Source organism: Marinobacterium aestuarii (genome assembly GCF_001651805.1).
GTDB lineage: Bacteria > Pseudomonadota > Gammaproteobacteria > Pseudomonadales > Balneatricaceae > Marinobacterium_A > Marinobacterium_A aestuarii.
The window spans coordinates 1-57,671 of record NZ_CP015839.1 but is presented as its reverse complement, the minus strand read 5'-3'; the positions used below and the strand labels follow the sequence as shown (position 1 = coordinate 57,671).

Here is a 57,671-nt window from a genome sequence, read left to right as displayed (position 1 = left end):
CTATAACAAAACATATCCAGTGCGAAACCATGAGCAAGCAACCTTTATCATTTCAGCCCGGGCACAATCACGACAGGTGCATCCACGAGGCGCTACACAAAGCCCGCACGCTCTGCGGCGAGCGCAAGCAGCGCCTGACACCGATTCGCGAACTGGTACTGCAGCTCATCTGGCAGAGCCACAAGCCGCTGGGCGCCTACGAGCTGCTGCCGGCCCTGGCCGACGCTGGCTTCAACTCGGCGCCGCCCACGGTCTACCGCGCACTGGACTTTCTGCAGACCCAGGGACTGGTGCACCGCATTGCCTCCCTCAATGCTTTCATCGGCTGCCCGCACCCGGGTCCTGCGCATCAGGGCTGCTTTCTGATTTGCCGCAACTGCAGCTGCACGGTGGAGCTGGAGTCGGCACCGGTCCAGAACGCCATCCACAACAGCGCCGCGCATCTGGGCTTCGTCATCGAGCAGGAAACCGTTGAAGTGGTGGGCCTTTGTCCGAATTGCCAGCACAGCGACGCAAACAGCCGGCAACGGGAGGCAGAATGACTAGCCACGCACACCAGCACCTGGCCAGGCTTGACGGTATCAATGTGCGCTTTGGGCGCAACCATGTGCTGCAGAATATCTCCATGGAGCTGCACCGCGACTGCATCACCACCCTGATAGGCCCCAATGGCGCCGGCAAGACCACCCTGGTGCGGGTCGTCCTCGGGCTGATCAAGCCCAGCAGCGGCGAAGTATGGCGCAAGCCCGACCTGCGCATCGGCTATATGCCACAGAAGCTGCATATCGATCAGACCTTTCCGCTGACCGTGGAGCGCTTCCTGCAAACCGCCCGCAGCCGCGACAATGCCTCGCTGGAAAAGGCCCTGGCCGATGTCGGCGCACTGCGCCTGCTGAAGCAGTCGATCCATAGTCTGTCGGGCGGCGAAACCCAGCGCGTGCTGCTGGCACGGGCCCTGCTGCAGGAGCCGACGCTGCTGGTGCTGGATGAGCCGGTGCAGGGTGTGGACATCAACGGCCAGATCGAGCTGTACAAGCTGATCGCCCGCATACGCGATCAGCGTGGCTGCGGCGTCCTGATGATCTCCCACGACCTGCACCTGGTGATGTCCTCCACCGACCATGTGGTCTGCATGAACCGCCACGTCTGCTGCTCCGGCCACCCCGAGCAGGTCAGCAATGACCCGACCTTTCGCGAGATGTTCGGTGTGCCCGGTGCCGAAAACCTGGCGCTCTACAGCCACCACCATAACCATGTCCACAATGTGCACGGCGATGTCGTCAAGCCGGCAGGCACCGCGGTAAAGAGTAACGAGCCCCATGGATGATTTTCTGCTGTATGCCCTGATCGGCGGCCTGGGCGTGGCCGTTATTGCCGGCCCCCTGGGCTCCTTTGTGGTCTGGCGTCGCATGGCCTATTTCGGCGATACCCTGGCCCACTCGGCCCTGCTGGGCGTAGCGCTGGGCTTTATGCTGGAAATAAACGTCAACCTGGCGGTCGTGACCAGCTGTGTGCTGCTGGCCCTGCTGCTGGTGACATTGCAGCGCCAGCGCTTTGTGGCCACCGATACGCTGCTCGGCATCATGGCCCACAGCACCCTGTCCCTCGGGCTCGTAGCCATCGCCCTGCTGGACAATGTGCGCGTCGACCTGCTGGCCTACCTGTTCGGTGATCTGCTGGCCATCACTGTGCAGGACATCTACTGGATTTACGGCGGTGGCGCTCTGGTGCTGCTGCTGCTGTGGCGTCTGTGGGATGGCCTGCTGGCCATCACCATCAATGAGGAACTGGCTCAGGTTGAAGGGATACCGGTGGCGCGACTGCGCCTGACCCTGATGCTGCTGATCGCCGTAGTCATTGCTGCGGCCATGAAGATCGTCGGCATTCTGCTGATCACATCCCTGCTGATCATCCCGGCGGCGGCCGCCAGGCGTCTGTCCCGCACGCCTGAACAAATGGCCTGCCTGGCGGCCGTGCTGGGTTGCCTGGCGGTCACCGCGGGCCTCGCCGCCTCCTGGCGCTGGGATACGCCGGCCGGCCCCTCGGTGGTGGTCGCCGCCCTGGCTGAATTCCTGTTGCTGTACAGCCTGCCACTGCGCCAGGCCGGAAGCCGCGCCTGATGAGCCAGTACCGCCTGCGCTGGCCCAGCCGCGAGAACCACCAGCGCATCTGGCAGCTGGCCTGGCCGATGATCCTGAGCAATATCACCGTGCCTCTGCTGGGGCTGGTGGATACCGCGGTGATCGGTCATCTGCCCGAGAGTCACTACCTGGGGGCCGTGGCGGTGGGGGGGATGATTTTCACCACCCTCTACTGGGCCTTCGGCTTTCTGCGCATGGGCACCACCGGCCTTACGGCTCAGGCACAGGGGCGCGAAGACGGCGCCCAGATACGCCTGCTGCTGGCCCGCGCCCTGGTGCTGGGGGCGGCACTCGGCCTGCTGCTGTTGCTGGTTCACCGGCCGCTGGTCGCCATTGCGCTATCACTGATGGATGCCGGCGATCTGGTCACCGCCGAAGCCGAGCGCTATGCCTGGATCCGCATCTTTGGTGCCCCCGCGGTGCTGTGCAATTACGCCCTGCTGGGCTGGTTTCTGGGCAACCAGAACACCCGCATCCCACTGCTGTTACTGCTGGTGACCAACGTCGCCAACATGCTGCTGGACCTGCTGGCGGTCTACGGGCTTGGCATGCATGCTGACGGCGTGGCGCTGGCCACCGTATGCTCGGAGTACCTGTCGCTGGGGCTGGGGCTTTACCTGACAAAGCGCGTACTGCGTAACACCTCCGGCACTCTGGACCGGCGGAGCCTGTGGCACCTGCCGGACTACATCGAGTTGCTGATGGTCAATCGCTACCTCTTTGTGCGCACCCTGCTGCTGCTGCTGTGCTTTGCCTTTTTTACCAGCCAGGGCGCACGCATGGGCACCCTGACGCTGTCGGCCAACGCCGTGCTGCTGAACTTTCTGCTGCTGATTTCCCACGGTCTGGACGGCTTCGCCCACGCCACCGAGGCCCTCGCCGGACGGGCCATCGGCCAGCGCCGGCTGGATCACTTCTACGATACGGTGTTCACGGCGCTGATCTGGTCGCTGTTCACCGCCCTGGCGTTCAGCCTGCTGTTCTGGCTGGCGGGCGCACAGATTATCGGCATCCTGACAGATATTGAACCGGTGCGCGCCCTGGCCATCGACTTCCTGCCCTGGATCATCCTGCTGCCACTGGTGGGCGTCTGGAGCTATCTGCTGGATGGCATCTTCATCGGCACCACCCAGGTGCGCGCCATGCAGAACACCATGATCGTCTCGGTATTCTGTGCCTACCTGCCACTCTGGTGGCTGCTGCAGGACTTGGGAAATCAGGGACTCTGGCTCGCTTTCATGGGCCTCTTTGTGGCCCGGGCGCTGACCGGCGGCTATGTTTACCGCACACTGTGCAAAAAGGAGCTCTGGTTATCCTGATGCGTAAATTGCTGCTGCTCGCCTGCCTTCTGCCGGCCCTGACGGCCCGGGCCGAACTTCCGCTGCACCTGCTCAAGGTGCCCAGCGGGCACGACATTGCCCTGGTGGCCGAGGTTCCGGGGGCCCGCCAACTGGCGCTGGGTGACTTGGGTACCCTCTTTGTCGGCAGTCGCAACGGCGATGGCATTACGGCGCTGCGAGACCGGGATGGCGACGGCCGTTACGAAGAGTCCATGCGCATAGGCTCGGGACTCAACATGCCCAACGGTGTGGCGGTGCATCAGGGTGATCTCTATGTGGCGGAGGTGAATCGCATCTGGCGCTATCCGGCCATTGAGCAGCGGCTGCCGGAGATTCCGGCCCGCCAGCTCATCACCGACCAGCTGCCGCGCAACAAGCATCACGGTGCCAAATACCTGTCCGTCGGGCCCGATGGCTGGCTCTATTTCAATATTGGAGCCCCCTGCAATGTCTGCCTGCCGGACAATCCGCTGTTTGCCACCATCAGCCGGATCAACCCCCGCTCGGGCCGTATCGAAACCGTCGCCCAGGGCGTGCGCAACAGCGTGGGCATGGACTGGCACCCGCTGAGCGGCCAGCTCTGGTTCACCGACAACGGCCGCGACCTGCTGGGGGACAACCTGCCGGACGACGAACTGAACCGCCTCACCGAGCCCGGACAGCACTTCGGATTTCCGTTCTTTCACAGCAATCACAAGGCCAAACCCGTGCCGGACCCTGTCTATGCGGCCACCGCCGACAACACCGACTTTGTATCCCCGGTACTGGGGCTCGGTGCCCATGTGGCGGCGCTGGGCATGACTTTTTACCGCGGCGGGCAACTGCCCAAGGCCAGCGGCAATACACTCTTTATTGCCGAACACGGTTCCTGGAATCGCAGCGAGAAGTCGGGCTATAGGGTCATGAAGCTGCAAACCGAGGAGGGCAGGGTGATCAGCCACAAACCCTTCGTCACCGGTTGGCTGCAGGGGCAGAGCGCCTGGGGGCGTCCGGTGGATGTCTTGGTCGACGGGGACGGCAGCCTGCTGATTTCCGACGACCAGGCCGGCGCCATTTACCGGGTCAGCGCCGAGCGCTGAGCCGGCCGGCGGACAGGCTGAAAAAACCGCAGAAAAGTATCAGAGACTAAAGCGCTCGCCCGCTGCGACACAGTCGGCATGGCACGGGCAACTCAGCAGGTGGTCGTTCACCAGGCCCACGGCCTGCATATAGGCATAACAGATGGTCGGGCCAACAAAGCGCATGCCCAGACGCTTAAGCTCTTTGGAAAGCTGCTGGGATTCCGTCGTCTGGGCCGGCACCTGCGCCATAAGCTCACGCTGGCCCTGCAACGGTTTGCCATCGGTGAACTGCCACAGGTAGCGGGCGAAACTGCCATGTTTGGCCTGCAGTTCCAGAAAGATGCGTGCATTGCCAACGGCACTTTCAAGCTTGCCGCGATGACGGATCACACCGGGGTCCGCCAGCATGGCCTCGATAGCATCGGCGCCCAAAACGGCCACCGCTGCCGGATCAAAGCCCTGAAAATGCCGCCGGTAACCTTCACGCTTTTCCAGCACGGTGCGCCAGCTCAGGCCCGCCTGGGCCCCCTCCAGCACCAGAAACTCGAACAGCACCTGGTCGTCCGTCTGGGGCCGACCCCATTCGGTATCGTGGTAATCAATTTCCAGCGCGCTGTTCAGCGCCCAGGCACAGCGAGTCACTGCACCCTCAGCGCTCATTTGCCGCTGTCTTTGACGGGGTTGGGCACAAAGCGAATGGGCCGTTCACCGGCATCAAGCACCGGTTTGGCCTGATTGACACGGGTTTCGAGCTCTTGCACTTCAGGCGTGCCATCCAGACGCTGGGTATCCTCGAAGTCGCACCGCACACATTCGCGAAATTCGCGCTCGTCGTCCCGATACATGCGCAGACAATCCATCTGGCCACAGCGCGGACAAACCGCGCCGGCAATAAAACGCTTGATCACTGTCATAGGTTCCTGCCCTGTACAGGCCGTCACGGACGACCTGTACAGCTTGTTGCACGTTAATGGAGACTCAGACTATGCCTGCGTGACGCAACAGCGCATCGACGCTGGGCTCGCGGCCACGGAAAGCGACAAACAGCTCCATCGGCTCACGGGAGCCGCCCATCTCAAGCACATTGCTGCGGAAATCCGCACCGGCCTGGGGGCTAAAGATACCCTCTTCCTCGAAGCGGGAAAAGGCATCCGCCGACAGGACTTCGGCCCACTTGTAACTATAGTAACCAGCGGCGTAGCCACCGGCAAAGATATGGCTGAAGCTGTTCTGGAAGCGGTTGAAGTCCGGCACAGGTACCACCGAAACCCGCTCGCGCACACCATCCAGCAACTGCTGCACATTGGTTACGCCGGGCTGAAAGTCACGGTGCAACTGGAAATCAAACAGGGAAAACTCCAGCTGGCGCACCATGAACATGGCTGACTGGAAGTTCTTCGCCGCCAGCATCTTGTCGAGCAGCGCCTTGGGCAGCACTTCGCCGGTCTGGTAATGGCCTGAGATCAGCTGCAGGGCTTCAGGCTCCCAGCACCAGTTTTCCATAAACTGGCTCGGCAACTCCACCGCATCCCAGGCAACGCCATTGATACCGCTGACATCGGCGCATTCTATCTGCGTCAGCATATGGTGCAGACCGTGACCGAACTCATGGAACAGGGTGGTCACTTCGTTATGGGTCAGCAGCGCCGGATTCGAGCCCACCGCCGGCGTGAAGTTGCATACCAGATAGGCGACCGGCAACTGCAGCTGGCCATCGGGCAGACGACGGCGAATACGGCAGGTATCCATCCAGGCACCGCCGCGCTTGTTGTCACGGGCGTAGGGGTCCAGGTAGAAGCTGGCCAGACGCTCACCCTTGCGCAAGACGTTGAACAGGCGTGCATCCTTGTGCCAGCGATCAAACTCCGTCACCTCTTCAATCTGGATATCGAACAGACGCCCGGCCACCTGAAACAGGCCATCCAGCACCTTGGGCATCGGGAAATAGGGTCTCAGGGTTTCCTGCGATACCTCGTAGCGCGCTTGCTTGAGCTTTTCACTGCAGTACGCCAGGTCCCAGGCCTCAAGGGTTTCCAGACCATAGTGTTCGCGGGCAAAGTCGCACAGTTCACGGTATTCCTGCTGCCCCGCCGTGCGGGCGCGGGTGGCGAGGTCGTCCAGAAAGCCGATCACCTGATCGGTCGATTCCGCCATCTTGGTCGCCAGCGAATACTCCGCATAGTTGCCAAAACCGAGCAGCTGGGCCAGCTCGTGACGCAGCGCGAGAATATCGTTGATCAGCTGAGTATTGTCCCACTTAGCATCGGTTCCGAGCTCAGAGGCGCGGGTAGCATAGGCGCTGTACAGCTGGCGGCGCAGGTCGCGGTTATCGGCGTGGGTGACCACGGCGAAATAGGACGGGAAGTCGAGCGTAAAGAGCCAACCCTGCTGCTCGCGGGCCTCGGCGCTCTGGCGCGCACCGGCCAGCGCCATTTCAGGCAAGCCGGCAAGCTCAGATTCATCGGTAAGCAGCAGGCTCCAGGCGTTGGTGGCATCCAGTACATTTTCCGAGAAACGGGTGGTCAGCAGTGACAGCTGCTGCTGCAGTTCGGCGTAACGCTGCTGGCCTTCAGCCGGCAGGGCTATGCCCGACAGGCGAAAATCCCGCAGGGTATTGGCCACCACCTTGCGCTGTGGGCCGTCCAGAGACTGGTCGTTCTCTGCCAGATGGCTGAAGGCCTCGAACAGCTGCTGGTTCTGTCCCAATTCCGTCCAGTACTGGGACAGCTTGGGCAGGCAGGCGTTGTAGGCCTGGCGCAGTGCATCGCCGTTTACCACCGAATTCATATGTGACACCGGTGACCAGGCCCGGGACAGGTCGTCATTAAGCTGCTCCAGTGGCGCCACCAGGCTGTTCCAGTCCGGCGGCGTCGTCGCCTGGCACAGTGCTTCGATGCCCGCCCGGTTGCGGCCAAGCAACTCGTCGATCGCCGGCTCCACATTTTCGGGCTTGATGGCACTGAAAGTCGGCAGTTCAGGTTGCTGCAGCAGCGGGTTGCTCATTCGATCGAATCTCCAGGGCGTGACGGGGCCAAAACGGAACCATCCCTATACAATGGGGGATCGGGACAGGATTTCAACAGGCTTTCGACAGGTAGGCAGCATGAAGATTCGCAGTTTCAAGGGCATGACACCGGTACTGGGCGAGCGTGTATTCGTTGATCCCAGCGCCGTGGTACTGGGCGATACCGCCATTGGTGATGACAGTTCCATCTGGCCATTGGTGGTTATACGTGGCGACATGCATCGCATTCGCATAGGCGCGCGCAGCAGCATTCAGGACGGCTCGGTGCTGCACATCACCCATGCCGGGCCTTTCAATCCCGACGGTTTCCCGCTGCTGATTGGCGACGATGTCACCGTCGGCCACCAGGCCATGCTGCATGGCTGCACCATCGGCAGCCGCATCCTGATCGGCATGGGTGCCATGGTCATGGACGGCGCCGTGATTGAGGACGAAGTCGTACTGGGTGCCGGCAGCCTGGTGCCGCCGGGCAAGACACTGCACAGCGGTTACCTCTATGTGGGCCGGCCGGCAAAACAGGTGCGCCCGCTCACCGAGAAGGAACTGGCCTATTTCAGCTACACGGCTGGCAACTATGTCCGCCTCAAGGATCAGCATCTGCAGGAACCCTACAGCCAGGATCCCTGATGCCGGCTCAGCGTGGCGGGGGGTCCATCGCCGGCTGCGCGAACGGGCTCGGCGACGTCTTTGCGGCAGCCAGCCCGTCGCCCTTGCGTTTGGACTCGCAGTTGCGATAGTCGACCACCCGGTTACGCCCGCCCTCCTTGGCGGCATAGAGGGCGAAATCGGCGGCCACGAACAGATCCAGAGGGTTGCCGAAGCTTGAGCCCTGCAGGGTGGCATGGCCGGCACTGACAGTCAGCCCGAAGCTGGCGGCGGTCGCCCGCTCGACCTCGCGGCGAATGCGCTCGGCGAGCACCGCCACCTGGGCCTCGGAGGTATTCGGCAGGATCACCACGAACTCCTCGCCGCCGTAACGGCAGGGACAGTTGGGCTTGCGCAGACAGCTGCCCAGGGTGCGCGCCACAGCCTTCAGTGCCAGGTCACCCTCGGCGTGACCATGACTGTCGTTGAAGGCCTTGAAATTGTCGATGTCCAGGACCACCAGCGACAGCGGCTGCTTGCGCCGGCGCGCGCGGTAGAACTCCGACGCTACCTGGTCATTGAAGTAGCGCCTGTTATGCAACTGCGTCAGGGCGTCGATATAGCTGCGCTGGCGCAGTTCGCTGATACGACTGCCCACCGCCAGGCTCAGCAGTACCATTTCCACCAGAGAGCCGATCTGGAAAGCATTCTGGGTAATGCCATTGTGTGGCAGCAGACCAAAGGTCTTGAGCATGTAGGCCAGCACGCCGCCCAGCAGCGCCGTGAAAGCCACCATGTAATAACGCGCCGGCCTCGATCCCCGCCATAGCGTGACAGACCCCATCAGCAGCATGTGCAGGCAGATCAGCGCCGTCATCAGTGCCATCGGCACAATCAGGGTGCGATAGCTCAGGAAAGGTGTCACCAGAAAGGCGCCCACCATGCAGAGCTCCAGCAAGGCCGCGATGCGATCCGCGGTCGGCGCCAGCGAGGCGGATGACAGTATGGTCCGGGTAAAGCGGATACACCCGAGCAGCGATAGCGCCAGCAGTAGCAGCAGGCTCTGGTTCGCCAGCCAGGTGTTGTTGGGCCAGAGGTACTGGAAGCTCAGCCCGTTGTGCACCGACATGTAGAGGCCGTAGCTGAGCACGTACAGCAGATAGTGGGCAAAAGTGCGCTCGCGCACTGTCACGAACATGATCAGGTTATAAATCAGCAGCACGATAAAGCCGCCGTAGTAGACCCCCAGCGCCAGATATTCGTGGGAGATCTGATCGATCAGATCGTTGGGGCCATGGGCGAAGAGCCCGATATTCATCGCGCCCTGGGTCTCGAAGCGCAGGTAATAGGTGCGTTCGCTGTGCGGCGGCAGTTCGACAGGGAACAGAAAGGTACGGTTATTGATGGGCCGGGTACCGAAAGGAAGACGGTCGCCGGTGGCGAGTTGCTGCCAGTGTCCGTCAGCGTCCTGCGACCAGAAGTCGAGACGGTCGATCAGCGGATAGTCCTGCCGGATAATCACCGGCACCGTCTTGTCGTCGGGGTTGTCCAGACGCAATCGTACCCACCAGGCAGAGTCGGTGAAACCGAAATTGGGCGACTGCAGCCCCAGGTTTGCGAAATTCTGGACGAGATCCGGGCCGCGGATATCGTCAAAGGTCAGCTTGGCACCGGGATCTTCGAGCAGCTCAAGATAGGGCCTGAGCGTGGCCCGCGTCAGATCCTGCACGAGCAGGGCGGGCGTCGCGGCGCCAGCCTGAGCATGTGCCAGCCCCGTTATCAGGCCTGCGCCGAGTGCGCACAACACTAGCAGCAGACTGTACAGATGCGCAGGAGCCAGTGTTCTGGGTATCTGGGCGAGTATCATGGGATCTGATTACGCAGCCGTAGCGACGGCGCTCCTTGCCAAGGCGCGGCGGCAGCTCCCGCCCCACGCAACGGTTAATCAAAAGCGTACGGCCCGCTCCCTGCGACCGAAAGTATTATCCGAAAGTCTAATCTAGCGACTTGCCGGCACCGACGCTACCGATTTGTCGGCAATATCAGTACCTTGCAGCCGGGCAAACAGCGCCTCGAAGGTATCGTCCCCGTCGGCCAGCAGGCCGGACATCAGTTCCAGTCCGAGCTGACGGTAGCTGTCGAACTGCATTTCGTCGAAGAACTGGTCGGCCGTGGCCTGGTTCGGAAAACTCGGGTTGGCCCGCCAGTAGGCGTAGATGTCGGCACTCAGGTTCGCGCACAGCGCGGTCTTGATATACAGGACCTCGCCCTGCGAGCCGTCGGCATAGCGGATACGGCCGGGAAGGCAGGCAGGGCCCGGCGCTGGATCGCCGTGGTGCAACGCCTCGATGCCCAGTTCGACTTCGACACCGAAGTCCGCCCGCACCCGCTGGATCGCCCGGCCCAGATCGAACAGGGTGCCGTCCGGATCCGCGCCGGCATCGCAGACGACGATATAGCGACAGCGACGACGCACCAGTTCGTAGAGCCCCAGGTTTTCGAAGTGGCCGCCGTCGGACAGGTGGATCTCCGCCTCGGTTTCCGCCAGGCCGCGGCCGGTCAATTCCCGGAACATGTAACGGTACCAGCCCGGCAGCCAGCCCCGGCGCCCTTCGGCAGCCGGATTGCGGGCCCAGTAGCCGAGGCGCAGGTTCAGCAGCGTCATCAGGAAGCTCAGCGCCCGGGAGCTGGTGACGTAGGTGTTGGGGTCCACCGCCGCGCCCGAAATCGAAAAGGCCGTCGACAGGCTCAGGTTGCCACCCAGATAATCATCGCAGTGGCGAAAGCCGGTCGCGGCCGAGCCACAATAGAGCGGGCTCAGCACCAGCGACTCTCCGCGCCGGCTGCGCTGTTTTTCGCGCCGCGAACTGCTGGTATTGAGCGTGCAGTTGATCAGGTGCAATGCAGCACCACTGTCGGGCCGGACATCGGCAAGACGAAAGTGCAGCGGATCCTCCCCGGAGCCCGCTGCCGCGACCTCCGGCAGGTAGGCGTGGGCGAGCCGGCCGCGATAATAGCTGTGCAGTGACAGCGAGTTGATATTGCAGACCAGCGCCAGCGTCAGCGACAGGCCGAGCCAGCCGTAAAATGCCGCGGAGCCGACCAGTCCCGTGTGCGCACTGAGGTGATAGAGCAGCGTCAGCAGGCCATAACAGAGCAGCGAGACGCCGACAACCGCGAGGGAGCCCACCCGGCTCGCCCGCGCAGCCCTTACCACCAGCGCCCCGATCAGCAAGGGCCCAAGGTAGGTCAGGTGGCGGCTCAGCCCGGCAAGTCCCTGGTGGTCGAAGTAGTGCAGCACTGATTCTTCCAGCCCGGTGAACACCGGCAGCAGGCCGATGCCGGTAGTGATAACGGCCGCGGCCAGCAGTGCCCCCATAAGGGTACGAAGACGATCCATTGGCAAGCGCCGCTCGAGCACCGGCGCCGAGCTGAGCGCAAACAGCAAGGTCGTCGCCAGATAGAGCCCCAGGCACAGCGGCCCTGCCCAGAACAGCAGCATGAAACCGTCGTGGCCCGCGATGACCTTGGCGCCCGGCAGGTGCAGCCAGGTCGGCCACTGGCGCTCGGTCCAGTTGGTACTGGCCAGGGCAACCAGCCCGAGCAGCAGCGGCAGCAGCACGATCAGGTTCAGCAACGAGCCGGCGAGGATCGCCGCGCCCAGGGTCCAGCCGGAAAAACCGCGGCCGTTGATCAGATAATTGCCCTGGGCACGTAGCCAGTCCAGCACCGTACCTCCGCCCTCGGCCAGCGGTGCAGCACCGACGTCGCGATGCTGTCGTAGCGGAAAGTGGCTGCGCAGCCAGCTCAGGCTGGAGGCGATATAGCCGCCGCCGGACACCGACGACAGATAGTCGACCTGGGGCAGCAGCCCACGGCGGGACAGCGCCTGCAGGATGCCGAGGTTGAAGGTCGCCGAACGGATGCCGCCGCCCGACAGCGCCAGGCCGACCACAGGCGCATCGTCCGGCACTGTGCCGGTGGCCCGGCGCCGCTGCCTGATCCATTGCCGCTCTTCACGCTGCACCGCGTCGAAGTCCCGGGTATAACGGGGCGCCTCGGGCGACGCCAGGTCGCCGCTGCCAAGATCGTTCATAGCACGCCACTCATCAGGCCGCAGTCGGTCGCCCGGTAGCCTGCCGGCGTGGTCGGGCTGTCGCGATGGATCTTCAGGTACTCCAGCAGAGCCATCCTCTGATGCTGGCTGAGCAGGGGCCCGATGACACCGGACGGCAGCGGATATTCGTCCGGAGCCGCCTGGTGGCGCGCCCAGAGCGCGGGATCGGCGCTAAAGGCATGGCCGCCATTGCCGTTGCCCTCGCGCGAGGTGTCGAACCAGAAACCACGTTCCTCGCCGCTGGCGTCATCGGCGCGAACCACCAGGTACCCCAGATGTTCCGGGTCGTACTGACGTGACCCCAGCAGGAAGCGTGTGTCGCGGGCTTCCGGCGGCGACAGCAACTGGTCGATCGACGGCACCGAACCGTTGTGCAGGAAGGGCGGCGTGGCCCAGACACCGGCCAGCGGCCGTGGCTTGTAGCCCGCGATCTGCTGCGGCAGATCGAGGGTGCCGAAGCCTTCGAGGCACTGCTGCTGTTCGTAACCGATGCCATGGTCCTGATAATAACGGTTCTTGATCAGCACACCGGTGACGCCCAGCGCCTCGCCTTCGCTGAGGCGGCGAACGTCCAGCGCCGCAAGCGTGGCGTCAGCCTGGGGCTGACCATGGTCAAGATGCCACAACAGCGCCACCGTCTGGCAGTCGAGGTCGCACTCCAGCGGGTCCGGCGCGCCGGCCGCGGCGTCGGGCACCCGCGGCAGCGCGCCCGGCAGTGCAGCCAGCGCCCGACCGATGGCGTCGAAGGTCGACTGTGGAATTGTCGCCTCAGCGGTTTCGGACGGATAGCCGGCGAGGATGAGCGGCAGCCCGTCCACCGGCAGCGCCTGCTGTTCACGCAACCGGATCACTTCACGCAAGCGATAGCGGACACCACGCACCAGCTGGCGGTACAGCAGCGGCCGCAACGTGTTTTCCAGATCGGCGTCGGTCAGGCCGGTGGGGCTGAGGTCATAGTGGCGTTCGAGGAAGCCCTGGGCAGCGGCCGGATCTGTGCCTACATGCTCAAGCGGGACCACCTCGATGCGCCATTCCAGCGCTGACGAGGGTTTGAGCGGCGCATTTGCCTGCTGGCGGGCGCGGCTCACCTCGTGGGGACCGTGGCAGCCCTGACAGTTCTCGACGAACAGCTCGCGCCCGGTGGTCGCCAGACCCTGGTCCACAGGCCCGAAAACCGATTCCGGCCAGACCGGCGGGCGTAGTTGCTGCAGCCGCCCCTCGATCCGCACCAGATCCGGCACCCGGACGGAGCTGCGAAAGCGTTCGCTGGCCGGCAAGGGCGCACCGGTATCGCTCAACAGCGGTAACCGGGCGCCGACCCCCAGAGCCTCACCGATGTTGCGCGCCAGCGGTTGCGCCACTGAACCGTTGTACTGTACCCAGTCGAACTTCCAGATATTCCAGAGATAGGGGTAGCTGACCGGCGCCGAGCCGACCTGCAGGTTCTGCTCGATCAGGTGGTCGCCGAAGACGGTGTTACCGATCCGTCCCAGCGCATCGGTACGGCCATAGCCTTCTTCGACCGGATACAGGTGCTTGAACGGATTGTTCTGCGGATCACTGAGGAAATGCTGCAGCGACGTCCAGAGATTGCTGCGCAGCTGCGCCTTGCCGGCCGGATAGCGGCTGCCCAGAACATCCTGGGCGAACTGGTCGAACTTGAGCGGATTGACCGTGGTATAGGCCAGAGACGCCAGCAGCATCGGTGCAAACTGCCCCCGGGCGCTGTCGGTCAGGGCATGCATTGCCTGACCACCATCGACGCGCAGCGCGTAGCTTTTGTCGCCGCGGTTGTAGTGCAGCTGGCCACTGTGACAGGCCGCGCAGGTGATATCGAGCACCTCTTCGCCGATCTGCGTATCGAAATGCCGGGTGAAGCCGACCGGCAGCCGGTCGGGGTTTTGCGGCGTCGGCGCCGGGTCCACCAGAAAGCGATAGCGGCGCAGGTACTCGGGATCAGCCAAGCGCTGCTCGGAAAAGGGCAGTCGCAGGTGCACAAACCAATCGTAGCGCACCGCCCCAAGGCTCGCGCCCTGGGGCATGAACGTGCCCTGGGGCGTGTAGTAGTAGGTCTGGCGATCGTCGCTGTTCCAGCCCTGGTCGAGGTAGACCAGCTCATCAACCGACTCCAGCGGTGCCATCCCCTGTACCGGCCAGAGCACATACCAGGCAAAGCCACCCAGCGCCACCAGTACCAGCATCAGGGCAAGCAGCAGCAGCCGTTTCAGTAGCCTGCCAATCAGCAGCCAGAGACGGGCCATGAGACTCAGCGACCCAGGGGTATTTCTTCTTGTCATTATCCTTACCAGCTACGTCAGTTGTTCCAGGGGCCGTGATCAGAGGCTTTTCAGGTACTCGATCAGGGCCATACGCTCTTCTTCATTCAGGCCGGTGCCGTAGACATGGCCGCCATTGTTGTTACCCGCAAGGCGGGTATCGAAGCGGTCGCCGCCGGCATCATCCACATAACCCACCGCCACCGGATCCAGTTCGCGGCTGCCCAGCCCGAAGCTCGCAGGTCGCTGTTCAGGCGGCAGCAACAGGGCGTGCAGGTTCGGAACCGAACCGTTGTGCAGATAGGGCGCCGAGGCCCAGATGCCACTCAGCGGGCGGGCCTTGTAGAATTCGGGGTTGCTGCTGACCTGCGCGCTGTAGACCGCGTGATAACCCTCGAGCGACGCCCTGACGGCATCCAGCGGGTGGCGCAGCGTAGCGCCGATGGCAGCGTGAACTACCAGGTCGACGGTGCGGGCCTCGGCGCCGAAGGACGTGCCAGCCAGCACCATCTGGTCGCGCCCTTCAAGCACCCCGGTGGCAGCGGTGGCGTCGATGAAGTTGCGCGCCATGGTGGCATCGGTGCCGATCTCGGCCAGCGGCACCAGGATCGCACGCAGCTCGCGATCCGGCTGCGCACGATCACTGAGCGCATGACAGCGCAGGCAGTTGTCGCTGTACAGCGTCTCGCCGTGCTGACGCCGCGTCTCATCCAGCGCGCCGAACAGTGCCTCCGGCCAGCGGGGCGCCTGCAGCTGGTAGAAGTGATCCTGCAGGGTGCCGAGGTTGACCAGCTCAACCGAACTCGGGTAGCCGGCGCTTCCCGAATAGTCCTTCAGATCAGCAGTGCCATAGACGGCCAGTGCAGTGGTGACGTTTTGCACCAGGGGCCCCGGGGCCTGGTTCGGCGCCGAACCGTTCCACTGCACCAGATCCAGGTGCGAGGCACCCCAGAGGAAGGGGAAACTCACCGGGGCATTTGCCGGCCGCGCGTTGGCGGGCAGGCCAAGCAGCTCGACAGCGACCGTATTGAAGATCTGCCCGAAGGCATCGAGCCGGCCCGGGCCATAGGGCGTTTCGGACGCATTGGTTCGCTGGCGCTGCTGCAGGTAGCCCAGGCGCTGCTCGAGCTGCCCCCGCAGCACAGCGGTGTCGGCCGGCTGTACGCCAGCGAGGAAGCGGGAAAATTTCTGCGCGTCGCCGAGGGTGGCCGTAATCGCATCGACCAGTGCCTGCTCCAGGCCGCTGTAATTGATCAGCGCCGCGCCACCCTCGATCAGCACCTGCTGCCCCTGGTAACTCAGCTCACCGGTATGGCAGGCGGCGCAGGTGAGACCCGCCCAGACGTCGCCGTTGTCATCGCTGGTGCGGCTGAAGCCGATCGGCAGCGCATCGGGGTTGGCGGCACTGGCCCCGGTCGGGATGAAGCCCAGGCTGTCGAGGTAACCGTCGCTGCGCAGCAACTCAGTGCTGTCGGCGCGCTCCAGGTGCAGCAACCAGGCGTAGGGAAGGATGCGGGAGCCGAAGCTCAGGTGATGCACTTCGTCGCGCGCCGCCGCGTCCCAGCCCTGCTCAAGCTGCACTGGCGCTGGGGCGGCCACGGCAAGACTGCAGGTCAGGGCTGCGCAGATGCTGAGGGCGACGGTCGAAATCGCTTGTCTTGTCTTGTTCATGGTCCGTCCCTGGTGGCGTCTCGTCAGGCGTTGGTGTTGGCGATATTCCGCCGGCTCCGGCTCACCGCATGAGGTATGCCGCGCAGGGTAAAGTAGCGCCGGTCAGCGCGACCTTCGCGGCCTGTTTCTGCTTCAGGTTACACAACCTGGACCGGGGAGCTGCCGCGCCATACAGGCCGACCCCAGAGTCTCGCAGAGCTTGCAGATGCCTTCAATCTTTTCGTGATCGCCGGCGTCACCTGAACCGCCCCGTGCTGACCTATCGAACCGATCTCGGACTAGGGCGGGCCCCTTAGTAAGCCGCTGCAGCGCCAGAATCAGCAGGATGGGCGGGAGGGCATTGGCGTCCTGTGGGGACGGCCGTCATTAGGCAGGCTCGGGTAATTTTTATTTTTCTTCGGCAATACAATTGGTTAGTTGCAATAGAGGGTCCGAAAAGGTGTGGATTCCCGGTATTGATTCGCGCCAACTGGACACCACCATTGATAACGGTTCGCATTCCGTTTAGCATTTGCCTCAACATTCGCTGAGCCCGGGAACACGCACAATGCCATTCAATCGCACCCTGATGTCCCTTTCGCTGGCCTGCATGCTGGGCTCAACTCAGGCCCAGGCCGCCGGAACCGATACTTCCGTGGATTCACAGGCCATAGTGACGCACTATGCGGACCTGGCCCTGGCAACCTACAGCGACGCCCTGACAAGCGCCCGTGCCCTGCACAGCGCCATTGAACAGTTGATCAGCACGCCGAGCGAGCAGACGCTGCAGACAGCCCGCAGTGCCTGGATCGCGGCCCGTGTGCCCTATCAGCAATCCGAAGCCTTCCGCTTTGGCAACAGCATCGTCGATGACTGGGAAGGCCGCGTGAATGCCTGGCCGCTGGACGAGGGTCTGATCGACTACGTCGCCACGGACAGCTACGGCGAAGAATCGGACGAAAACCCCTTCTACAGCGCCAACATCATCGCCAATCCGATCCTGCAAATAGGCGGCCGTACCCTGGATGCCAGCACCATTACACCTGAGCTGCTGTCCACATCTCTGCATGAAATCGACGGCGTCGAATCCAACGTCGCCACCGGCTATCACGCCATCGAGTTTCTGCTCTGGGGCCAGGACCTGAACGGCATGACGCTGGGTGCCGGCGAGAGGCCCGCCACCGATTACGACAGCAGCAACTGCACCGGCGGCAACTGCGACCGGCGCGGCGACTATCTGCGTGCGGCCAGCGCATTGCTGGTGCAGGACCTGGAAGAAATGGTGGGCAACTGGCAGGCCAGTGGCGCCGCCCGCAGCGAACTGACGGCCAAGTCGGTGACCGACGGCCTGGCCACTATCACCACCGGCATGGGCAGCCTGGCCTACGGCGAACTGGCCGGCGAGCGCACCAAGCTGGGCCTGATGCTGCATGACCCGGAAGAAGAGCACGACTGCTTCTCGGACAACACCCACTGGTCGCACTTCTATGATGCCAAAGGCATCCAGAATGTTTACCTGGGCAAATACAGCCGTATCGACGGCAGCCTGATGCAAGGCCCCTCGCTGGCGGCACTGGTCGCCAGCGTCGACCCTGAACTGGACAAGCGCCTGCGCCAGCAGCTGGATCAGACCCAGCTGGCCGCCCAGGTGATGGTGGATTCCGCCGCAGCCGGCGAGCCCTATGATGTCATGATAGCGCCCGGCAATACCGCCGGCGGCGCCCGCATCCAGGCCTTTGTCGACTCCCTGATCGCCCAGACGCGCACCACCGAAGAAGTCATTGCCCGCCTCGAGCTGGGTCAGGTCAATGTTGAGGGCTCCGACAGCCTGGACAACCCGGCCGCCGTACAGGCCCCGTAACGCCGCTGCCTAAGAGACTGCACGACAAGCCCCGACGCCAAGCGCCGGGCACTGTCCTAAGCCCATGAGACCTTGCCTGTTGAGTGCTGTACTGCTGCTCGGCCCGGCCATGATTGCTGCGGCGGATGTCGCTCGCCCGCCGTCTGAATCTGAACAACCACAAACCCTGACGGAAACACGCCCCGGCGGTGCAACCACCAAACCCCTGTCAAGGTCCCCGGGCGCCTTTGCCGGCAGCGCCGCCAATCTTGCCTTTGACGACAAGATGACCTTCGCCCTCGGGCGGGCCATTTTTCGCAAACTCTGGGTTTCATCCCCTTCCTCCACCACCGCCAGCGATGGCCTGGGCCCTTTGTACAACGCCCGTTCGTGCCAGCGCTGTCATATCAACAACGGCCGTGGGCGCCCCCCCGCAGGCCCGAATGACAACTCTGTTTCACTGTTTCTGCGTCTGAGTATCCCGATCGACAAGGACGCCGATCCGGAACTGCTGCGCCGCCGTGGCGTAATACCGGAACCCGCCTATGGCACCCAGCTGCAAACCTTCGCCGTGCCAGGCATGGTGGCCGAGGGGCAACTGCAGGTCAGCTACGAGGAAGCCCGTGTTGCGCTATCGGGTGGTGAAGAGGCCTGGCTGCGCACGCCAAGCTACCGCATTCTGGCGCCAGCCCATGGCCCACTGCACCCCGAACTGCAGATGTCTCCGCGTATCGCGCCCGCCATGGCGGGGCTCGGCCTGCTGGAGCAGATCAGCGACGCCGATATTCTCAGCCTGGCCGACCCAGATGATAGCAACGGCGATGGCATCTCCGGGCGCCCCAACAGTGTCTGGGACCAGGCCCTCCAGACCACCCGCCTGGGGCGCTTTGGCTGGAAAGCCGGTAATCCGAGCCTTGCACAACAGAACAGCAGCGCACTGCAAGGCGATATCGGCATCGGCAACCCACTGTTTCCCCTTGCCAGCGGCGATTGCAGCCCACGGCAGACAGCCTGCACAGAGGCCCCCGACGGCAATACTCCGGGGCAGGACGGGCTCGAAGCCTCGCAACAGATGCTCGACTGGCTGCTGTTCTACAGCCAGCATTTAGCCGTAACGCCGCGCCCCTCTGCCGCTGACCCCGAGGTACTGGCCGGCCAGACACTGTTTAAGGACGTTGGCTGCGCAGCCTGTCATCAGCCGCACTTCGTTACCGCCGAGAACCTGCAACTGCCGGCCCTGAGCCGCCAGTCCATCTGGCCTTACAGCGACCTGCTGCTGCACGATATGGGCGCGGGCCTGGCGGATGAGCGCGCCGAATTCGCCGCGAGCGGCCGCGAGTGGCGCACCGCGCCGCTCTGGGGCACAGGCCAGACCGCGGCGGTCAACGGACACAGTTATTTTCTGCACGACGGCCGCGCCCGCAACCTGCTTGAAGCCGTGCTCTGGCACGGCGGCGAAGCCCGCGCCGCCCGCGAACGGGTCGTCACCATGCCGGCCCCTCAACGAACCCAATTGATACGTTTTCTGGAGTCACTCTAAATGCACAGCTCCTCTCGACTCACCCAACTGCTGGCAGGCTCCAGCCTGCTGCTCACGGGCCTGACCCAGGCAGCAACGCCCATCGACTGGGATGCCTTCAATGCCAGTGCCATCAGCGGCCATATCCAGCCCCGTTACCAGCAACTGGCGCTGCAGAGCCAGACCCTGGCCGACACCAGCGCGCACTGGTGCGAGACCCGCAGCAGCGCCGACTTTCCCCAGCTGCGCCAAGCCTTCGAAGCCAGTCTGCAGGCCTGGCAGGGCATCCAGCATGTACAGTTCGGCCCGGTTCAGCTGCTGATGCGCAACTATGGCATCCAGTTCTGGCCGGATCGCAAGGGCATCATCGGCCGCCAGCTCAAAGAAGCGCTGCAGGGGCCAGACGCCGGCAACTATGATGCGGACTTCTTCCGCCATGCCAGCGTATCGATCAAGGGGTTCCCGGCGCTGGAGCGCCTGTTCTATGACGCAGGTGCGCTGCCACGGCTGCAGCAGCAAGCCAATGCCTGCGCCCTCGCAATCGCCATCAGCACCGAGTTGGCCAACACCGCCCAGGCGATGCACAGCGAATGGCAGACCCCGGATTTCGCAGGCCAGGCCACTGAAGATGACGACGAAGTCTCTTCCCTGGGGCTGCCGGATCTCAGCCTTGAACTGCTGCGCTCCCTGGTGCAACCGATTGAAGTCATCCGCGACAGCAAGCTGGAACTGGTGTTGGGCAATGATCAGCCCGCGGCACGACTGCAACGCGCCGAAAACTGGCGCAGCGGCCAATCACTTCGCAGCCTGAACACCAACCTGACGGCACTGCAGGCACTCTACGCAGAGGGGACCCCCAGCCTTGATCTGATCCTGCGAGAGCAGGGTGCCAGTGCCCAGGCCGACCAGATAAGCGGGCTCTTCAGCCAGGCGCGCAGCCAGCTGGAGGCGGTGCCCGGCGACTTCGCCACCGCACTGCAGGACGCCGACAGCTATGCCCAGCTGAAAGCCGTTTCAGCCACCCTGAAAGAGCTGGATCACGCCCTCTATAACGCCATGCCTGCCATTAACGCACAACTGGGGTTCAACAGCCGTGACGGGGACTAACCTGTGCCAGCTCAGTCTGTACGGCAACATCAGGGTCCTGCTGTCATGACGGGGATTAATCGGCGCCAGTTCAGCCTGCTGCTCGCCGGTGCCCTGACGGCACCGAATCTGCTGGCCCAGCCGCCTGTAGCAGGCCCCGCCGACGATAAGAGCTGGCTGCTGGCCAGCGCCGCCAGCGATAGCCGGCAGCAGCACTGGCTGATTGTCAGCGATACCCAGGGCGCACTGCGCCTGCGCCACCGGCTGCTCGCCCGGGCACACCATGTCGCGGCCCATCCCAGTCAACCCTGGGTGGCTGTGGTCGCCAAACGCCCCGGCGCCTTTATCGATGTGCTGGACTATCGCAGCCAGGCCCTGGTACAGCGCATTGAACCTGCACCTGGCCGGCTATTTTATGGCCATGCGCTGTTCAGTCGCGATGGCCGCTGGTTGATTGCCACAGAGAGTACGGTGCCCGACGGCGCAGGACGCATCAGCCTGCGCGATGCCCAGAACGGCTTTCAGCCCGTGACTGAGTTCAGCAGTGGCGGCACAGGCCCGCACGAGCTGCTGCTCAACCATGCGGGCGATGAAATCATCGTCGCCAATGGCGGCATTCGTACCCAGGGGCGCCTGAAACTCAACCTCGACAGCATGCAGCCCTCCCTTGCCTACCTGAAACTGGCCACAGGCGAGATCAGCGAGCAGCGCATGCTACCGCCTGAGCAGCACCAGCTGAGTATCCGTCATCTGGATCTGAGCCCGGACGGGGCCGTCGTTATGGCCATGCAATATGAAGGCGACCCGCTGGACACCCAACCGCTGGTCGCACTGCACCGCCGTGGTCAGGAACTGCAAGCGCTCAGTGCGCCTGAGGCGATCAACCGCCAGATGACGCAGTACTGCGGCAGCGTGCGCATAGACAGCAGCGGCAAGATTGCTGCCATCAGCGCACCGCGCGGCGGTCTGATTACCTTCTGGGATATTGATCAGGCGGCCTATCTGAGTAGCCTGGAGGTGCGCGATGGCTGCGGTCTTGCCGCCACCGCGACGCCGGGGGAGTTTATTGCCAGCAGTGGCAATGGGCGGGTCTACTGGCTCTACCCGCGAGAAGGCGTGCGCGAGCCGCTGATGCAGGACATGCGGCTGGACCGCCTGGCCTGGGACAACCACCTCTGTGCCTTTCAGGCAGTCTGACAGCGCGTTCTGACGGACACAGAGGCTAAAACGCCAGAGCGCCCGTCAGGACGCCTTGGCAGCGGCGATCTCACGCAGTCGCTTGGTTACCGCATGGTTCACGCTACGCTGGGTGAAGCTGCCATCGGCCTTGCTCTTGCCGATACTGCGCCCCATCAGCACTTCAAGACACTGATCCACGGTCTCGACGGCATAGATATGAAACCGGCCCTCGCTCACCGCATCGGTGACATCTTTTTTCAGCATCAGATTGCGCACGTTGGCTTTTGGAATCACCGCGCCCTGCTGTCCGGTGAGGCCGCGGGTCTCGCAGAGTTTGAAGAAGCCCTCAATCTTCTCGTTCACGCCGCCAATGGCCTGCACCTCGCCGTACTGGTTAATGGAACCGGTAATGGCGTAGTGCTGCAGAATCGGAATATGGGTCAGCGCCGAGATCAGGGTGCAGATCTCCGCCAGGGATGCGCTGTCACCGTCCACATAACCGTAGGATTGCTCCAGCGCGATGCTGGCCGACAGGGTGAGCGGGAAGTCCTGAGCATACTTGTGCCCAAGGTAGCCCGACAGGATGAGCACCCCCTTGGAATGGATCGGCTGGCCCAGCGCCACTTCACGCTCGATATCGATAATGCCGCGGTTGCCAGGATGCACAGTGGCGGTAATGCGTGCCGGTGTACCAAAGGAAACATCGCCCACCTGCAGCACGGTCAGGCCGTTGGACTTGCCCACCGCCTCGCCCTGGGTATCGATCAGCACTGTCTGATTCAGAATGCTGTCGAGGATCTTCTGCGACAGGCGACCAGTGCGTTTTTCCTTCGCCGCCAGCGCCATTTCGACGTGCCGGTCGCTGATCAGCTCATCCCCCGTCTTGACGCGCTTGTAATCCGCCTCGCACAGCAGATCCACCAGCTCGCCTATATGGGCCGACAAGAGCTCCTGATCCGCTGCCAGACGCGAGCTGTGCTCCACCAGACGCGCCACGGCACGTCGGGTCAGCGGTGCCAGGCCCTCCTCATCGGCCAGGGTCTTGAGCAGGCGGGCGTAGTTGCGAATGCTGGAAGGCTTGCGTTCGACGTCCTCGTCGAAGTCGACCACCACGCGGAACATCTTTTCAAAGTCCTGATCCAGCTCCTGCAGCAGGTAGTACATGTCGCGGCCACCGATCAGCACCACTTTCACCTTCAGCGGAATGGGCTGCGGGCTCAGAGTAATGGTACTGATGCCGGTGTACTCGCTCACCGGATTCTCGATACGTATTTCATGGGCCTTGAGCGCCCGCTTGAGCGCACCATACACATAGGGCTGCTCCAGCAACTTCTCTGCTTCCAGCACCAGATAGCCGCCATTGGCGCGGTGCAGGGCGCCCGGACGAATAAGGGTAAAGTTGGTGACCATGGCCCCCATGTCCGAGTTGTACTCGATGCGCCCGAACAGGTTTTCATAGTTGGGATGGCTTTCGTGGATAACAGGCGCGCCCTTGGTCTTGCCGTTATCCACCAGCAGATTCACACCGTAGGTGTCTTCCATATAGGCCTTGCGTGCGGCATCAGGCGCTTCGAGCACCTTGTCGTCACCGGCAATTTCGCCGCAGTTGCGCACCAGGCTGACTTCCAGTCGGATCAGGTACTCGGGTACGCCCGAGACATTGGCGTACTTTTCCTTCAGCGGCTGAATCAGCGGTGCCACGGCGTGCAGGGCGGTTTCCCGATCCAGCCGCCGCATCAGCTCGGCGGCCTCGCGGCGCCATTTCGGCAGTTCGGTCAGGCTGTCGTTGAGGCAGTCTTCCAGCTGTGAAATGGCGCGGGAAAATGTCTCACGCTCTTCTTCCGGCAGCAGCGAAAATGCCGCTTCGTCCATCGCCTGGCCTTCGGCCACGGGCATAAAACCGATAGTGCCGGATTCGCGAAACAGCGCAATGCTGTGCTCACGGGCCTGACGTTCAACACCTTCGATTGCCTGATCGTACCGGCGGTTAAAATCCCGCTCGATACGGCTTTTCTGGCGCTGATAACCCGGATTTTCAAATGCAGCAGGCAGCTCGGTCAGGGTCGTCTCGATCATGCGGCCGATGTCCTTGCGGAACTGGCCTGCCTTGCCGGCGGGGAACTCCATCACCTGGGGGTAGCGCGAGTCGGAGAGGTTATTGAGGTAACACCAGTCCTTGAGGCGGTTACGCTCCTTTTTTGCCACGTTACGCAGACTTTCCATGGCAAAGGAAAAACGACCGGTATGGGGGTTGCCCATCACAAACAGGTTGTAGCCGGGGCGGCGCATGCCGACGCCAAACTCCATCGCTTCAATGGCACGTTCCTGACCGAAAAAGCCGCTAAAGGGCTCCAGTGTTTCCGTGGTTCGAAACGGCAGCAGATCCGCTTCGCAGGTACGATAAAGCGCTTCGGGGGCTAACGGCTTCAGCTTTTCCATGCAACAACTCCACCGGGGCATTTCTAGTTGTTATACCTTCCGGCGGGGTCGGCTTGCAAGGCAGCGGGCCTCTATCCGTGCCTTGCTTATCGTTTTTTAATCAATCAGTTAAGGAGTCACGCAAGCTATCGACCAGGCTCCGGGTCCCAGGCTTTACACCACGCCAGATGTGAAAAGACTCAGCCGCCTGCTCCACCAGCATGCCCAGGCCATCGAGTACCTTGGCGGCACCCTGCTGCTGTGCCCAGCGTCCAAAAGCCGTGACTTGCGCGCTATACATCATGTCATAGCACCAGCCATCCGCCGCCAGCACGCCGGCGGGCAAGGGCGGGACTTCACCCTGCAAACTGGCGGCAGTGCCGTTGATGATCAGATCAAAGGACTGGCCTGCAAGATCGGCAAAGCCACAGCCCTGCACAGGACCAAGCTCGGCAAAAAGCCCAGCCAGCTCGGTCGCCTTGCCAGGCGTGCGATTGGCGATCACCAGCTGTTGCGGCTGCTGTTCGAGCAGCGGCTGTACAACACCCCGCACGGCACCGCCGGCACCGAGCAGCAACACCCGCGCGTCGCGCACCCTGCCGCCGTGGTTCTGCACAATATCGCGCACCATGCCAATGCCGTCGGTGTTGTCGCCACAGAGCCGCCCCTGTGCATCGCGGTACAGCGTATTGACCGCGCCGGCCAGCTCCGCCGCCGGGCTGCGCCACTGTGCCGCGGCCCAGGCCTGCTGCTTGAACGGCACCGTAATATTCAGACCCTTGCCGCCCCGGGTGAAGAAATCATCCACCGCCACGGCAAAGCCGTCTTCGGGCACCAGCACCGCATCATAGGTCAGTTCCTGGCCGTTTTCGCTGGCAAAGCGGCGGTGGATCTGCGGTGACTTACTGTGCGCAATCGGATTGCCAAAAACTGCGTACCTGTCCATCATTCCAACTCCAGCCAGTTGTGCGGTTTAAGGTAGTGATCATACAGGCGGGCTTCGGCACTGCCGGGTTCCGGCTTCCAGTCATAGCTCCAGCGAACCTCGGGCGGCAGCGACATCAGGATCGACTCGGTACGCCCGCCGGACTGCAGACCAAACAGGGTGCCGCGGTCATACACCAGGTTGAACTCCACATAGCGCCCGCGGCGGTGCAGCTGGAAATCACGTTCCTGCTCGCCATAGGCGGTATCGCGGCGTTTCTCAATGATCGGAACATAGGCCGGCAGGAAAGCATCGCCAATGGAACGCATCAGCGCAAAACTCTGCTCAAAACCCAGCTCATTCAAGTCATCGAAAAACAGGCCGCCGATACCGCGCGGCTCGTTGCGGTGCTTGATGTAAAAGTAGTCGTCACACCAGGTCTTGAAGCGCGGATAGATCTCGGGCCCAAAAGGGTCACAGGCCTTCTTGGCCACCTGATGCCAGTGCTGGCAGTCCTCGTCATAACCGTAGTAGGGCGTCAGATCGAAACCGCCGCCAAACCACCACACCGGCTCTTCACCTTCTTTCTCAGCCAGGAAAAAGCGCACATTCGCATGGGATGTGGGCACATGGGGATTATGCGGATGCAGCACCAGGGACACGCCCAGCGCCTGAAAAGTACGCCCGGCCAGTTCCGGCCTATGGGCCGTCGCGGAGGCGGGCAGCTGATCACCGTGCACATGGGAGAAATTGACACCGCCCTGTTCGAACAGGGCACCGTCATTCATGACGCGGGTACGACCGCCACCGCCGGCTTTGCGTACCCACTTGTCGGTATGAAAGCGCTGCTGGCCATCGGCAATTTCCAGGGTTGAGCAGATCAGGTCCTGCAGCTCCAGCAAATAAGCCTTTACCGCCATAATATCGGGTTGATTCATCCGTTCACCATGTAAGTAAATACTTACTTTCTAATTAATTGATTACTGCCAAGGTCGCAAATTTGTGTTGGCCGCCCAAGATTGCCCAGCTGTCCCGGCACCACATAATCAAGCCCAGCACCGAAGTAGGTATTCACTTTCAGTTTTGAGCGTGCCGGTGCCGCGGCACTGCGGTTGGCCGACGTCGACACAATGGGGCCGCCATAGGCAGCACAGAGTTTGCGCACCACAGGATGGGCACTTACCCGCACCGCAACGCTTGAATGGCGCCCGCGAACGCCCTCGGGCGCCCAGCCTGTGGGATCGGGAATAAGCCAGGTCACGGGCCCGGGCCAGCTGGCCTCAAGCTGAGTCAGCTGGGCATCCGACAGTCCCTGCAACAAGGGTTTTATCTGACCCATATCGGCAGCCACCAGAATCAGTCCCTTGTGCATGGGCCTACGCTTGAGTTCGAGCAGTCGCTCAATAGCAGAGGAATTAAAGGGGTCGCACCCCAGCCCCCAGACCGCCTCGGTCGGGTAGGCGATAACACCGCCGCCACGCAATGCACGCAGCGCCTGATTCAGGTGCCAGTTGTTCATGAGTATTACCTGAGCGATTTAGGTATCGGACGAGCAGCGGAGGTAACCCCCCGCTACCGGCTCGATAACGCCTTTCAATTCCAGAGAAACCAGTAACGGCATTAACTGCGGTGTTGGCAGGCCCGTCAAGGCCACCAGCTGGTCAATATCGGCGATATCATACCCCATTTTTTCCAGCAATTGCGCCTCGGCCGCAGGCAACGCCAGGGCAGGAACAGGGGCAGGACTGCTGCTCTGAGCGGCGTAGAATCCCAGCAATGCAGCCAGGGGTTCCAGTACATGAGCCACGGTTTCAACCAGCACCGCACCTTCACGGATGAGCTGATGACAACCATGGGCGGCGGGATTCTGAATACTGCCTGGGATGGCGAACACCTCGCGCCCCTGCTCCAGCGCCATGCGGGCCGTGATCAGGGAGCCACTGCGTGGCGCCGCCTCAATCACAAGCACACCGGCACTGAGGCCGCTGATAATGCGATTGCGTTTGGGGAAGTTGGCAGGAAGGGGCCGACTGCCCGGCAGGAACTCGGACACCCAGGCACCGCCGGTATCCAGAATGCGCTGCGCCAGAGCCGTATGCCGCCGCGGATAGACCTCATCCAGCCCGGTACCGAACACGGCGATGCTGGCGCCTTGCCGATCGACGGCGCCCTGGTGTGCAGCGCCGTCGATACCCAGCGCCAGGCCGCTGGTTACAACCATGCCAGCCTCGCTCAGTGCGGCGCTGAACTTGTAGGCATTGGCAACACCAGAGCGGCTAGCATGGCGACTGCCCACCAGTGCCATCTGTGGCATCGCCAGACAGCCGACATCACCCCGTACAAACAGCAAGGGCGGCGGGTCCGGAATTTCCAGCAACAGGGCAGGGTATTCTGTGTGATCAAGCGTAAGGCAGCAGGCGTCGCCATCTTCGAGCCATGCCAGGCAGCTCTCCAGGCGCTCGAACAGGGGGCTGTTGCTGTAATCCAGGGATTCCATCGCCCGCAGCGTGGCGGTACGGGCCCCGACAAGGCGCAGCGCCTCGGGGTTATGCAAGAAGAGTTGGGAAGGGGAAATACCGGCTACCGCAAGCCTTTTAAGCCCTATGGGGCCGACTCCGGGCAGGAGGCTTGCAGCAATCCAGTCCCTTGGATTGCTGCCCATAGATTATTCCTGAATCAGGGTTCGAAGACCTTGTCGCCCACCGACATCACGTTGCTGGCGTTGAGCACCAGGCCGTAGCTGACCTTGTCAAAGACCTTGAACAGCATCAGCAGACCGGCACGCTCGTCCGGCAGAGCTATGCGCTCGCCGGTAACCGGATCCCGTACCTTCTCGCCGGTACGGTAGATCGACATGACATTACCCGCTTCCACCGAGTCCCGCGCGCCAACATTGACGGCAACGGCGTTGAACTGGCCAATCTTGGCTACTCCGCCGAGTACCGAGAGGATCAGACCTTCAGTGCCTTCTGGCACCGCTGAAGGCTGAAACAGCGACTGGATGCGGCTTTCCTCAATGGGCAACACGCGGTCCAGCAAACGAACTTCCTCACGGGTCTTGCGCAGATCCAGCGTGATGATGTCCTTCTCCTGGGCCGGAATCGCGGTATCGGCGATCTTGAGCATTTCATAGCCCAGGAATTCGCCGGTCACAGGGTCGCGATATTCGGTAGCCGGACGATACAGCGCCTGTAGCCGCTCATCGGATTTCAGCTCGCCGCGGGCATAAACGCGATCGCCGGCACCGGCAAGTATCCGATCATTACGGCCACCGACGACATAAGGCGCATTGTTCAGCAGATCCTCGTCGGCCACCAGGTGGTCAGACAGGAAAGCGATAATGTCTTTCAGCGGAATGGCCGGAATCGCATCATCCAGTGGCGAGACCCGTGCCTTGGGACTCAGCCGGGTACCACCCGGGCGCAACGACAGGCGCGGCTGACCGTTTATCCAGCTCAGATAGATAATATCGCCCGGATAAATCAGATGCGGATTATAGATTTGCGGGTTTACGTCCCAAACATCTGGCCATTGCCAGGGATGTTGCAGAAAGCGACCAGAAATATCCCAGAGAGTGTCGCCCTTTACGACGACATATTCTGTTGGATAATTTTCACGCAGCTGAATTCTGTCTTTTCGTACTTCGGCATTGGCAACCGAAACGGTGAGAAGCAGCAGACAGGTAAGCAGTCCGCACAGCAGTTTCTTCATACCCAAATCCCTTGTTAGAACTACCCCAGAAGCGTCGCTTTTCCAGCGTGGCCGATAATATAAGGCGCAATGCAATGAGCAGCGATATCAGTATAATAGGCTGATAGCTGAATTTCGCCATTCACGGCTCACTTTGAACCCTAGTAATTATCGGACCTCATGGCCAAACTACCGATCCTCGAATTTCCGGACCCGCGTCTGCGTACCATAGCAGAATCCGTCGAAACGGTTACTGAGAATACTCGTCAGTTAATCGACGACATGTTCGAAACCATGTACGACGCACCGGGTATTGGCCTGGCGGCCACCCAGGTTAATGTGCATCAGCGCATCATCACCCTTGATGTTTCCGACGAGAGCGATGCGCCCCTGGTGCTGATCAACCCTACCTTCGAAGTACTCGATAAAGAACTTGAGCGCATGCAGGAAGGCTGCCTGTCCGTGCCCGGCTTCTATGAAAATGTCGAAAGGCCCAACCATATCCGCGTCAAGGCGCTGGATCGTGATGGCAACCCTCTCGATTTCGAAGCCCGCGACCTGCTGGCTGTCTGCATTCAGCATGAAATCGATCACCTCGATGGCAAGCTGTTTGTCGATTACCTGTCGCCGCTCAAGCGCACCCGGATTCGCAGCAAGCTGGAAAAGAAACACCGTCTGGAAGAAGGCCAGCCGGTCTAATCCGCCGCTGGCGTTTGCAAGACTTGCAGGCGGGCCCAGAGGCCCCCTGCAGATCGATTTCACAAGGGAGCCCCCCGATGCCCGAGCCGCTGAGAATTGTCTTCGCCGGCACACCCGACTTTGCCGCAGCCAGCCTGCAGGCCCTGTTTGACACCCACCATAAGATTATCGCCGTCTATACCCAGCCCGACCGTCCCGCGGGACGTGGCCGCAAGCTGACTCCAAGTCCCGTCAAGAGGCTTGCGCTGGAGCAGGGTATAGAGGTTTACCAGCCGCTTTCGCTCAAAGATGCAGACGCGCAGCAGGAACTGGCCACACTCAAACCCGACCTGATGGTCGTGGCCGCCTATGGTCTGCTGTTGCCCAAAGTGGTGCTGGAGATACCACGGCTTGGCTGCATTAATGTGCACGCCTCGCTGCTGCCACGCTGGCGCGGTGCCGCGCCCATACACCGGGCACTGCTGGCCGGTGACAGCGACACCGGCATCACCATCATGCAGATGGATGTGGGCCTGGATACCGGCGACATGCTGCTCAAGACCCAGTGTCCGATTCTGTCCGACGACAACAGCGGCGCACTGCATGACCGCTTGGCGGCGCTCGGTGCCAGCACCCTGACGCAAAGCCTCGCGGCAATCGAGGATGGCAGCATCAGCAGGGAAGTGCAGAACAACGATCAGGCCTGTTACGCCCACAAGCTTGAAAAGCAGGAAGGCAACATCGACTGGCAGCAAAGCGCAGACTACCTCGCGCGCCAGGTTCGCGGCCTGTCGCCCTGGCCGGTCGCCTTCACCCAGCTCGAGGGCACAACCCTGCGCATCTGGGCCGCCAGTGCGCAGAACAATACCCAGAGCTGCAGCAGTGACGCCTTACCCGGCACTGTGATCGCGGCAGACAAGGATGGCATTTGCATCGCCTGTGGACAGGGCACCCTTCGCATTACACGACTGCAATTGCCCGGCGGAACCCCGCTCAACAGCGCAGACATTATGAATTCCAGGCGTGAGACCTTCCGCCTGGGCACGAGGCTTGGAGCCGCATGAACCTTAGAACACTGGCCGCCCAGACACTGGCCCCCCTGCTGCTGCACCGCGGCTCTCTCAGTGCAACGCTTCCAACCTCTCTCTACACCTGCGTTCCGCGGGACCGCGCGCTACTGCAGCAACTGTGCTACGGCACCATGCGTTTCGAGCCCAGACTTGCCCTGATCGCCGAGCACCTGCTGCAAAAGCCATTTCGCGACAAGGATGCAGATCTGCAGGCACTGGTGCTGCTTGGGCTCTACCAGCTCGACCAGACCCGCATTGCCGACCACGCCGCCATCAGCGAAACCGTCGATGCCACCGAAGATCTGAACAAGAACTGGGCCCGCGGTCTGGTCAACGCCGTGTTGCGCCGCTTCCAGCGCGAGCGTGACAGCATCATGGAAACCCTGGGCGACAACCCGCGCCTGCAGTACAACCATCCCGACTGGATGATTGGCAAGCTGCAGCAGAACTGGCCCGACCACTGGCCCCAGATCATGCTGGCCAACGACCAGCCCGCGCCCATGACACTGCGCCTCAATACCAGGCTCAGTACGCGCGAAGCCTATCTCGAGCAGCTCTATATCGCCGGCATTGAGGCAACACCCGGGGCCTTCGCCGAAACCGCCATCTACCTCAACCAGCCCTGTGATGTCACCGAGCTGCCGGGCTTTGCTGATGGCCTGGTCAGCGTGCAGGACGAAGCCGCACAGCTGTCGGCCCCCTTGCTCGACCTCAAGCCCGGCCAACGGGTACTGGATGCCTGCGCCGCACCCGGCGGCAAGCTGTGTCATCTGCTGGAACACGAACCCGGTCTTGCCAGCGTGGAAGCGGTTGAGCTCGATTCACGCCGTGCCGAACGCATTCAGCAGAATCTGCAGCGCCTCAAGCTGAGCTGCACCGTCACCCTGGGTGATGCCGCCAGCGAAAAATGGTGGGACGGAGAGAGTTATGACCGCATCCTGATTGATGCCCCCTGCAGCGCCACCGGTGTCATCCGGCGTCACCCGGACATCAAGTACCTGCGCCGCAACGAAGATCTGAAGCGCCTGGCGGATCTGCAGCTGAGCATTCTGCGCAACTGCTGGCACATGCTCAGCCCGGGCGGCAAGCTGCTCTACGCCACCTGTTCTGTCTTCCCGCAGGAAAACGAGCGCTTGCTCGCCCGCTTCATCAAGGCGCAGCCGGATGTTCGCCACCTGCCCATAGAAGCGGACTGGGGCCATGCACGGCCACTGGGGCGCCAGCTGTTCCCGCAGCAAGATGGACACGATGGTTTTTACTACGCTGTACTTGAAAAACCCGCCAACTGATCAGGGCAGGCCCCGCTGACCTATGAAAATCATCCTACTGGGAGCCGGCCAGGTCGGCGGCACTCTGGCAGAAAACCTTGCCATTGAAGCCAACGATATCACCATTGTTGATACCGACAGCGCGCGCCTGCGCGAACTGCAGGATCGGCTCGATATCCGCACCATCGAAGGCAAGGCCTCCTACCCCAGCGTGCTGGAGCGCGCAGGCGCCCGGGATGCAGACATGCTGATCGCCGTCACCAACAGTGACGAAGTCAATATGATCGCCTGCCAGCTGGCCCACACCCTGTTCAATACCCCGACCAAGATTGCCCGCGTGCGTGAGCACGACTACCTGCGCAAGGAAGGGGAAATTTTCAAGAACCAGGCCATCCCGGTGGATGTTCTGATCAGCCCGGAACAGCTGGTGACCCAGCATATTCAGCGCCTCATTCAGCACCCGGGCGCACTGCAGGTGCTGGACTTTGCCGAAGGCCAGGCCCAGCTCGTGGCGGTAAAAGCTTATTACGGCGGCCCGCTGGTCGGGCGCGAAATATCCTACCTGCGCACCCACATGCCCGCCGTGGATACCCGTGTGGCCGCGATTTTCCGCCAGGACAGGCCGATTATCCCCCAGGGCAATACGGTGATCGAGGCCGACGACGAGGTGTTCTTTATCGCCGCCAAGCGAGACATCCGTTCCGTGATGAGCGAACTGCGCCGGCTCGACAATCCCTACAAGCGCCTGATCATTGCCGGCGGCGGCAATATAGGTGCCCGCCTGGCCGCCAATATCGAAAACCAGTTCCAGGTCAAAATCATCGAGCGCGGTATTCAGCGCTGCAACACCCTGGCCAAGACCCTCGAGAACACTATAGTCCTGCACGGCAGTGCCTCGGATCGCGATCTGCTGATCGAGGAAAACATCGAAGACACCGATGTTTTCCTGGCGCTGACCAACGATGACGAAGCCAATATCATGGCCTCGATGCTGGCCAAGCGCCTGGGCGCCCGTACCGTGATGACGCTGATCAACAACCCGGCCTATGTTGATCTGGTGCAGGGCGGCGTGATCGACATCGCCATTTCACCGCAGCAAACCACCATAAGCGCGCTCTTGACCCACGTTCGCCGCGGCGATGTGGCCGCCGTGCACTCGCTGCGTCGCGGCGCCGCCGAAGCCATTGAGGCCGTCGCCCATGGTGACAGACGCAGCTCCAAGGTGGTGGGGCGGGCCATCGAGGATATAGATCTGCCCCCCGGCACGACCATAGGCGCCATCATCCGAAACGACGAGGTTCTGATCGCCCACGATGATGTCGTGATCGAGAATGGCGACCACGTCATCCTGTTCCTGGTAGACAAGCGCCGTATCCGCGACGTTGAGCGCTTGTTCCAGGTTGGTCTCGCCTTTTTCTGAGCGGCTAGCACCCTATGCGCTATAGAGTCATTCTAAAAATTCTCGGCATTCTGCTGATGATATTCAGCATCACCATGCTGCCTGCGCTACTGGTGTCCTATATCTACGAGGATGGGGCACACCAGTCCTTCGTGGCAGGCTTTGCCATTACACTGCTCACCGGCTTCTTTCTCTGGCTGCCGGTACACCGCGTGCGGGAGGACTTGCGCACCCGCGACGGTTTTCTGATAACAGTACTGTTCTGGACAGTGCTGGGGCTGTTCGGGGCCGTCCCCCTGATGCTGGCGGACTACCCGCATTTGCGTGTTGTGGACGCGGTATTCGAGTCCGTCTCGGGGCTCACCACCACCGGCGCCACAGTGATGACCGGCATCGACTGGCTGCCCCCCTCGATTCTGTTTTACCGCCAGCAGCTGCAGTGGCTGGGCGGCATGGGGATCATAGTGCTGGCCGTGGCGATACTGCCAATGCTGGGCATCGGTGGCATGCAGCTGTACCGGGCCGAAACGCCTGGGCCTGTAAAGGACTCGAAACTCACCCCGCGCATCACCGAAACAGCCAAGGCCCTCTGGTATATCTACCTGTCGCTGACGATCGCCTGTGCGCTGGGTTACTGGCTGGCGGGCATGACCCCCTTCGATGCCATTGCCCACAGTTTCTCGACCGTCGCCATCGGCGGCTTCTCGACCCATGACGCCAGCATTGGCTACTTCGACAGCCCGCTGATCGAAGGCATCGCGATCTTTTTCATGCTCCTGTCGGGGGTCAACTTCGGCCTGCACTTTTTCGCCTGGCGCCAGCGCTCGATCCGTCATTACTTCCAGGATCCGGAGTTTCGCTTCTACCTGACGCTGCTCGGCGGCACCGCCCTGATCACCTTTATGGTACTGGCGCTGACGCAAACCTACGCCGTTAACGAAGCCCTGCGCCGGGCGGTATTTATGGTCGTATCCATTGCCACAACCACCGGTTTCTCCACCGCGGACTTCGCCAACTGGCCGGTCATGCTGCCGTTTCTGCTCTTCATTACCGCCTTCGTCGGCGGCTGTGCGGCGTCCACCGGCGGCGGCATGAAGGTTATCCGCATCCTGCTGATCCTCAAGCAGGGTTACCGCGAAATTCAGCGCCTGGTACACCCCAGCGCAATCATCTCGGTCAAGGTGGGCAACAGGCCCATCTCTGACCGGGTGCTGGAAGCTGTCTGGGGATTTTTCTCAGTCTACCTGCTGGTATTTGTACTGATGCTCCTGGCGCTACTGGGCACAGGACTGGATCAGGTCACCGCCTGGTCGGCGGTGGGCGCCACGCTGAACAACCTGGGCCCGGGTCTGGGGGATGTTTCGGTGCATTTTGGCGGCCTCAACGACACCGCCAAATGGATCCTGTGCTTTGCCATGCTACTCGGACGTCTTGAGGTCTTCACACTGCTGGTGCTCTTTACCCCCATCTTCTGGCGCCGCTAAAACAACACAGGGGCCGCAAGGCCCCTGTGTTGTTCAAAGTGCAATAAAAACAGATTCGAAGCCGCGCACGCCGCCCCCTTACGCCCCTATCAGTACCGCTTGGGCTGCCCCGCAGGGCGACTGCTGAAACGACGGTACTCCCACTGATACTGGCTGGGCAGGGCACGCACACAGGCCTCTACCGAGCGATTCATCGCAGCGGCGGCCTGCACCAGGTCCGGATTGTCCAGCCCGGCCTCGGCTTCGCGAAAATACACCTTGAACCCCTCACCCTTGGGCAACCGCTCGGCGTAGCCACAGATAACCCTGGCCTTGGTTTGCCGTGCCAGCTGCGGCAGCAGTTTCATGGTAAGCGCATCGACCCCGAAGAAGGGCGCAAAGACTCCGCTCTGATCATCCGGCTCCTGATCCGGCAGGATACCCACCATCTCTGTACGTTTGAGCGCCTTCATGACCATGCGCACACCCGAGGCGTTGGCCGGCGCCATGCGCGTGCCCAGACGCGCACGCATGCGCTTGACCAGATCATCCATCAGTTTCAGGCGCGGTGGCTTGTACATGGCCGTAAACGGATAGCGCTTGGACAGGTACAGATTCAGTACTTCCCAGTTCCCCAGGTGAGGTGCAATCAGGATGATGCCCCGGCCCGCGGCCAGGGTCTCGATGATCAGCTCTTCGCCCTCAACCGAACGAATATTTTTCAGGCTGCGCTGCGGCGACCAGAGCCAGGACATGCCCATCTCGGCCAGGGAACGACCGGTTTCGGCCAGGCTCGCAGCGATGAGTTTTTCCTGCGCCGGGGCATCAAGCTCGGGAAAGCACAGTGCAATGTTGCGCCGCGTATTGCCGGCCAGTTTGCTGTTTGGCTTGTTCAGTTGCCGGCGACCAAACCAGGCGCCCAAAGACTGGGCCCATTTAAGCGGCAGCAGTGCCAGCACGCCGAGCACCAGTATGGCTAAAACAGCTCTTACTTTGTCCAATGCAATGCCCATCCCAAGCGTTGTTCCCAGAGTCGCACAGTATATCGAATATCACGCAGCCTGCGGCACCGACGACAGTGTTCATCGGTTTTGGCTGCAACCCGGCATTTTCACAATCACTCAGAGGGCGCTGCGCCTCGGACGCGGCGCTTTTCGTGTATAATTTCGCTCTAATTTTGGCCAACCGACTATTAAAGATGGTGATCTCCGTGACCGAAAAGGTGACCTCAGACGTCAGCACCTTCCAGGGTTTGATCCTGGCTTTGCAGCAATACTGGGCAGAGCAGGGCTGCGTAATTATTCAGCCGCTGGATATGGAAGTTGGTGCCGGCACCTTCCATCCGGCGACCTTCCTGCGTGCCATCGGCCCAGAGTCATGGCGCTCCGCCTACGTTCAGCCCAGCCGCCGTCCGACTGACGGCCGCTATGGCGAAAACCCCAACCGCCTGCAGCATTACTACCAGTTCCAGGTCGTCATCAAGCCGTCACCGGACAACCTGCAGGAGCTGTACCTGGGCTCGCTGAAACGCATGGGTCTGGATCTCAATGTGCACGACGTGCGCTTTGTCGAAGACAACTGGGAATCGCCCACCCTCGGCGCCTGGGGTCTGGGCTGGGAAGTCTGGCTTAACGGCATGGAAGTGACACAGTTCACCTACTTCCAGCAGGCCGGCGGCCTGGAGTGCTATCCGGTCACCGGCGAGATCACCTACGGTCTCGAGCGCATCGCCATGTACCTGCAGGAAGTCGACAGCGTCTACGACCTGGTCTGGGCGCGTCATCCCGACGGCAGCGTCGTGACCTACGGCGACGTCTACCACCAGAACGAGGTGGAGCAGTCGACCTACAACTTCGAACACGCCGACGTTGATACCCTGTTCGGCAACTTCGATTTCCACGAGCGCGAATGCAACAAGCTGCTGGCGCTGGAAACACCGCTGCCGCTGCCAGCCTACGAGCAGGTACTCAAGGCATCCCATACGTTCAACCTGCTGGATGCCCGCCATGCGGTGTCCGTTACCGAACGTCAGCGCTACATACTGCGTGTGCGGACCCTGGCCCGTGGCGTTGCCGCTGCCTATTTCAACGCCCGCAAGGCGCTGGGCTTCCCTCTGGCAGCGCCTGATATTCGTGCAGAAGTACTCGCCGCCTGCGAGGAGTCGAAATGATGACCCAAGATTTCCTGTTTGAACTGGGCACCGAAGAGCTGCCCCCCAAGGCACTGCTGAAACTTTCCCAAGCGCTGGAAAGCGAAATCCGCAAGGGCATCGAAGCGGTACTGGGCCAGGGCGCCGCCGAGCTGCTCAAGCCCGCCGTTTTTCGCTCCTTCGCCGCCCCGCGCCGCCTCGCGCTGCTGATCAAACAGCTGTGCACCGAAGTCCCGGCCAGCGAATTTTTCGTGCAGGGTCCGCCGGCCCGAATCGCCTTCGACGCCAGTGGCGCACCCAGCAAGGCACTGGAAGGCTTTGCCCGCAAGTGCGGCACCAGCGTTGATCAGCTGACCGAGATGGACGGCAAGATGTGCTTTCGCCAGCTATCCGCCGCAACCCCACTGACCGAAGCGCTGCCGGCGATTATTCAGCAGGCGCTCGACAAGCTGCCGATCCCCAAGCGCATGCGCTGGGGTGCATCCCGTACCGAGTTTGTGCGCCCGGTGAAATGGGTTGCCCTGCTGTTCGGTGACCAGGTGCTGGACTGCGAAATCATCGGTCTCAAGGCTGGCCGCACGACCCGTGGTCATCGCTTCCACTACAACCAGGAAATCGAGCTGAGAGCCCCGGCAGATTACGAGCAGGTACTGCAGGAGCAGGGCTACGTTATCGCCGACTTTGCCAAGCGCCGCGAACTGATCCGCAGCCAGCTGCTGAGCGAAGCCGCCAGGATCGGTGGCCAGGTTGTGATTGACCCTGCGCTGCTGGACGAAGTCACGGCCCTCAACGAGTGGCCCGTAGCCCTGACCGGTCGCTTCGAGGAACGCTTCCTGGCGGTACCGTCCCAGGCGCTGATTTCGAGCATGGCGGACAACCAGAAGTACTTCCATCTGCTGGACGCGAAAGGGCAGCTGATGCCGTACTTCATTACCGTGGCCAACATCGAATCGAAAGATCCGCAGCAGATCATCCATGGCAACGAAAAGGTCATTCGACCGCGCCTGGCCGATGCCGCCTTTTTCTTCGAGAATGACAAGAAGACCACCCTGGCAGAGCGTTGCGACAAGCTCGAGTCCATCGTCTTCCAGAAGGACCTCGGCAGCCTGTATGCCAAGACAAAACGCGTCGCCCATCTGGCAGGCTTTATCGCCAGCTGTATCGGCAGTAACCCCGAGTGGGCAGAGCGCGCAGCCCTGCTGTCCAAGTGCGACCTGGTAACCGAAATGGTGCTGGAGTTCCCCGAACTGCAGGGCCTTATGGGCTATCACTATGCGCTCAACGACGGTGAGCCGATGGACGTAGCCCTGGCGCAGAACGAGCAGTACATGCCCAGGTTCGCCGGCGACGAACTGCCCGAAAGCCTCACAGGTGCGGCTGTGGCCATCGCCGACCGACTCGATACCCTGACGGGTCTGTTCGGTATCAATCAGCCGCCAACCGGCTCCAAAGACCCCTTTGCCCTGCGCCGCGCCACTGTCGGCGTATTGCGCATCATGGTTGAGAAGGAACTGGATCTGGATCTGAGCGAGCTGCTCAAGGTTGCCGCCGACGGCCACGCCAGCCTGCCGGCCCGTGACGGGCTCGAGGAGCGAGTACTGGACTTCATGCTGGACCGTCTGCGTGCCTGGTACGAAGATCGTGATATCGCGGTTGAGACCTTCCTGGCCGTGCACGCCCTCAGGCCGACCCGCCCACTGGACTTCGATCGCCGCGTACGTGCCGTTGCCCACTTCCGCACACTGCCCGAAGCCGATGCGCTGGCTGCGGGCAACAAGCGCGTCAGCAACATCCTCAGCAAGCAGGAGTCACAGGGTAACGCCGCTGTCTCCGAATCCCTGCTGCAGGAAGCCGCCGAGAAGGAGCTGTTCTCCCGCGTGCAGGCCATGCAGCTAGAACTGCAGCCGGCCTTCGACAGCGGTGATTATCAGACAGCGCTGGAGCAGCTGGCTGATCTGCGCGGGGTTGTCGATCGCTTCTTCGAAGAGGTGATGGTCAACGCCGACGACGAAGCCGTGCGCAACAATCGTCTGGCATTGCTGGCGCAGCTGCGCGGACTCTTCCTGGGCGTCGCTGATATCTCGGTCATCGGCAGCTAAATACGGCGGCTGTACCGGTCAGACAAAACCCGCCATTCGGCGGGTTTTTCTTTTTGAGGCGCTTACTTGGGAGCTGGAGTGCAGGGTCTTGAGTACCGAGCGCTGAAAAAAACACCTCAGCCAGCACAAAGGTTCCACGTGGAACATCTGCGCCTGATCACCTTCAGTCACCGCTTGCCCACTTTATACACCCGCAATCCAAGGTTTCGACTGGACGAAACGGCGGAGGCTGCTTGCCTGAAACTTATCAAGTATGGGCGCCAGACCTTGGCAGCCGGCACAACCATGGCAAGGTCACCCAGCTCTGTGGCAGATTGCCAACCACCGACCCCAGTATCACCAGCCCAATACTGAGCATCAGTATCGGCGACAGCACTTCCCCGAACAGCGGCACGGCGAGCCCGCCCGCCAGCACCGGCACCAGCGCCATCAATGCTCCCATACGGGTGGCACCGAGCAATTGCACGGCACGCACATACAGCAGCATCTGCACTATGGTCGCCAGCACGCCCTGATAGAAGCCCTGGCCTATAATCAGCGCCCAGCTTTGCTCACTGAAACCCTGGTAGAACAGGCCAAGGTAAAATGGCAGATAGAGCCCGCCCGACACCATTACCACACCCACCGTTGCGGTCCAGGCCGGCACCCTCCAGGCCCGCAACAGCACCGTATAGATAGCCCAGAAGAAGCACGCCAGCACAAAGCACAGGTCACCCAACCAGAAGCGCGTCGACTCCAGCAGGGTATTGAGCAGCAAGACCCCGATACCCAGACTGCTTACAGCGATACCCAGCCAGACCACGGCAGGCTTTCTCTCGGCCGCAAACAGATATGCCATCACGGCAATCATGACCGGCATTAACCCTGGCAACAGCAGGGCAGCATGGGTGGCCGGCGCCCGCTCAAAACCGGCATAGACGAAGGCGCCGTAGCCCAGGCCACCGATCGCCCCCAGTACCAGAATTCGCAGGTTGAACAGATCCCGGCGCTTTATCCAGACCAGCGGCGCCAGCAGCACCAGAGCCGTGCCAAAGCGCACAGCCAGCATGTCAGTCATCGCCAGCGACGCCAGCGCACCGGCCCTGGACACCAGAATAAAGCCACTCCAGATCAGCACGGCGCCCAGCGCATAGAGCAGCCCCCGAGTGGTTCCAGCGCTGCTGTTGGTACTGCCTATGCTATTCTCCATCGCCTTAAACCCCTGTCGCCCGTATTCAATAGAACTGAGTCTACGCCTTGATAACTTTCACAAATACTGAATAATAAAGAACGCTACGGTCATATTTAATGACAACAGAAGGAAAGTCCGCCGATGATGGATATTTCAGACCTGCAGGTCTTCAAGGCTGTTGTCGACAGCGGTGGTATCTCCAGGGCTGCGGAACAGCTCCACCGGGTGCCTTCCAATGTGACGGCGCGCATCCAGAAACTGGAACAGGCGCTGCAGCAACCGTTGTTTCTGCGGGAGAAAAACCGTCTCAAAATTACGCCGGCCGGTAAACGCCTGCTGGTCTACGCCGAGCAGATGCTGCGGCTCAGACAGCAGGCCATAGACGACCTGACCGACCCAGAACCCGGCGGCACCCTGCGTATCGGCTCAATGGAAAGCACCTCGGCCGCCCACCTGCCGCCCATACTGAGCGCCTACCACCGCGAGTTTTCCCTGGTTGATATCGAGCTCAGAACCGGCGCCTCAGGCACACTGGTAGACTTGGTGCTGCAAGGGGAACTGGATGTTGCACTGGCAGCCGACCCGGTGCCGGATGATCGCCTCTGCATGCACCCCTGTTTTGAGGAACAGCTGCTGATCGTCAAGCCTGCCGCACTCAGCCACAGCTGCGGAGCGGCCGAACTGCCTGAGCCGCTGTCGGTTGTGACCTTTACCCAGAGCTGCTCATACCGCAACCGGATTCAGCGTTGGCTCGATGGCGACAACCGCAGGCCCGACAGAACCATCGAAATACCCAGCCATCACACCATGCTTGCCTGTGTACTGGCCGGCATGGGCATCGCGCTCGTGCCCCGGGCGGTACTGGCGCTGCATCCTCAGTTCAGCGAGCTGGCCACCGAAGATCCCGGAGCCGACATCAGCCTGGCGACCACCTGGCTGATCTGGCGCAAGGACTCAACGCTGCCCAGCATCACCGCCTTCAGGGACACCATCGACAGGCACATCAAGGCCACTGCTGCCGACAACAGCAAAGACGGCGGCACCTGACAATAGATCGGGCTGCGGTTGTAGCTATAGCCGCAGTCGTCATGCACTTAATGGTATAAGCTTGGATGAGCCAAACGGGATCTCGTCGTGCAGCTGCGACCCTTGCCAGGCTTCAGGAATTCACCCACAGGAACACTCAGATTATGGCCGGCACCAGCCTTCTTGCCTTGCTAGACGATATCGCCACCGTACTGGATGACATCACCATTCTGTCCAAGGTGGCGGCAAAAAAAACCGCCGGTGTACTGGGCGATGACCTCGCCCTCAATGCAGAGCAGGTGACAGGCGTACGGGCGGAACGTGAGCTGCCGGTGGTCTGGGCTGTGGCCAAAGGCTCGTTCAAGAACAAGCTGATCCTGGTGCCGGGCGCTCTGCTTATCAGCGTTATCGCGCCCTGGCTCATCATCCCCATGCTGATGATCGGCGGTACCTATCTGTGTTTCGAAGGCTTTGAAAAAATTGCCCACGGCTTTTTGCATAGCAAGGAGGAGGAGGCCAGTCAGCACCTTGAAAAGATCAAGGCACTGAGTGACCCCAAGGTCGACCTGGTGGCCTATGAAAAAGCCAAGATCCAGGGTGCGATCCGCACCGACTTCGTGTTGTCCGCCGAGATCATCGTTATTGCGCTGGGCATCGTCAGTGAAGCGAGCTTTATGACCCAGGTCGCCGTCGTCAGCCTGATCGCCTTTGGCATGACCATAGTGGTCTACAGCCTGGTTGGCGCTATCGTCAAGCTGGATGACGCCGGCCTCCATCTGCTGCAACGCCACCGAGAAGACCCGGCACGCAGCCTGAGCCGCTGGTTCGGAACAGCACTGCTGCGCTTTGCTCCGATCCTTATGAAGACGCTGTCGATCGTTGGAACGGCCGCCATGTTTCTGGTTGGTGGCGGCATTCTGCTACATGGAGTACCGGGCGCAGGCGAGATGCTGCACCCGGTTATTGAAGCGGCCGCAGCGCTGCCTGCTGGCGCATTCTGGGCCTTTATCACTGAGCCTCTGATCAACGCACTCGTCGGCGTGCTGGCGGGTGCCATCGCCGTTCTGGTGCTGACTCCCGTACTGCGCCTGTGGCAAAAACTGCGTCCGAGCACTCCCTCTGCCTGACCCCTGCACCGGAGCCTGCAGAGTGTTTCACGTGAAACACTCTGGATATAACAGGATCACCCCCGAGTACCCATACAGGTGTTCTGGGGGGTGACCCTTTCTGCGGCTAAACGCACAAGACATTGAGACTAGAGGATGCTGGCAGCAGCCCATCCGAACAGCAGCAAGGGCAGGTTGTAGTGCAGGAAGGTGGGCACTACCGTGTCCCAGATGTGGTTATGCTGACCATCCACATTCAATCCGGCCGTTGGGCCTAGCGTCGAATCCGATGCCGGCGAACCCGCATCACCCAGCGCCGCCGCCGTCCCCACCAGCGCAACGATGGCCATGGCAGAGAAACCCAGCTCCATCGCCAGGGGCACATAGATAGCGGCAATAATCGGGATGGTCGAGAATGACGAGCCAATTCCCAGTGTAATCACCAGCCCGACCAGCAGCATCGCCAGCGCCGCCAGCCCAGGGTGGTCACCCACCAGAGCGGCAGAGGCACTCACCAGGGAAGCGATATGGCCGGTGTCGCGCAGCACCTGAGCAAAGCCGCTGGCAGCGATCATGATAAAGCCCACCATGGCCAGCATCTTCATGCCCTCGGTAAAGGCATCGTCACCTTCGCTCCATTTCAAGACACCCGAGAGCGAGAAAATCAAAAAGCCGATCAGGCCGCCGAGTATCATCGAGTCGGTCCAGAGCTGAACAACAAAGGCTCCCAAAATTGCGCCCAGCGCCACCAGCAGGGTGCGGCCACAATAGGTCACGGCGCGACTTTCAACCCGGGCAATCAGCGCCTCGTCATAATCGCGTTTGCCGCGGTAGCTGATAAAGACCGCAATCAGCAGACCGGCAATCATGCCAAGAGCCGGAATCAGCATCGCTCTGAACGGGTCTATGCCGGAGACATCCAGGCCGCTCTTGCTGATGTTGGCCAGCAGGATATCGTTGAGAAAGATCGAGCCAAACCCAACCGGCAACAGCATATAGGGCGTGACCAGGCCAAAGGTCAGCACACAGGCCACCAGACGCCTGTCCATGCGCAGCCGCGACATAACGAAAAGCAGTGGCGGGATCAGCAGCGGAATAAAGGCGATATGGATCGGGATAAGGTTCTGCGACGAAACCGACACCAGCATGATGACGCCGATCAGGCCGTAACGGATCTGGCCAATACGCCGCGCGCTACCACTCTGACCAAGCAGGGTCGCAATGCTCTGGGCCAGCATATGGGGAATGCCCGATTTGGAGATGGCCACCGCGAATGCGCCGAGCAGGGCATAGCTCAATGCAATCTGGGCACCACCGCCAAGGCCGCCATTGAAAGAACTCACCGTCTGCTCGATCGACAGGCCACCGATAACGCCCCCCAGCAGGGATGCCGTAATCAGGGAGATCACCACATTGATGCGCGCCAGGCTCAGCAGCAACATCGACAGCACACTGACCAGAACAGCGTTCATGCCAAAGCCGACAGGGTCAATTGTGCGGTACACCAGAAAGGCCGCAATCGTTGCAAAGAGTCCGACGACCAGCCGTGATACGCCCCGGTCGGATGCCGCGGCGCAGGAAAGCTCATGGTTCAAGATAGAGTCCTCATTATTGTTATGGTGTCACGGGTGTTTGGTAAAAGAACATGGGATGCCTCTGCAGCGGATTGCGCCTGATCAGAAAGGTGCCGACCGGCACCTGTTCAAAGCGCGCAAGAATGCCGGGACAGCGCACCCCATGCAATGCCTGAAACAGTAAAAATCGAAGGTATTAGCCCAGCCGGTTAATACCTGAAGCAGGGATGCTTCATCATTGGCCGCAGGCCAATGCGAACGCCATAAAAACCAGCAAGTCCACGCACTTGCGCTCCTTTTTATGGCGTGACGGACAAACAGGAAGGGAACCTATTTGTCCGTCGGGTTAATAGCAGCGCCCGCCAATCAGACGCTCGGCAACAGCCCCGGCGGCATGTAGGCGTTCAGGCTGCCGCTGCGGATCAGCTGCTGTGCATTTTCTATGTCGGGTGCAAAGTAGCGATCCTTGTCATAGAAAGGGACCAGGGCACGCAGCTCTGCTTTGGCCGCTTCAATCAGCTCGGCGGCCTTGAGCGGCGCCCGGAAATCCAGCCCCTGACAGGCCGCGAGATATTCCACCGCCAGAATGCCAGAGGTGTTTTCGGCCATGTAGCGCAACCGCCGTGCCGCAAAGGTTGCCATGGAAACATGGTCTTCCTGATTGGCAGACGTCGGCAGGCTGTCGACGCTGGCAGGGTGTGCCAGTGACTTGTTCTCCGAGGCCAGGGCGGCACCGGTGACCTGGGCGATCATGAAGCCGGAATTGACGCCGCCATTGTCCACCAGGAAGGGTGGCAGTTTACTCAGGCTGGAGTCGATCAGCAGCGCCATGCGCCGCTCCGACAGTGAGCCTATTTCGGCCAGTGCCAGCGCCAGATTATCGGCCGCCATGGCGACCGGCTCAGCGTGGAAGTTGCCGGCGGAGATAAACTCGTCGGTCTCGGTAAACACCAGCGGGTTATCCGATACGGCATTCGATTCCACCAGCAGCACCTCGGCCGCCTGACGGATCTGTTGCAGACAGGCGCCCATCACCTGGGGCTGACAGCGCAGGGAATAGGGGTCTTGCACCTTTTCACACCCCTGGTGGGAATCACCCAGCTGTGATGCCTCACCCAGCAAATGCCGATAGGCGCGCGCCGCTTCAATCTGGCCCAGCTGGCCCCGCACTTCATGTACGCGGGCATCAAAGGGACGGCGACTGCCCAGCGCTGCCTCAACCGAGGACGCACCGGCCACTATGCCTGCAGCGAACAGATCCTCGGCGGCGAACAGGCCTTCAAGGGCAAAGGCGGTTGACGCCTGAGTGCCATTGAGCAGTGCAAGACCCTCCTTGGGCGCCAGGGTAACAGGCTCGAGGCCGGCAATGCGCAGGCCTTCAGCACCGGACATGCGCTCGCCGCGATAGAGCACTTCGCCTTCACCCAGCAGCACCGTACTCATGTGGGCCAGCGGTGCCAGATCCCCGGACGCACCCACCGAACCCTTTTGTGGCACACAGGGATACACCTGGGCGTTGACCAGCTGGATCAGCGCCTCAATCACTTCCAGCCGGATACCGGAATAGCCCCGGGCCAGCGAGTTGATCTTCAGCGTCATCATCAGGCGCACAGTGGCTTCACTCATCAGGGCACCAATGCCGGCGGCATGGGACAACACAATACTGCGTTGCAGCAGCTCGAGATCTTCAGGTGCGATACGGGTATTGGCCAGCAGGCCAAAGCCGGTATTGATACCGTAGACCACACGTCCCTGCGCAATGGCTCGGGACACGGCATCGGCGCTGGCCTTGATGGCAGCGTGGCTGGAAGGCTGCAGCATCAGCTCAACGGGCGCCTGTGCCACGGCGCGCAATTGCGCCAGTGTCATCTGGCCGGGCTGGATAGTCAGTGTATACATCGCTCATTCCTGCGTTCGGGTTAGGTCAGTACTGATCAAGTCAGCGCCACATATGTATATACCTATATATATTAACGACCCGGAACATCGCAATCATGAAATTCACCAGCCTCCCTGGGCTTGCCGCCAGGCAGCAGTGCCTGCGGGCGAGAAAAGCTAGCGCAGCTTGACCAGATTTTTTATTTTTATTCTTAACTAACAATTACTTATCGAACAAAAAAGCTCAGTACCCAAGCACGCCGCCTGCCTCAAGCATAGCCCGACGTCGCCATTTTGAAGCGGATTCGAAAAATTGCAGCCCTATTAACCAAACTAATGCACTGGGGGCGGCAACAGGGACTCAGGCGAATGTCATCACCTCGTGCAGGGGGCGACGCGGCTTCTGCGGCCAGTTATTCGCCAGTCCGTAGCCTGCCGTCACCAGCATCACCGGTACTTCACTGGCATCAAGGCCAAAAGCCGCCGTCACTGCATCGGTGTCAAAGCCACTCATGGCACCAGTAGAGAACCCCATACCCTCGGCCGCCAGCATCAGCGTCATGGCGGCCAAAGACGCGGAGCGAAATGCTTCGTCACGCTGCAGCTGCGGATTATCCCGGTGCGATGCTGCGGCCATCGCGACCCACCCATCAGCCACCGCCTGGGGCACTATGCCGGCATCAACGGACGGCTGCAGTACCCGGGGCATATCCAGGTGGGCGCCAAGCGTTCCGCAGACAATAAAGGTAACTGCCGCATCCTCGACCTGTGGCTGGTTAAACGCCGCAGCCTTAAGCCGCGCCTTCGCCTCCAGGCTACGCACGGCAACGAACTTCCAGTTCTGCACGTTAAAGGCAGAAGGCGCCCGAGTCGCCAGCCTCACCAGCTCGCTCACCTCATGCTCCGACAGCCCCCGGGCGGGATCAAAACGCCCCGTGGACGCACGGGACTCAATAAGCAGCTTGATTGGATTAGTCATAAGGAATGCCTCATTTAGTTGATTGAGCAGGAACCTCAGCCGGGCAGCCCACTAGGGGCGAAACCACAGGCACAGGGCCTGAGCTGGATGCCCACTGCACAGCGAGAATACTGCCGAGCACTGCCACGAAGCCGAAGAGCGCAACGCCAGTCATGGCCTGGCCAAGCAGCGCCCAGCCCAGCACCACGGCCGTCAGCGGGCTCAGCAATCCCAGCGAGGACACCGCCACCGGCGACAGCCGGGCAATACCGCGAAACCAGAGCACATAGGCCAGCAGGGCGCCAAACAGCGACAGATAAACATAGCCCAACACCGCGCTGGTACTCAGCGGCGGCAGCGGCGGATCAACAAGCCAGGCCACCGGCAGCAGCATCAGCCCACCCACCAACAGCTGCCAACCGGTAAAGGCCAGCAGCGGAACATCGGGCCGCCAGCGCCGCGTTAGAAAGGTGCCACCGGCCATGCAGGCCGCCCCCACCAGTGCCGCCGCTATACCGACAAGATCCCAGTGGGCACCTGGCGCCAGCAGCAGCGCAGCCATGCCCGCCACACCGATCAGGCTTGCCACGACCGCCAGCCAGGCCGGCTGGCGCCTGTCGACAGACCAGGCCAGGCCCATAACCAATAGCGGCTGAATGGCTCCCACAACGGCTGCCAGACCACCGGGCAAACGGTAGGCGGCGACAAAGAGTAACGCCTGAAAAACGCCAATATTGAGTGCGGCCAATATAACCAGGCGCCCCCACTCAGGCCGGCGCAACAGGTGACGCCCCAGCAGCACCAGCACTATGCCGGCGGGAAGCGTGCGCAGCACCGCCGCGGTAAAAGGCCGGTCCGGCGGCAGCAGTTCGGTAGTCACTATATAGGTAGAACCCCAGATGGCTGGCGCCAGAGCGGTAATCAGTACATCGACCCAGACGGGATGTTGTGTGCGATTGCGCATGATATTATCTTCAACTCAAGATAAAAAACGAGTCTCGCACAGATTTATCTTGATATCAAGATAACTTCCGTAGCAGAAGCCAGGCTATGGAAACGGCACTTGGGGAAGCGCAGCATGAATACAGAACGACAGCCCGATGCAGTAGACGCCATCCTGGCCCAATGGCGACGTGAGCGGCCAGACCTGGATGTAAGCCCCATGGCGACCATCGGCCGCCTGAAACGTTGCTCTGCACTGATGCAACGCAGGCTGGATGAAGCCTTCTCGGCCTTTGGCCTGACGATCTGGGAGTTTGATGTACTGGCGACCCTGCGCCGCGCAGGCGCGCCCCATTGCCTGGCCCCCACAGCACTGTTCTCCACCCTGATGGTCACCTCCGGCACCATGACTCACCGCATGCAGCGCCTGGAAGCCAGCGGCTGGGTAGAGCGGGTCGCCAATCCGGACGATGCCCGCAGCAAGCTGGTGCGGCTAACGCCGGCCGGGCTCGAATTGATTGATCACGCAGTAGAAGCCCATGTGGACAACGAGCACCGCATACTGGCGCCGCTAAGTGCCGCCGACCTGAGCACTCTGGAAGCCAGTCTCGCCGGTCTGCTGGCGGTACTGGAGCCGGCCAGGGACTGAGTCGACGACCTGCTTCTTAGCCTGCATATCAGGATGCAATGGAATTAGCAGCGCCATCTCGCAGGCGGCGTTGCTGTGCATGCTGCCGTCTTTAGCAGCGCAAGCAATTCCAAATTCAGGAATAATTAATTACGTAACCTGATGATTCTATCGGTGAGAGAAACTATTTAGGCTTTAAGAACGCTCCAAAACGGGCGATCTGAATTTACCTAAACAGGAACTACGGCCATGGCTATCAAGATTCATGATTTCCCGCTTTCGGGTCACGCCCACAGAGCGCGCCTGTTTGCGTCCCTGATTGGCGTTGATGTCGAACTTGTCTTCGTCGACCTCGTCGCCGGTGAGCATAAAACACCGGAGTATCGGCACAAGAACAAGTTCGGCCAGGTGCCCATGCTAGAGGACGGTGACACTATCGTCGCCGATTCAAACGCGATCCTGGTTTACCTGGCGAAGAAGTTCGACAAAGCCGACTGGCTCCCCGAAGACCCGGCAGGCGCCGCCCAGGTGCAGCGTTGGCTCTCCATTGCGGCAGGCCAGATCGCGTTCGGCCCGGCTGCCGCTCGCCTGATCACGCTTTTCGGCGCCAAACTGCATGCCGATGAAGTCATCGCGCGCGCCCATGCGGTGCTAAAGATTATTGACCAAGAGCTACACGACAACCGATTCATCACCGGTAACAACATCACCATCGCGGACGTTGCGCTTTACAGCTATATCGCCAGTGCACCTGAGGGCAATGTTGAGCTGACACCCTATGGCAATATCAATCGCTGGCTGGCACGCATAGAAGCCCTGCCAGGCTTTGTGTCTTTTGCACACAGCAACGTCGGGCTGCGCAAGAGCGCCTGATTCAAGCCTGGCTGGTGCGCTCATCCGGCCCTACTGGCTGTGTTCGCGGTCTTCAACGATCTCGCTTAAAAGCGCTCGCACAGGAGTTACACCCACTGCTGTGCGGCTTCGCGATCCTTCAGCTACGCCTTGCGCAACACCAGAATATCGGGTATCTGCTTGATGCATAGGAGGTGGATACAATATTGCCAGGCGATTGATCAGCTTGTCGACGGGGGGACGGTGCGGTATTCGTTCACCAGAATTTCGAATTGAAGACTCTTGAAGCCGTCACCGTTGGGCAGCCGACGACCTGGGCGGTTTGAGGCGACGCCTTGCTGCTTCCCGCAACGTGCCGTTGAAACTCAGTGGATAACTGTTGGCCCGGGCGCTAGCCGTCGTCCTTTTACAGTGTGAACATCGCTGTGCATAAACTGGGGATAGTTCGATATCGCCCGCTCGTTTGCGTTACCGCCAGCCCTTTGCAACCACCCAGGCTGCTCGATTGACCAGTTTCAATAAAGCCAGTAATCACGGGGCCTATACGCAACTGCAAGGTACTTGCTACAAGCTTGCGCACAGATCTGCCAACAGATATTGTGCATAGTTTGATAGCTGTGCATAACAAAAGTTACACACAGGGCTGGTTACCCCACGGCTGCACGACTGTCCATGCGTCGCAGCCGCAGGAGCCGCAGGAGCCGCGCTCCGCGGCGAAGCCTGTCTGACGGGATGACGCACGCGCCAAAAGCGCAGCCGGCAACTGGTGACCTCAAAGAACGCCAGATTGCTCAGTGCATTGAAGGGGTCGGCCAGTAAGCCTGCTCCCAAGCGTTGCCAGCATCGGTCTCGTCTCTGAAGGAATTCAGGTTCCAACTTGGCGGCAACGCGCAATACCAGCAGTGCAACAAGGAACAGGGCCTGTGGGAAGCATTCACGCAATCTCGTTCCGAGGGGTACCACGAACTATTATCAGTGCTCGGCATTGTATGAGGATTGCAGCGCCACCGACAGAGCCACCACCTTGCGCGTGCGCGACGGCAGGGCCATCACCACCGATGGCCCCTTCGCCGAAACCAAGGAGCAGCTGGCCGGTTTCTACAAGCTGGACGCCAGAGACCTGAACGAAGCGGCCCGGCTGGCGGAAAAAATCCCCCCGGCCCGCTACGGCAGCGTCGAGATCCGCCCGGTGCGGGAGCTGCTGCCGCCACAGAACCTCTCCGTGGCCGAGGTGGCCCGCCAAGAAGGCATTAGCGACGAGACCCTGTATGCTTGGCGCAAACAAGTCAAGGCAGAAGGAGCCGTCGTGCCAGGAGACAAGAAGTTGCCCGATGACTGGCCCGCCGAAGTCAAGTTCGCTGTGGTGCTGGAAAACGCCGCCCTGTCGCTGTCGGAGATCGAGCTGAGCGAATACTGCCGCCGCAAGGGGTTGTACCCCGAGCAAGTCAACGCCTGGCGCCAGACCTGGAGAATTCCGGGGACAGTATACCTATTTCCCAACTCATCAATGTCCGATCCATACCGTTAGCCTACGTAGAGTTAAAACGGTGCAGTTTGCTCCGCTCTACGGTAAACCGCTCCTGCGTTTACAGCATCCATGGTGGTCAGTACACACCTTATGGCTGATGCTGGCACCCTTGTCCCGTTAGGGCAGGCAATTGCTCCTGCATTGCCTGCATACAGGACATCCATGTCCATAACCTGACGAGCACTAGGAGTATTTTTCGATAAGGCCCGTCAGGGGCGAGGCAGGGATGCCGAGCGGCAGATGCGGCACAGGGATGTGCGTTAGCGGTGTCCGTACAATGGCTTCAGAGCGCAGCGAAAAGGCTTCATTGGGGCGCGCTTTCTTTGGTTACTTTCTTTCGCGCGAGCAAAGAAAGTGACAAGAAAAAAGTCGAAAATCACCGAGCCCTGTCATGTCGGGTTACGCCCTGCGGGCTAACCCGACCTACGTTGGCTGATATTGCTGTTCATCTATACGTGGTGGTACACCTTTGAACGACCAACCTTGTGTGCTGGTCGTCGTGCCTCGACGCCAATCGAGATGCAAAAAAAATGCTCCTGTGTTCACACCAGAGTGGAACACAGGAGCATTTTTACAAGTCGTCGGATCACACCCAGTGAGATCCGACACCTGGCATCAGACGTCGAGGTTGGACACCCGCAGAGCATTAGCCTCGATAAAGGCGCGGCGCGGCTCGACATCGTCGCCCATCAGAGTGGTGAACAGCTGATCGGCGGCGATGGCATCGTCGACGGTCACCTGCAGCATGCGGCGCGACTCCGGATCCATGGTGGTTTCCCACAGCTGGCTCGGGTTCATCTCGCCCAGACCCTTGTAGCGCTGGATGTAGTGACCACGGCGCGACTGATCAAGCAGCCAGTTGAGGGCTTCCTCGAAGTGGGTCACCGGGCGCACCCGTTCGCCACGCTTGATATAGGCACCCTCTTCCAGCAGGGAGCCGAGCTTGTCGCCCAGGGTGGTGATCGCCAGATAATCACGGGAACCGAAGAAGTCGTCGCCAAAGCGGTAGTAGTTTTCCACCCCATGCAGCAGGTGATTCACTTCCGGCAGGAACTGGCTGTGTTCGCGGTCTTCGATGATCTCCGCCAGGAAGCGCTCATTGCCCACCGCCTGTACCGACAGCTTTTCACACAGCAGTTGCGTCCACTGCAGCACGGCTTCGCGATCCTTCAGCTGGTCCTTGCTCAGGCTCGGCATATAGAGCATCTGCTTGAGCAGCTGGGTCGGATAGAGCATGCCCAGACGATTGATCAGCTTGTCGACGGTGCGGTACTCGTTCACCAGGGCTTCGAGCGAGGCGCCGCTCAGCGGGGGTGCATCTTCGTTGACATGGAAGCTGGTGCCATCGAGCGCACCCTGCAGCAGGTAGTTGTCCAGCGCATCGTCGTCCTTGAGGTACTGTTCCTGCTTGCCTTTCTTGATCTTGTACAGCGGCGGCTGGGCGATATAGATATGGCCGCGCTCAAACAGGATCGGCATCTGCCGGAAGAAGAAGGTCAGCAGCAGGGTACGGATGTGCGAACCGTCGACGTCGGCGTCGGTCATGATAATGATGTGGTGGTAACGCAGCTTGTCCGGGTTGAACTCCTCGCGACCGATACCACAGCCCAGGGCCGTGATCAGGGTGCCGACTTCAACCGACGACAGCATCTTGTCGAAGCGGGCCTTTTCGACGTTAAGGATCTTGCCCTTGAGGGGCAGAATCGCCTGGTTGCGGCGATCACGGCCCTGCTTGGCGGAACCGCCAGCGGAATCACCCTCCACCAGGTAGAGTTCAGACAGCGCAGGATCCTTCTGCTGGCAATCCGCCAGCTTGCCCGGCAGACCGGCGATATCCAGCACACCCTTGCGGCGGGTCATGTCACGGGCCTTGCGCGCCGCTTCACGGGCGCGGGCTGCGTCTATCATCTTGGCGACGATCAGCTTGGCTTCCTGCGGGCTTTCCTGCAGGTAGGCGCTGAATTCCTGCCCCATCATCTGCTCAACCGAGGTCTTGACCTCGGAGGAGACCAGCTTGTCCTTGGTCTGGGACGAGAATTTGGGGTCCGGCACTTTCACCGATACGATGGCCGTCAGGCCTTCGCGGCTATCGTCACCGGTGGTGGCGACCTTGCTGCCCTTGTTGAGGCCTTCAGCTTCAATGTAGGTATTCAGGCAGCGGGTCAGGGCGGTACGGAAACCCGACAGATGGGTGCCGCCGTCGCGCTGGGGAATGTTGTTGGTAAAGCAGTAGATGTTTTCCTGGAAGGTATCATTCCACTGCAGTGCCACTTCCACGCCCACGCCGTTTTCGTGCATGGAGTTGAAGTGGAACACCTTGTTGACCGCGCTCTTGTTCTGGTTCAGATAAGCAACAAAGGCTCCCAGACCGCCGTCGTATTCGTAAATATCTTCACGGGCGCTGCGCTCGTCACGCAAGACGATGCGCACGCCTGAGTTCAGGAACGACAGCTCGCGCAGACGCTTGGCCAGAATGTCGTACTGGAACAGGATATGGGTGAAGGTCTCCGGCGAGGGCTTGAAACGCACGCTGGTACCGGTATTACTGGTCTCACCCACGACCTTGAGCGGCTCATCGGGTACACCATGACGGTAGATCTGCTCGAACACTTCACCGGCGCGGCGGATGGTGAGCTTGAGTTCGCTGGAGAGCGCGTTCACCACCGAGACACCCACGCCGTGCAGGCCGCCGGATACCTTGTAGCTGTTGTCATCGAACTTGCCGCCGGCGTGCAGCACCGTCATGATGACCTCGGCCGCCGATACGCCTTCTTCCTCGTGCAGCTCGGTCGGAATGCCACGACCGTTATCGCCAACGCTGACGCTTTCATCCGGGTGTATAACCACCCTAATCTCGGAGCAGTGACCGGCAAGGGCTTCGTCGATCGAGTTGTCGACCAGCTCGAACACCATGTGATGCAGACCGGTACCGTCGTCGGTATCACCGATATACATGCCAGGGCGCTTGCGCACGGCATCAAGACCCTTGAGGACCTTGATGCTCGAGGAGTTATAGCTCTGGTTTTCGTCGCTCATCAATTATCTCCTGTTAACCTGGCAATCAGGCAGACCGTCCCGACCTGCCTAACGTCGCCCACTTAATCGGGCGGAAAATTCTGCGCGCGCCCATAAGGCATCACAGTCCCGGCCCGGCGCCAGAAAAGGGCCGGGCGAGGCGCTTAATCAATTTGTGTCAGCATCCCTGCCTCAACCCGAAAACGGCTGACATCCGTCTGGGGTAACCAGAAACCGCCAAGGGCTCCGGGATCAACACAGGTGATAAAACACTGATTGGAGGTTTCCTCCAGGAACTGGCAAAACAAGCGGCAATGCTGTTCATCCAGTTCCGACGGCAAATCGTCGATCAGGTAAATACAGGGGCGGTTATTCAAACGATAGAACAGGGCACCCTGGGCCAGTTTCAACGCGCTGACCACCAGTTTTTTCTGACCGCGAGACAATCGCTCAGCGGCACTTTGTCCATCCGTACGTACCCGCAAATCAGCCCGCTGCGGGCCGCTGCCGGTAAAACCCTGCTTCAGATCGCGCGCAAAACCTTCTTCGAGCAATTCATCCAGCGGGGTTTTTCGATCCCAGCCCTGGCTGAATTTAAGCTCTACCGGTACGCCCCCCAGCAAACGACTGAGAGTGGTTTCAAAATCAGGTTTTAGCAGTTCGATATAGCGTGCGCGCAACGCCGTCATCCGCTCGGCATAGGTGACAAATTCTCTGTCCCACACACGCCGCAGCCGAGGGTCGATTTTACCACATTTAAGCAGTGAGTTTCGCTGTTTCAATATGCGCCTGAAGCCGCGCCACAGCTGGATAAAACTCGGGTCGGCATGAAACACGCCCCAGTCGATAAACTGGCGCCGCACACCGGGGCTGCCCTCGAGCAATTGGAAGGTATCGGAGTCTATAACCTGCAGCGGTAATAGCTGGGCCAGCTCCGACAGGCCGAGCGTCTGGCCGGCGTGGCGAATGCGCACATCACCGTCGGGGCGCCGTTCCACGCCAAGGGGGTGCTGTTCACCCTTGCCAGCAGGATCAATCTGGGCGAACACCAGGCAGTTGTCGGCGCCGCTTTGCAGCAGATGGCGGAACTGGCTGGTACGAAAGGAACGGGTCATGCCCAGAAAGTGCAGGGCTTCCAGCAGGCTGGTTTTGCCACTGCCATTGTCGCCACTGATAATATTGATCCGCGGCGACGGCGTGATTCGCACATCCGACAGATTGCGAACGTGCTGAACATGAAGGCTTTTTATCGGCATAAAGGAACGGCCGAGTCTCTCAACCCGGCCCTGCGGTGAAGACTGATCACATGCGCATCGGCATCACGACATAGAGGCTGTCAGCTTCGTCGACACCTTCAATCAGCGCACTGCTGTTGGCATCGGACAGAGTGAAGCGCACCGTTTCCGAATTCAGAATCGACAGGCTGTCGAGCAGATAGTTGACGTTGAAACCGATCTCCAGCGACTCGCCATCGTAGTCCACCGCCACGGTTTCTTCGGCTTCTTCCTGTTCCGGGTTATTGGCCATGACCTGCAGGAAACCGCTGGTCAGCAGCAGACGCACACCGCGGTACTTCTCGTTCGACAGTATGGCGATACGGCTCAGCACCTGACGCAGCACCTGACGGTCACCGAGCATGTACTTGTTACCATTGCGCGGGATAACGCGTTGATAATCCGGGAACTTGCCGTCAACCAGCTTGGAGGTGAAGATAAAGTCACCCACATGAGCACGAATATGGTTGGCACCAATCAGCAGGCGCACACCGTCTTCACCGCTTTGCAGCAGACGCGCCAGCTCAAGGATACCCTTGCGCGGCACTATGATCTGATGGCTGCTGTCGCTATCGGCCACAACCTCAGCAACACAGGTCGCCAGACGGTGCCCGTCGGTAGACACCGCACGCAGCTGGCCGTTGGCGACTTCCAGCAACATACCGTTGAGGTAGTAGCGTACATCCTGCTGCGCCATGGAGAAGCCGGTCTGATCGATCAGGTGGCGCAGGTGCCCCTGGGTCAGATTCAGATCCAGCGCCTGGGGGCTGTCTTCCACATTGGGGAACTCGGCCGCCGGCAGTGTCGACAGACTGAAGCGGCTGCGCCCGGCCTTGATCACCATCTTCTGGCCGCTCAGGGCCAGCTCGATGCGAGCATCGTCCGGCAGCGACTTGCAGATGTCCATCAGTTTGCGCGCAGGCACAGTAATGGAGCCCGCCTCGGCCGGCTCATCCAGCGTCACACGACCCACAAGCTCGACTTCTAGGTCGGTCCCGGTCATGGACAGCTGGTCACCTTCGGCTACCAGCAGAATGTTGGACAGCACCGGCAAGGTCTGACGACGTTCGACGACACCGGCGACCAGCTGCAGGGGTTTGATTAACGCTTCGCGCGATATGACGAATCTCATGGCGATCTACCTTGTTCCGATCCGATAACTACGCCGTCAGATGACGCAGCAGGTTCTGATAATCTTCTCTGATGTCCGTATCAATTTCCCGCAGCTCCTTGATCTTGCGACAGGCATGCAACACGGTAGTATGATCACGACCCCCAAACGCATTGCCGATTTCGGGCAGACTGTGGTTAGTCAGCTCTTTCGACAAACTCATCGCGACCTGCCGGGGCCGGGCAATAGACCGGCTGCGGCGCTTGGAAAGCAGATCGGACATTTTAATCTTGTAGTAATCGGCTACAACCCGCTGAATATTATCAATACTAACTTGTTTGTCCTGCAAAGCCAGCAGGTCTTTCAGCGACTCTTTAATGAAGGGCGTACTGATAACGCTGCCGGTAAAATGCGCGTTGGCAATAACACGCTTGAGCGCACCTTCGAGTTCACGCACGTTGGAGCGAATTTTCTGCGCCAGGAAGAAGGCGGCATCATCCGGCAGGATAATCTTGGCTTCTTCAGCCTTCTTCATCACGATGGCGACGCGGGTTTCCAGTTCTGGCGGCTCGATGGCCACCGTCAGGCCCCAGCCAAAGCGTGATTTCAGCCGCTCTTCAACGCCGTTGATTTCCTTGGGGTAGCGGTCACTGGTCAGAATCATCTGCTGACCGCCTTCAAGCAGGGCATTAAAGGTGTGGAAAAACTCTTCCTGAGACCGCTCCTTGCCGGCAAAGAACTGAATATCATCGATCAGCAGCGCATCCACCGAGCGGTAATAGCGCTTGAAGTCATTGATCGCATTCAGCTGCAGCGCCTTCACCATATCGGCAACAAAACGCTCGGAGTGCAGATAAACGATGCGGGCATTGGGATTGCGCTTGAGCATTTCGGTGCCCACGGCGTGCATCAAATGCGTTTTACCCAGACCTACGCCACCATATATAAAGAGGGGATTGTAGGAGCCACCGGGATTGTCCGCCACCTGCTGCGCCGCCGCCAGCGCCAGCTGGTTCGACTTGCCGCCCACGAAGGACTGGAAGGTGAAGGACGGATTGAGATTAGACTGGTGCCGTACACCGCCCTCGACCTCCACAATCTTGTTGCGATCATGCCGCGGGCTCATCGTTGTCGCGAACGCAGGCGCAGCCGGCGCCATATCCAGCTCCAGCTGCGGCTCCGGCACGCCGGGCAGAGCCTCGGGCTCATATTCCTGTTCCTGGGGCGCGGCATTGTAACGCTGCTGCGCAGGTGCTGTGGCCTGCGCGGCCGGTGCCCTGTTATAGGCAGGCTCTGCATAGGCTGGCTCCCGCGGCGGTGCCGCCGGACGGGTACGCAGTGGCGCCATGGCCGGACGGGCAGGGGAACGCAGCGCGCCGCCGCCATGCTGGGCGACTTCGAGGCGCACATCGGCGCTGATATCACCAGTGACATCACAGACTACCTGGCGAATACGGCTGAGAAAACGGTCATTCACCCAGTCACGCACAAAGCGGTTCGGCGCCATGAGAACAAGCAGGCTGTCACGACCGGGCTCCGCCTTTAACGGGCGAATCCAGGTGTTGTACTGCTGAGCCGGGAACTCCTCCTGCAGACTCCTCAAGCACTGTTCCCAAAGCTCGGTGGACAT

Annotated in this window: 44 protein-coding genes and 2 pseudogenes; 23 read left to right on the top strand and 23 right to left on the bottom strand. The window is 61.0% G+C overall.

From position 1 onward, the window contains the following. The first annotated feature begins 29 nt into the window (after positions 1 to 29). Genes A8C75_RS00225 through A8C75_RS00205 form a run of 5 tightly spaced genes read left to right on the top strand, consistent with a single transcriptional unit; the run spans position 30 to position 4,560 of the window. A complete protein-coding gene (locus A8C75_RS00225; protein WP_067376435.1) occupies positions 30 to 542 on the top strand; it encodes a Fur family transcriptional regulator in 513 nt (170 codons plus the stop codon). Beyond that, a complete protein-coding gene (znuC, locus tag A8C75_RS00220; protein ID WP_067376432.1) occupies positions 539 to 1,327 on the top strand; it encodes a zinc ABC transporter ATP-binding protein ZnuC in 789 nt (262 codons plus the stop codon). Before A8C75_RS00225 ends, znuC begins: the two co-directional genes overlap by 4 nt. After that, positions 1,320 to 2,120 (top strand): zinc ABC transporter permease subunit ZnuB, encoded by an 801-nt coding sequence (gene znuB, locus A8C75_RS00215; protein ID WP_067376430.1) that lies wholly within the window; start codon positions 1,320 to 1,322, stop codon positions 2,118 to 2,120. Before znuC ends, znuB begins: the two co-directional genes overlap by 8 nt. After that, a complete protein-coding gene (locus A8C75_RS00210; RefSeq protein ID WP_067376427.1) occupies positions 2,120 to 3,460 on the top strand; it encodes an MATE family efflux transporter in 1,341 nt (446 codons plus the stop codon). Before znuB ends, A8C75_RS00210 begins: the two co-directional genes overlap by 1 nt. Continuing rightward, positions 3,460 to 4,560 (top strand): PQQ-dependent sugar dehydrogenase, encoded by a 1,101-nt coding sequence (locus tag A8C75_RS00205; protein ID WP_084783591.1) that lies wholly within the window; start codon positions 3,460 to 3,462, stop codon positions 4,558 to 4,560. Before A8C75_RS00210 ends, A8C75_RS00205 begins: the two co-directional genes overlap by 1 nt. A gap of 39 nt (positions 4,561 to 4,599) precedes the next feature. Here the strand turns inward: A8C75_RS00205 and A8C75_RS00200 are convergent, their stop codons facing one another. The 3 genes from A8C75_RS00200 to prlC form a co-directional block, all read right to left on the bottom strand. Beyond that, entirely contained in the window at positions 4,600 to 5,202 is a 603-nt protein-coding gene (locus A8C75_RS00200) for a DNA-3-methyladenine glycosylase I (RefSeq protein WP_067376424.1), read from the bottom strand. Next, a complete protein-coding gene (locus tag A8C75_RS00195) occupies positions 5,199 to 5,456 on the bottom strand; it encodes a YheV family putative zinc ribbon protein (protein ID WP_067376421.1) in 258 nt (85 codons plus the stop codon). The genes A8C75_RS00200 and A8C75_RS00195 overlap by 4 nt, the downstream gene beginning before the upstream one ends. A 64-nt stretch (positions 5,457 to 5,520) precedes the next feature. Then, on the bottom strand, positions 5,521 to 7,545 hold the full coding sequence (gene prlC, locus A8C75_RS00190) for an oligopeptidase A (protein WP_067376418.1): 2,025 nt from the start codon (positions 7,543 to 7,545) through the stop codon (positions 5,521 to 5,523). Between the two features lie 100 nt (positions 7,546 to 7,645). Here prlC and A8C75_RS00185 point away from each other — a divergent pair, with 100 nt between their 5' ends. Next, positions 7,646 to 8,194, top strand: coding sequence for a gamma carbonic anhydrase family protein (locus A8C75_RS00185; protein WP_067376415.1), 549 nt, complete (start codon positions 7,646 to 7,648; stop codon positions 8,192 to 8,194). A 7-nt stretch (positions 8,195 to 8,201) separates the two neighbouring features. On the opposite strand, the gene A8C75_RS00180 is transcribed toward A8C75_RS00185, so the two are convergent. The 4 genes from A8C75_RS00180 to A8C75_RS00165 all read right to left on the bottom strand — a co-directional run bounded on the left by A8C75_RS00180 (position 8,202) and on the right by A8C75_RS00165 (position 16,216). Next, positions 8,202 to 10,019, bottom strand: coding sequence for a sensor domain-containing diguanylate cyclase (locus A8C75_RS00180; RefSeq protein ID WP_067376411.1), 1,818 nt, complete (start codon positions 10,017 to 10,019; stop codon positions 8,202 to 8,204). A gap of 132 nt (positions 10,020 to 10,151) precedes the next feature. Then, on the bottom strand, positions 10,152 to 12,248 hold the full coding sequence (locus tag A8C75_RS00175) for a patatin-like phospholipase family protein (RefSeq protein ID WP_067376408.1): 2,097 nt from the start codon (positions 12,246 to 12,248) through the stop codon (positions 10,152 to 10,154). Then, positions 12,245 to 14,566: a di-heme-cytochrome C peroxidase gene (locus A8C75_RS00170; protein ID WP_067376405.1), complete on the bottom strand. Its 2,322-nt coding sequence runs from the start codon at positions 14,564 to 14,566 to the stop codon at positions 12,245 to 12,247. The genes A8C75_RS00175 and A8C75_RS00170 overlap by 4 nt, the downstream gene beginning before the upstream one ends. 39 nt (positions 14,567 to 14,605) lie before the next feature. Beyond that, positions 14,606 to 16,216, bottom strand: coding sequence for a di-heme-cytochrome C peroxidase (locus tag A8C75_RS00165; protein WP_067376402.1), 1,611 nt, complete (start codon positions 16,214 to 16,216; stop codon positions 14,606 to 14,608). Positions 16,217 to 16,763: 547 nt separating this feature from the next. Between A8C75_RS00165 and A8C75_RS00160 the strand changes: the two genes are divergently transcribed. From A8C75_RS00160 to A8C75_RS00145, 4 genes are all read left to right on the top strand, one after another. After that, the gene (locus A8C75_RS00160; RefSeq protein ID WP_067376399.1) at positions 16,764 to 18,056 is read left to right on the top strand and encodes an imelysin family protein; all 1,293 of its coding nucleotides are present in this window, start codon (positions 16,764 to 16,766) and stop codon (positions 18,054 to 18,056) included. A gap of 79 nt (positions 18,057 to 18,135) precedes the next feature. Then, entirely contained in the window at positions 18,136 to 19,575 is a 1,440-nt protein-coding gene (locus tag A8C75_RS00155; RefSeq protein ID WP_227819791.1) for a di-heme oxidoreductase family protein, read from the top strand. Further along, positions 19,576 to 20,661, top strand: a complete 1,086-nt coding sequence (locus A8C75_RS00150; protein ID WP_067376393.1) for an imelysin family protein — start codon at positions 19,576 to 19,578, stop codon at positions 20,659 to 20,661. 45 nt (positions 20,662 to 20,706) lie between these two features. Then, positions 20,707 to 21,837, top strand: a complete 1,131-nt coding sequence (locus A8C75_RS00145; RefSeq protein WP_067376390.1) for a DUF1513 domain-containing protein — start codon at positions 20,707 to 20,709, stop codon at positions 21,835 to 21,837. 45 nt (positions 21,838 to 21,882) lie between these two features. Here A8C75_RS00145 and A8C75_RS00140 read toward each other — a convergent pair whose 3' ends face one another. The 6 genes from A8C75_RS00140 to A8C75_RS00115 all read right to left on the bottom strand — a co-directional run bounded on the left by A8C75_RS00140 (position 21,883) and on the right by A8C75_RS00115 (position 28,873). Beyond that, positions 21,883 to 24,258, bottom strand: a complete 2,376-nt coding sequence (locus A8C75_RS00140; RefSeq protein ID WP_067376387.1) for a Lon protease family protein — start codon at positions 24,256 to 24,258, stop codon at positions 21,883 to 21,885. 100 nt (positions 24,259 to 24,358) lie between these two features. Next, entirely contained in the window at positions 24,359 to 25,183 is an 825-nt protein-coding gene (aroE, locus tag A8C75_RS00135; protein ID WP_227819992.1) for a shikimate dehydrogenase, read from the bottom strand. Then, positions 25,183 to 26,100 (bottom strand): oxygen-dependent coproporphyrinogen oxidase, encoded by a 918-nt coding sequence (hemF, locus tag A8C75_RS00130; protein ID WP_067376382.1) that lies wholly within the window; start codon positions 26,098 to 26,100, stop codon positions 25,183 to 25,185. The genes aroE and hemF overlap by 1 nt, the downstream gene beginning before the upstream one ends. Positions 26,101 to 26,123: 23 nt before the next feature. Further along, complete coding sequence (gene tsaC / locus A8C75_RS00125) at positions 26,124 to 26,681, bottom strand: L-threonylcarbamoyladenylate synthase type 1 TsaC (protein ID WP_067376378.1); 558 nt, start codon at positions 26,679 to 26,681, stop codon at positions 26,124 to 26,126. Between the two features lie 18 nt (positions 26,682 to 26,699). Next, complete coding sequence (gene dprA, locus A8C75_RS00120; RefSeq protein ID WP_067376376.1) at positions 26,700 to 27,824, bottom strand: DNA-processing protein DprA; 1,125 nt, start codon at positions 27,822 to 27,824, stop codon at positions 26,700 to 26,702. Positions 27,825 to 27,838: 14 nt separating this feature from the next. Further along, positions 27,839 to 28,873, bottom strand: coding sequence for a LysM peptidoglycan-binding domain-containing protein (locus A8C75_RS00115; RefSeq protein ID WP_067376374.1), 1,035 nt, complete (start codon positions 28,871 to 28,873; stop codon positions 27,839 to 27,841). A gap of 159 nt (positions 28,874 to 29,032) precedes the next feature. Between A8C75_RS00115 and def the strand changes: the two genes are divergently transcribed. The 5 genes from def to A8C75_RS00090 all read left to right on the top strand — a co-directional run bounded on the left by def (position 29,033) and on the right by A8C75_RS00090 (position 34,751). Then, positions 29,033 to 29,551 (top strand): peptide deformylase, encoded by a 519-nt coding sequence (gene def / locus A8C75_RS00110; RefSeq protein ID WP_067376372.1) that lies wholly within the window; start codon positions 29,033 to 29,035, stop codon positions 29,549 to 29,551. 77 nt (positions 29,552 to 29,628) lie between these two features. Further along, on the top strand, positions 29,629 to 30,594 hold the full coding sequence (gene fmt, locus A8C75_RS00105; protein WP_067376369.1) for a methionyl-tRNA formyltransferase: 966 nt from the start codon (positions 29,629 to 29,631) through the stop codon (positions 30,592 to 30,594). After that, entirely contained in the window at positions 30,591 to 31,889 is a 1,299-nt protein-coding gene (gene rsmB, locus A8C75_RS00100) for a 16S rRNA (cytosine(967)-C(5))-methyltransferase RsmB (RefSeq protein WP_067376366.1), read from the top strand. Before fmt ends, rsmB begins: the two co-directional genes overlap by 4 nt. A 22-nt stretch (positions 31,890 to 31,911) precedes the next feature. Next, the gene (gene trkA / locus A8C75_RS00095; RefSeq protein ID WP_067289157.1) at positions 31,912 to 33,288 is read left to right on the top strand and encodes a Trk system potassium transporter TrkA; all 1,377 of its coding nucleotides are present in this window, start codon (positions 31,912 to 31,914) and stop codon (positions 33,286 to 33,288) included. Positions 33,289 to 33,302: 14 nt separating this feature from the next. After that, positions 33,303 to 34,751, top strand: a complete 1,449-nt coding sequence (locus A8C75_RS00090; RefSeq protein WP_067376363.1) for a TrkH family potassium uptake protein — start codon at positions 33,303 to 33,305, stop codon at positions 34,749 to 34,751. Positions 34,752 to 34,840: 89 nt separating this feature from the next. Here A8C75_RS00090 and A8C75_RS00085 read toward each other — a convergent pair whose 3' ends face one another. After that, a complete protein-coding gene (locus A8C75_RS00085; protein ID WP_227819790.1) occupies positions 34,841 to 35,731 on the bottom strand; it encodes a lysophospholipid acyltransferase family protein in 891 nt (296 codons plus the stop codon). Between the two features lie 197 nt (positions 35,732 to 35,928). On the opposite strand from A8C75_RS00085, the gene glyQ reads away from it, so the two are divergent. Together glyQ and glyS are read left to right on the top strand one after the other, a co-directional pair. Continuing rightward, a complete protein-coding gene (glyQ, locus tag A8C75_RS00080) occupies positions 35,929 to 36,900 on the top strand; it encodes a glycine--tRNA ligase subunit alpha (RefSeq protein WP_067376356.1) in 972 nt (323 codons plus the stop codon). Then, positions 36,897 to 38,978, top strand: coding sequence for a glycine--tRNA ligase subunit beta (gene glyS, locus A8C75_RS00075; protein WP_067376354.1), 2,082 nt, complete (start codon positions 36,897 to 36,899; stop codon positions 38,976 to 38,978). The genes glyQ and glyS overlap by 4 nt, the downstream gene beginning before the upstream one ends. A gap of 247 nt (positions 38,979 to 39,225) precedes the next feature. Here the strand turns inward: glyS and A8C75_RS00070 are convergent, their stop codons facing one another. Then, positions 39,226 to 40,167: a DMT family transporter gene (locus A8C75_RS00070; RefSeq protein ID WP_084783590.1), complete on the bottom strand. Its 942-nt coding sequence runs from the start codon at positions 40,165 to 40,167 to the stop codon at positions 39,226 to 39,228. Between the two features lie 123 nt (positions 40,168 to 40,290). On the opposite strand from A8C75_RS00070, the gene A8C75_RS00065 reads away from it, so the two are divergent. Together A8C75_RS00065 and A8C75_RS00060 are read left to right on the top strand one after the other, a co-directional pair. Beyond that, complete coding sequence (locus tag A8C75_RS00065; protein ID WP_227819789.1) at positions 40,291 to 41,196, top strand: LysR substrate-binding domain-containing protein; 906 nt, start codon at positions 40,291 to 40,293, stop codon at positions 41,194 to 41,196. A 143-nt stretch (positions 41,197 to 41,339) separates the two neighbouring features. After that, complete coding sequence (locus A8C75_RS00060; RefSeq protein ID WP_067376351.1) at positions 41,340 to 42,302, top strand: DUF808 domain-containing protein; 963 nt, start codon at positions 41,340 to 41,342, stop codon at positions 42,300 to 42,302. A 128-nt stretch (positions 42,303 to 42,430) separates the two neighbouring features. Here the strand turns inward: A8C75_RS00060 and A8C75_RS00055 are convergent, their stop codons facing one another. From A8C75_RS00055 to A8C75_RS00040, 4 genes are all read right to left on the bottom strand, one after another. After that, complete coding sequence (locus A8C75_RS00055; RefSeq protein WP_067386843.1) at positions 42,431 to 43,753, bottom strand: Na+/H+ antiporter family protein; 1,323 nt, start codon at positions 43,751 to 43,753, stop codon at positions 42,431 to 42,433. Positions 43,754 to 44,221: 468 nt separating this feature from the next. Further along, on the bottom strand, positions 44,222 to 45,754 hold the full coding sequence (hutH, locus tag A8C75_RS00050) for a histidine ammonia-lyase (RefSeq protein ID WP_067376348.1): 1,533 nt from the start codon (positions 45,752 to 45,754) through the stop codon (positions 44,222 to 44,224). A 340-nt stretch (positions 45,755 to 46,094) separates the two neighbouring features. Continuing rightward, complete coding sequence (locus A8C75_RS00045; RefSeq protein WP_067376345.1) at positions 46,095 to 46,712, bottom strand: nitroreductase family protein; 618 nt, start codon at positions 46,710 to 46,712, stop codon at positions 46,095 to 46,097. A 10-nt stretch (positions 46,713 to 46,722) separates the two neighbouring features. Further along, entirely contained in the window at positions 46,723 to 47,655 is a 933-nt protein-coding gene (locus A8C75_RS00040; protein WP_067376342.1) for an EamA family transporter, read from the bottom strand. Between the two features lie 114 nt (positions 47,656 to 47,769). Between A8C75_RS00040 and A8C75_RS00035 the strand changes: the two genes are divergently transcribed. The 4 genes and pseudogenes from A8C75_RS00035 to A8C75_RS24205 form a co-directional block, all read left to right on the top strand. Then, a complete protein-coding gene (locus A8C75_RS00035; RefSeq protein ID WP_067376339.1) occupies positions 47,770 to 48,282 on the top strand; it encodes a MarR family winged helix-turn-helix transcriptional regulator in 513 nt (170 codons plus the stop codon). Positions 48,283 to 48,510: 228 nt separating this feature from the next. Then, on the top strand, positions 48,511 to 49,134 hold the full coding sequence (locus A8C75_RS00030; RefSeq protein ID WP_193788183.1) for a glutathione S-transferase family protein: 624 nt from the start codon (positions 48,511 to 48,513) through the stop codon (positions 49,132 to 49,134). Between the two features lie 1,009 nt (positions 49,135 to 50,143). Then, a pseudogene (locus tag A8C75_RS24210) lies at positions 50,144 to 50,251 on the top strand (YciI family protein); the annotation flags it as partial. Between the two features lie 12 nt (positions 50,252 to 50,263). Then, positions 50,264 to 50,575, top strand: a pseudogene (locus tag A8C75_RS24205) (transposase); the annotation flags it as partial. A 681-nt stretch (positions 50,576 to 51,256) separates the two neighbouring features. Here the strand turns inward: A8C75_RS24205 and gyrB are convergent. The 4 genes from gyrB to dnaA all read right to left on the bottom strand — a co-directional run bounded on the left by gyrB (position 51,257) and on the right by dnaA (position 57,671). Next, complete coding sequence (gene gyrB / locus A8C75_RS00020) at positions 51,257 to 53,677, bottom strand: DNA topoisomerase (ATP-hydrolyzing) subunit B (RefSeq protein ID WP_067376336.1); 2,421 nt, start codon at positions 53,675 to 53,677, stop codon at positions 51,257 to 51,259. A gap of 143 nt (positions 53,678 to 53,820) precedes the next feature. Beyond that, positions 53,821 to 54,912 (bottom strand): DNA replication/repair protein RecF, encoded by a 1,092-nt coding sequence (gene recF / locus A8C75_RS00015; RefSeq protein WP_067376333.1) that lies wholly within the window; start codon positions 54,910 to 54,912, stop codon positions 53,821 to 53,823. 46 nt (positions 54,913 to 54,958) lie between these two features. Then, positions 54,959 to 56,062 carry a DNA polymerase III subunit beta gene (gene dnaN / locus A8C75_RS00010; RefSeq protein WP_067376330.1) on the bottom strand — a complete coding sequence of 368 codons (1,104 nt, stop codon included), beginning with the start codon at positions 56,060 to 56,062 and terminating at the stop codon, positions 54,959 to 54,961. 28 nt (positions 56,063 to 56,090) lie between these two features. After that, positions 56,091 to 57,671, bottom strand: coding sequence for a chromosomal replication initiator protein DnaA (dnaA, locus tag A8C75_RS00005; protein ID WP_067376327.1), 1,581 nt, complete (start codon positions 57,669 to 57,671; stop codon positions 56,091 to 56,093).

Excerpts from the sequence above, each read along its gene's own strand:
- A8C75_RS00225 (WP_067376435.1), top strand. The coding sequence starts at position 30 with ATGAGCAAGCAACCTTTATCATTTCAGCCCGGGCACAATCACGACAGG.
- znuC (WP_067376432.1), top strand. The coding sequence starts at position 539 with ATGACTAGCCACGCACACCAGCACCTGGCCAGGCTTGACGGTATCAAT.
- znuB (WP_067376430.1), top strand. The coding sequence starts at position 1,320 with ATGGATGATTTTCTGCTGTATGCCCTGATCGGCGGCCTGGGCGTGGCC.
- A8C75_RS00210 (WP_067376427.1), top strand. The coding sequence starts at position 2,120 with ATGAGCCAGTACCGCCTGCGCTGGCCCAGCCGCGAGAACCACCAGCGC.
- A8C75_RS00205 (WP_084783591.1), top strand. The coding sequence starts at position 3,460 with ATGCGTAAATTGCTGCTGCTCGCCTGCCTTCTGCCGGCCCTGACGGCC.
- A8C75_RS00200 (WP_067376424.1), bottom strand. The coding sequence starts at position 5,202 with ATGAGCGCTGAGGGTGCAGTGACTCGCTGTGCCTGGGCGCTGAACAGC.
- A8C75_RS00195 (WP_067376421.1), bottom strand. The coding sequence starts at position 5,456 with ATGACAGTGATCAAGCGTTTTATTGCCGGCGCGGTTTGTCCGCGCTGT.
- prlC (WP_067376418.1), bottom strand. The coding sequence starts at position 7,545 with ATGAGCAACCCGCTGCTGCAGCAACCTGAACTGCCGACTTTCAGTGCC.
- A8C75_RS00185 (WP_067376415.1), top strand. The coding sequence starts at position 7,646 with ATGAAGATTCGCAGTTTCAAGGGCATGACACCGGTACTGGGCGAGCGT.
- A8C75_RS00180 (WP_067376411.1), bottom strand. The coding sequence starts at position 10,019 with ATGATACTCGCCCAGATACCCAGAACACTGGCTCCTGCGCATCTGTAC.
- A8C75_RS00175 (WP_067376408.1), bottom strand. The coding sequence starts at position 12,248 with ATGAACGATCTTGGCAGCGGCGACCTGGCGTCGCCCGAGGCGCCCCGT.
- A8C75_RS00170 (WP_067376405.1), bottom strand. The coding sequence starts at position 14,566 with ATGACAAGAAGAAATACCCCTGGGTCGCTGAGTCTCATGGCCCGTCTC.
- A8C75_RS00165 (WP_067376402.1), bottom strand. The coding sequence starts at position 16,216 with ATGAACAAGACAAGACAAGCGATTTCGACCGTCGCCCTCAGCATCTGC.
- A8C75_RS00160 (WP_067376399.1), top strand. The coding sequence starts at position 16,764 with ATGCCATTCAATCGCACCCTGATGTCCCTTTCGCTGGCCTGCATGCTG.
- A8C75_RS00150 (WP_067376393.1), top strand. The coding sequence starts at position 19,576 with ATGCACAGCTCCTCTCGACTCACCCAACTGCTGGCAGGCTCCAGCCTG.
- A8C75_RS00145 (WP_067376390.1), top strand. The coding sequence starts at position 20,707 with ATGACGGGGATTAATCGGCGCCAGTTCAGCCTGCTGCTCGCCGGTGCC.
- A8C75_RS00140 (WP_067376387.1), bottom strand. The coding sequence starts at position 24,258 with ATGGAAAAGCTGAAGCCGTTAGCCCCCGAAGCGCTTTATCGTACCTGC.
- aroE (WP_227819992.1), bottom strand. The coding sequence starts at position 25,183 with ATGGACAGGTACGCAGTTTTTGGCAATCCGATTGCGCACAGTAAGTCA.
- hemF (WP_067376382.1), bottom strand. The coding sequence starts at position 26,100 with ATGAATCAACCCGATATTATGGCGGTAAAGGCTTATTTGCTGGAGCTG.
- tsaC (WP_067376378.1), bottom strand. The coding sequence starts at position 26,681 with ATGAACAACTGGCACCTGAATCAGGCGCTGCGTGCATTGCGTGGCGGC.
- dprA (WP_067376376.1), bottom strand. The coding sequence starts at position 27,824 with ATGGGCAGCAATCCAAGGGACTGGATTGCTGCAAGCCTCCTGCCCGGA.
- A8C75_RS00115 (WP_067376374.1), bottom strand. The coding sequence starts at position 28,873 with ATGAAGAAACTGCTGTGCGGACTGCTTACCTGTCTGCTGCTTCTCACC.
- def (WP_067376372.1), top strand. The coding sequence starts at position 29,033 with ATGGCCAAACTACCGATCCTCGAATTTCCGGACCCGCGTCTGCGTACC.
- fmt (WP_067376369.1), top strand. The coding sequence starts at position 29,629 with ATGCCCGAGCCGCTGAGAATTGTCTTCGCCGGCACACCCGACTTTGCC.
- rsmB (WP_067376366.1), top strand. The coding sequence starts at position 30,591 with ATGAACCTTAGAACACTGGCCGCCCAGACACTGGCCCCCCTGCTGCTG.
- trkA (WP_067289157.1), top strand. The coding sequence starts at position 31,912 with ATGAAAATCATCCTACTGGGAGCCGGCCAGGTCGGCGGCACTCTGGCA.
- A8C75_RS00090 (WP_067376363.1), top strand. The coding sequence starts at position 33,303 with ATGCGCTATAGAGTCATTCTAAAAATTCTCGGCATTCTGCTGATGATA.
- glyQ (WP_067376356.1), top strand. The coding sequence starts at position 35,929 with ATGGTGATCTCCGTGACCGAAAAGGTGACCTCAGACGTCAGCACCTTC.
- glyS (WP_067376354.1), top strand. The coding sequence starts at position 36,897 with ATGATGACCCAAGATTTCCTGTTTGAACTGGGCACCGAAGAGCTGCCC.
- A8C75_RS00070 (WP_084783590.1), bottom strand. The coding sequence starts at position 40,167 with ATGGAGAATAGCATAGGCAGTACCAACAGCAGCGCTGGAACCACTCGG.
- A8C75_RS00065 (WP_227819789.1), top strand. The coding sequence starts at position 40,291 with ATGATGGATATTTCAGACCTGCAGGTCTTCAAGGCTGTTGTCGACAGC.
- A8C75_RS00060 (WP_067376351.1), top strand. The coding sequence starts at position 41,340 with ATGGCCGGCACCAGCCTTCTTGCCTTGCTAGACGATATCGCCACCGTA.
- A8C75_RS00055 (WP_067386843.1), bottom strand. The coding sequence starts at position 43,753 with ATGAACGCTGTTCTGGTCAGTGTGCTGTCGATGTTGCTGCTGAGCCTG.
- hutH (WP_067376348.1), bottom strand. The coding sequence starts at position 45,754 with ATGTATACACTGACTATCCAGCCCGGCCAGATGACACTGGCGCAATTG.
- A8C75_RS00045 (WP_067376345.1), bottom strand. The coding sequence starts at position 46,712 with ATGACTAATCCAATCAAGCTGCTTATTGAGTCCCGTGCGTCCACGGGG.
- A8C75_RS00040 (WP_067376342.1), bottom strand. The coding sequence starts at position 47,655 with ATGCGCAATCGCACACAACATCCCGTCTGGGTCGATGTACTGATTACC.
- A8C75_RS00035 (WP_067376339.1), top strand. The coding sequence starts at position 47,770 with ATGAATACAGAACGACAGCCCGATGCAGTAGACGCCATCCTGGCCCAA.
- A8C75_RS00030 (WP_193788183.1), top strand. The coding sequence starts at position 48,511 with ATGGCTATCAAGATTCATGATTTCCCGCTTTCGGGTCACGCCCACAGA.
- gyrB (WP_067376336.1), bottom strand. The coding sequence starts at position 53,677 with ATGAGCGACGAAAACCAGAGCTATAACTCCTCGAGCATCAAGGTCCTC.
- recF (WP_067376333.1), bottom strand. The coding sequence starts at position 54,912 with ATGCCGATAAAAAGCCTTCATGTTCAGCACGTTCGCAATCTGTCGGAT.
- dnaN (WP_067376330.1), bottom strand. The coding sequence starts at position 56,062 with ATGAGATTCGTCATATCGCGCGAAGCGTTAATCAAACCCCTGCAGCTG.
- dnaA (WP_067376327.1), bottom strand. The coding sequence starts at position 57,671 with ATGTCCACCGAGCTTTGGGAACAGTGCTTGAGGAGTCTGCAGGAGGAG.